At 74.2% G+C, this 56,931-nt stretch carries 50 protein-coding genes and 2 riboswitches (1 of these 52 only partly in view); of the genes, 24 read left to right on the forward strand and 26 right to left on the reverse strand.

The window, feature by feature from the left end; all coding sequences use genetic code 11:
- From E1285_RS07400 to E1285_RS07430, 7 genes are all read right to left on the reverse strand, one after another.
- On the reverse strand, positions 1-686 hold a 686-nt coding region (locus tag E1285_RS07400; protein ID WP_243722619.1), incomplete at its 3' end, for a PfkB family carbohydrate kinase.
- Positions 683-1,282: an SIS domain-containing protein gene (locus E1285_RS07405; protein WP_132149444.1), complete on the reverse strand. Its 600-nt coding sequence runs from the start codon at positions 1,280-1,282 to the stop codon at positions 683-685. The genes E1285_RS07405 and E1285_RS07400, both read right to left, overlap by 4 nt.
- The gene (locus E1285_RS07410; protein ID WP_132149446.1) at positions 1,279-2,520 is read right to left on the reverse strand and encodes a glycosyltransferase; all 1,242 of its coding nucleotides are present in this window, start codon (positions 2,518-2,520) and stop codon (positions 1,279-1,281) included. Before E1285_RS07410 ends, E1285_RS07405 begins: the two co-directional genes overlap by 4 nt.
- The gene (locus E1285_RS07415; RefSeq protein WP_132149448.1) at positions 2,517-3,512 is read right to left on the reverse strand and encodes a glycosyltransferase family 4 protein; all 996 of its coding nucleotides are present in this window, start codon (positions 3,510-3,512) and stop codon (positions 2,517-2,519) included. Before E1285_RS07415 ends, E1285_RS07410 begins: the two co-directional genes overlap by 4 nt.
- Complete coding sequence (locus tag E1285_RS07420; RefSeq protein WP_132149450.1) at positions 3,509-4,519, reverse strand: glycosyltransferase family 9 protein; 1,011 nt, start codon at positions 4,517-4,519, stop codon at positions 3,509-3,511. The genes E1285_RS07415 and E1285_RS07420 overlap by 4 nt, the downstream gene beginning before the upstream one ends.
- A complete protein-coding gene (locus E1285_RS07425; RefSeq protein ID WP_132149452.1) occupies positions 4,516-6,039 on the reverse strand; it encodes an HAD-IIIA family hydrolase in 1,524 nt (507 codons plus the stop codon). Before E1285_RS07425 ends, E1285_RS07420 begins: the two co-directional genes overlap by 4 nt.
- Positions 6,039-7,676, reverse strand: a complete 1,638-nt coding sequence (locus tag E1285_RS07430; protein WP_132149454.1) for a carbamoyltransferase C-terminal domain-containing protein — start codon at positions 7,674-7,676, stop codon at positions 6,039-6,041. Before E1285_RS07430 ends, E1285_RS07425 begins: the two co-directional genes overlap by 1 nt.
- A gap of 204 nt (positions 7,677-7,880) precedes the next feature.
- On the opposite strand from E1285_RS07430, the gene E1285_RS07435 reads away from it, so the two are divergent.
- Complete coding sequence (locus E1285_RS07435) at positions 7,881-8,792, forward strand: glycosyltransferase (protein ID WP_132149456.1); 912 nt, start codon at positions 7,881-7,883, stop codon at positions 8,790-8,792.
- A gap of 12 nt (positions 8,793-8,804) precedes the next feature.
- Positions 8,805-9,662, forward strand: coding sequence for a glycosyltransferase family 2 protein (locus tag E1285_RS07440; RefSeq protein WP_132149458.1), 858 nt, complete (start codon positions 8,805-8,807; stop codon positions 9,660-9,662).
- On the opposite strand, the gene E1285_RS46485 is transcribed toward E1285_RS07440, so the two are convergent.
- From E1285_RS46485 to mgrA, 3 genes are read right to left on the reverse strand one after another with little or no spacing between them, the layout of a single operon-like run.
- Positions 9,656-10,018, reverse strand: coding sequence for a DUF6343 family protein (locus E1285_RS46485; protein ID WP_207946461.1), 363 nt, complete (start codon positions 10,016-10,018; stop codon positions 9,656-9,658). The two genes, E1285_RS07440 and E1285_RS46485, sit on opposite strands and share 7 nt — an antisense overlap.
- Positions 10,019-10,022: 4 nt before the next feature.
- Positions 10,023-10,496, reverse strand: a complete 474-nt coding sequence (locus E1285_RS07450) for a YbhB/YbcL family Raf kinase inhibitor-like protein (protein ID WP_243722620.1) — start codon at positions 10,494-10,496, stop codon at positions 10,023-10,025.
- A gap of 26 nt (positions 10,497-10,522) precedes the next feature.
- Positions 10,523-11,548, reverse strand: coding sequence for an L-glyceraldehyde 3-phosphate reductase (gene mgrA, locus E1285_RS07455; protein ID WP_132149460.1), 1,026 nt, complete (start codon positions 11,546-11,548; stop codon positions 10,523-10,525).
- 99 nt (positions 11,549-11,647) lie between these two features.
- On the opposite strand from mgrA, the gene E1285_RS07460 reads away from it, so the two are divergent.
- Entirely contained in the window at positions 11,648-14,950 is a 3,303-nt protein-coding gene (locus tag E1285_RS07460; RefSeq protein ID WP_132149462.1) for a hypothetical protein, read from the forward strand.
- Positions 14,951-14,953: 3 nt separating this feature from the next.
- Here E1285_RS07460 and E1285_RS07465 read toward each other — a convergent pair whose 3' ends face one another.
- Together E1285_RS07465 and E1285_RS07470 are read right to left on the reverse strand one after the other, a co-directional pair.
- Positions 14,954-15,409 carry a hypothetical protein gene (locus tag E1285_RS07465; protein WP_132149464.1) on the reverse strand — a complete coding sequence of 152 codons (456 nt, stop codon included), beginning with the start codon at positions 15,407-15,409 and terminating at the stop codon, positions 14,954-14,956.
- A gap of 61 nt (positions 15,410-15,470) precedes the next feature.
- Positions 15,471-17,051: an AMP-binding protein gene (locus tag E1285_RS07470; protein ID WP_132149466.1), complete on the reverse strand. Its 1,581-nt coding sequence runs from the start codon at positions 17,049-17,051 to the stop codon at positions 15,471-15,473.
- A gap of 188 nt (positions 17,052-17,239) precedes the next feature.
- Here E1285_RS07470 and paaZ point away from each other — a divergent pair, with 188 nt between their 5' ends.
- The gene (gene paaZ, locus E1285_RS07475) at positions 17,240-19,276 is read left to right on the forward strand and encodes a phenylacetic acid degradation bifunctional protein PaaZ (RefSeq protein ID WP_243722621.1); all 2,037 of its coding nucleotides are present in this window, start codon (positions 17,240-17,242) and stop codon (positions 19,274-19,276) included.
- Positions 19,277-19,318: 42 nt separating this feature from the next.
- Here paaZ and E1285_RS07480 read toward each other — a convergent pair whose 3' ends face one another.
- Together E1285_RS07480 and E1285_RS07485 are read right to left on the reverse strand one after the other, a co-directional pair.
- Positions 19,319-20,698, reverse strand: coding sequence for an NADP-dependent succinic semialdehyde dehydrogenase (locus E1285_RS07480; RefSeq protein WP_132149470.1), 1,380 nt, complete (start codon positions 20,696-20,698; stop codon positions 19,319-19,321).
- 87 nt (positions 20,699-20,785) lie between these two features.
- The gene (locus E1285_RS07485; RefSeq protein WP_132149472.1) at positions 20,786-21,805 is read right to left on the reverse strand and encodes a beta-propeller fold lactonase family protein; all 1,020 of its coding nucleotides are present in this window, start codon (positions 21,803-21,805) and stop codon (positions 20,786-20,788) included.
- Positions 21,806-22,022: 217 nt separating this feature from the next.
- Here E1285_RS07485 and E1285_RS07490 point away from each other — a divergent pair, with 217 nt between their 5' ends.
- A complete protein-coding gene (locus tag E1285_RS07490) occupies positions 22,023-23,312 on the forward strand; it encodes an MFS transporter (RefSeq protein ID WP_132149474.1) in 1,290 nt (429 codons plus the stop codon).
- Positions 23,313-23,330: 18 nt separating this feature from the next.
- On the opposite strand, the gene E1285_RS07495 is transcribed toward E1285_RS07490, so the two are convergent.
- Positions 23,331-24,134 carry an acyl-CoA thioesterase domain-containing protein gene (locus E1285_RS07495; RefSeq protein ID WP_132149476.1) on the reverse strand — a complete coding sequence of 268 codons (804 nt, stop codon included), beginning with the start codon at positions 24,132-24,134 and terminating at the stop codon, positions 23,331-23,333.
- 217 nt (positions 24,135-24,351) lie between these two features.
- Between E1285_RS07495 and pgi the strand changes: the two genes are divergently transcribed.
- Positions 24,352-25,998, forward strand: coding sequence for a glucose-6-phosphate isomerase (pgi, locus tag E1285_RS07500; protein WP_132149479.1), 1,647 nt, complete (start codon positions 24,352-24,354; stop codon positions 25,996-25,998).
- 69 nt (positions 25,999-26,067) lie between these two features.
- Here pgi and E1285_RS07505 read toward each other — a convergent pair whose 3' ends face one another.
- The 6 genes from E1285_RS07505 to E1285_RS07530 all read right to left on the reverse strand — a co-directional run bounded on the left by E1285_RS07505 (position 26,068) and on the right by E1285_RS07530 (position 30,243).
- Positions 26,068-26,325 carry an EF-hand domain-containing protein gene (locus tag E1285_RS07505; RefSeq protein WP_132149480.1) on the reverse strand — a complete coding sequence of 86 codons (258 nt, stop codon included), beginning with the start codon at positions 26,323-26,325 and terminating at the stop codon, positions 26,068-26,070.
- Between the two features lie 92 nt (positions 26,326-26,417).
- Positions 26,418-27,191, reverse strand: a complete 774-nt coding sequence (locus E1285_RS07510; protein WP_132149482.1) for a sugar isomerase domain-containing protein — start codon at positions 27,189-27,191, stop codon at positions 26,418-26,420.
- On the reverse strand, positions 27,184-27,612 hold the full coding sequence (locus E1285_RS07515) for a PTS sugar transporter subunit IIA (RefSeq protein WP_165966498.1): 429 nt from the start codon (positions 27,610-27,612) through the stop codon (positions 27,184-27,186). Before E1285_RS07515 ends, E1285_RS07510 begins: the two co-directional genes overlap by 8 nt.
- Positions 27,613-27,617: 5 nt before the next feature.
- On the reverse strand, positions 27,618-27,920 hold the full coding sequence (locus E1285_RS07520; RefSeq protein ID WP_165966499.1) for a PTS sugar transporter subunit IIB: 303 nt from the start codon (positions 27,918-27,920) through the stop codon (positions 27,618-27,620).
- A gap of 44 nt (positions 27,921-27,964) precedes the next feature.
- Entirely contained in the window at positions 27,965-29,407 is a 1,443-nt protein-coding gene (locus tag E1285_RS07525; protein ID WP_132149484.1) for a PTS ascorbate transporter subunit IIC, read from the reverse strand.
- Between the two features lie 104 nt (positions 29,408-29,511).
- A complete protein-coding gene (locus tag E1285_RS07530; RefSeq protein WP_132149486.1) occupies positions 29,512-30,243 on the reverse strand; it encodes a GntR family transcriptional regulator in 732 nt (243 codons plus the stop codon).
- A gap of 196 nt (positions 30,244-30,439) precedes the next feature.
- Here E1285_RS07530 and E1285_RS07535 point away from each other — a divergent pair, with 196 nt between their 5' ends.
- Positions 30,440-31,771, forward strand: coding sequence for a hypothetical protein (locus E1285_RS07535; protein WP_132149488.1), 1,332 nt, complete (start codon positions 30,440-30,442; stop codon positions 31,769-31,771).
- 125 nt (positions 31,772-31,896) lie between these two features.
- Positions 31,897-33,018 (forward strand): carbohydrate kinase family protein, encoded by a 1,122-nt coding sequence (locus E1285_RS07540; RefSeq protein ID WP_243722622.1) that lies wholly within the window; start codon positions 31,897-31,899, stop codon positions 33,016-33,018.
- Between the two features lie 2 nt (positions 33,019-33,020).
- Here the strand turns inward: E1285_RS07540 and E1285_RS07545 are convergent, their stop codons facing one another.
- Complete coding sequence (locus E1285_RS07545) at positions 33,021-34,022, reverse strand: AraC family transcriptional regulator (RefSeq protein WP_132149490.1); 1,002 nt, start codon at positions 34,020-34,022, stop codon at positions 33,021-33,023.
- 81 nt (positions 34,023-34,103) lie between these two features.
- Here E1285_RS07545 and E1285_RS07550 point away from each other — a divergent pair, with 81 nt between their 5' ends.
- From E1285_RS07550 to E1285_RS07560, 3 genes are all read left to right on the forward strand, one after another.
- Positions 34,104-34,952 carry an NAD(P)H-binding protein gene (locus E1285_RS07550; protein WP_132149492.1) on the forward strand — a complete coding sequence of 283 codons (849 nt, stop codon included), beginning with the start codon at positions 34,104-34,106 and terminating at the stop codon, positions 34,950-34,952.
- A gap of 28 nt (positions 34,953-34,980) precedes the next feature.
- A complete protein-coding gene (locus E1285_RS07555; protein WP_132149494.1) occupies positions 34,981-35,484 on the forward strand; it encodes an anthrone oxygenase family protein in 504 nt (167 codons plus the stop codon).
- A 125-nt stretch (positions 35,485-35,609) separates the two neighbouring features.
- Positions 35,610-36,446 (forward strand): metallophosphoesterase, encoded by an 837-nt coding sequence (locus tag E1285_RS07560; RefSeq protein ID WP_132149497.1) that lies wholly within the window; start codon positions 35,610-35,612, stop codon positions 36,444-36,446.
- A 40-nt stretch (positions 36,447-36,486) separates the two neighbouring features.
- Here E1285_RS07560 and E1285_RS07565 read toward each other — a convergent pair whose 3' ends face one another.
- On the reverse strand, positions 36,487-37,074 hold the full coding sequence (locus E1285_RS07565; protein WP_243722623.1) for a TetR/AcrR family transcriptional regulator: 588 nt from the start codon (positions 37,072-37,074) through the stop codon (positions 36,487-36,489).
- A gap of 210 nt (positions 37,075-37,284) precedes the next feature.
- A complete protein-coding gene (thiC, locus tag E1285_RS07570; protein WP_132149499.1) occupies positions 37,285-39,024 on the reverse strand; it encodes a phosphomethylpyrimidine synthase ThiC in 1,740 nt (579 codons plus the stop codon).
- Positions 39,022-39,133: riboswitch (TPP riboswitch) on the reverse strand. (Overlaps the previous gene by 3 nt.)
- Positions 39,134-39,212: 79 nt before the next feature.
- Between thiC and tsaA the strand changes: the two genes are divergently transcribed.
- Complete coding sequence (gene tsaA, locus E1285_RS07575) at positions 39,213-39,626, forward strand: tRNA (N6-threonylcarbamoyladenosine(37)-N6)-methyltransferase TrmO (RefSeq protein ID WP_132149501.1); 414 nt, start codon at positions 39,213-39,215, stop codon at positions 39,624-39,626.
- Between the two features lie 49 nt (positions 39,627-39,675).
- Here the strand turns inward: tsaA and E1285_RS07580 are convergent, their stop codons facing one another.
- Positions 39,676-40,740, reverse strand: a complete 1,065-nt coding sequence (locus E1285_RS07580) for a hypothetical protein (RefSeq protein WP_132149503.1) — start codon at positions 40,738-40,740, stop codon at positions 39,676-39,678.
- Positions 40,741-40,822: 82 nt separating this feature from the next.
- On the opposite strand from E1285_RS07580, the gene E1285_RS07585 reads away from it, so the two are divergent.
- From E1285_RS07585 to E1285_RS07635, 11 genes are all read left to right on the forward strand, one after another.
- Entirely contained in the window at positions 40,823-41,992 is a 1,170-nt protein-coding gene (locus E1285_RS07585; protein WP_132149505.1) for a sensor histidine kinase, read from the forward strand.
- A gap of 93 nt (positions 41,993-42,085) precedes the next feature.
- A complete protein-coding gene (locus tag E1285_RS07590; protein WP_132149507.1) occupies positions 42,086-42,775 on the forward strand; it encodes a CDP-alcohol phosphatidyltransferase family protein in 690 nt (229 codons plus the stop codon).
- Positions 42,772-45,270 (forward strand): mannose-1-phosphate guanyltransferase, encoded by a 2,499-nt coding sequence (locus E1285_RS07595; RefSeq protein ID WP_132149509.1) that lies wholly within the window; start codon positions 42,772-42,774, stop codon positions 45,268-45,270. The genes E1285_RS07590 and E1285_RS07595 overlap by 4 nt, the downstream gene beginning before the upstream one ends.
- 91 nt (positions 45,271-45,361) lie before the next feature.
- The gene (locus tag E1285_RS07600; protein ID WP_132149511.1) at positions 45,362-46,000 is read left to right on the forward strand and encodes a LysE family translocator; all 639 of its coding nucleotides are present in this window, start codon (positions 45,362-45,364) and stop codon (positions 45,998-46,000) included.
- Between the two features lie 173 nt (positions 46,001-46,173).
- Positions 46,174-46,863, forward strand: coding sequence for a response regulator transcription factor (locus E1285_RS07605; protein WP_207946462.1), 690 nt, complete (start codon positions 46,174-46,176; stop codon positions 46,861-46,863).
- Between the two features lie 74 nt (positions 46,864-46,937).
- Positions 46,938-47,270: a small basic family protein gene (locus E1285_RS07610; RefSeq protein ID WP_132149513.1), complete on the forward strand. Its 333-nt coding sequence runs from the start codon at positions 46,938-46,940 to the stop codon at positions 47,268-47,270.
- Complete coding sequence (locus tag E1285_RS07615; protein WP_132149515.1) at positions 47,267-48,034, forward strand: DUF881 domain-containing protein; 768 nt, start codon at positions 47,267-47,269, stop codon at positions 48,032-48,034. Before E1285_RS07610 ends, E1285_RS07615 begins: the two co-directional genes overlap by 4 nt.
- A 311-nt stretch (positions 48,035-48,345) precedes the next feature.
- Positions 48,346-48,882, forward strand: a complete 537-nt coding sequence (locus E1285_RS07620; protein ID WP_132149517.1) for an FHA domain-containing protein — start codon at positions 48,346-48,348, stop codon at positions 48,880-48,882.
- 76 nt (positions 48,883-48,958) lie between these two features.
- Positions 48,959-49,660, forward strand: a complete 702-nt coding sequence (locus E1285_RS07625) for a MerR family transcriptional regulator (RefSeq protein ID WP_347814063.1) — start codon at positions 48,959-48,961, stop codon at positions 49,658-49,660.
- A 142-nt stretch (positions 49,661-49,802) separates the two neighbouring features.
- Positions 49,803-50,273 (forward strand): bifunctional nuclease family protein, encoded by a 471-nt coding sequence (locus E1285_RS07630; protein ID WP_067468341.1) that lies wholly within the window; start codon positions 49,803-49,805, stop codon positions 50,271-50,273.
- A 450-nt stretch (positions 50,274-50,723) separates the two neighbouring features.
- Complete coding sequence (locus E1285_RS07635) at positions 50,724-51,326, forward strand: MerR family transcriptional regulator (protein ID WP_207946463.1); 603 nt, start codon at positions 50,724-50,726, stop codon at positions 51,324-51,326.
- Positions 51,327-51,329: 3 nt separating this feature from the next.
- On the opposite strand, the gene E1285_RS07640 is transcribed toward E1285_RS07635, so the two are convergent.
- Positions 51,330-53,813: a flippase-like domain-containing protein gene (locus E1285_RS07640; RefSeq protein WP_132149521.1), complete on the reverse strand. Its 2,484-nt coding sequence runs from the start codon at positions 53,811-53,813 to the stop codon at positions 51,330-51,332.
- 266 nt (positions 53,814-54,079) lie between these two features.
- Positions 54,080-54,174, forward strand: a riboswitch (glycine riboswitch).
- 172 nt (positions 54,175-54,346) lie between these two features.
- On the opposite strand from E1285_RS07640, the gene gcvP reads away from it, so the two are divergent.
- A protein-coding gene (gene gcvP / locus E1285_RS07645; protein WP_132149523.1) for an aminomethyl-transferring glycine dehydrogenase crosses the window boundary here: on the forward strand, positions 54,347-56,931 show its 5' portion. It continues 292 nt past the right edge of the window; 2,585 of the gene's 2,877 nt are visible here — the first part of the coding sequence; its start codon is at positions 54,347-54,349; the stop codon falls past the right edge of the window.

Genomic DNA, 56,931 nt, shown 5'->3' on the forward strand with positions numbered 1-56,931 from the left:
GTGCCCAGGGTGACCGCGACGCCGTCGATGCCCCAGGCGCGGCCGAGGTGGCGGCCGCACCGCCCGGCGGCCGACAGCCCGGACCCGGTGATGTCGGCGCCGTCGGCGGCGGCGAGGCGGGCGGCCTCTTCGGCGTTGGGGGTCAGGAGCCGGACGCCGGGGACGGGGGGTTCGCCGCGCGGGTGCGGGTCCCACACCACCGGGACGCCGGGGGGCAGCCCGGCCAGCAGGGACCGGACGGCGCGGTGCCGGGTGACGCCGCGGCCGTAGTCGGTCACCAGCACCGCCCCGGCCCCGGTGATCGCGGCGGCCACGCGCGGGCCGACGGGCCCGTCCAGAGCCTGCCCCTCCCCGGTGTCCAGCCGCGCCACCGATTGCTCTCCGGAGCGGATGCGCAGCTTGCAGGGGGTGCCGCCGTGCAGGTGGAACGCGGCGACCTGCACGTGCTCCTCCAGCATCGCGCGCAGCCGCCGCCCCGCCTGGTCGTCGCCGAGCGCGGTGACCAGCACCACCTCGCGTCCGGCGGCGGCGGCCAGCAGCGCCGCCAGCCCCGCCCCGCCGGGCCGGGGCCGCTCCTGGGCCTGCTCGACCACGGGCACGGGCGCGTCGGGGCACAGCCGGCTGCTGCTGCCCACGATGTCGACATCCAGCAGCACGTCACCGACCACCACCAGCGGACCGGTCATGGCCGCACCCCCAGCGCGTCGTCGACCGCCCCGCACAGCAGGTGCACCGCGGCCAGATGGATCTCCTGGACGGTCGCGGCGGCCGCGGCCCGCACGGTGATCGCCTCGTCGCACGCCTCAGCGAGAGGATTGGGCCTCGGGCCGGTGATGGCCCACGCGGTGATTCCCAGCCGCCGGGCCCGGTGCGCCGCCGCGATCACGTTGGGGCTGCGGCCGCTCGTCGACAGGCACACCAGCACGTCACCGGGACGGCCGTGCGCCTGGACCTGCCGGGCGAACACGTTGACCGGGCCGTAGTCGTTGCCGATCGCGGTCACCGCCGAGGTGTCGCCGTGCAGCGGGATCGCCGACAGCGGGCGCCGCTCGTCCTCGAACCGGCCGACCAGTTCGGCGGTCAGGTGCTGCGCCTCGGCGGCGCTGCCCCCGTTCCCGCACGCCAGCAGCCGCCCCCCGCCGCGCAGCACACCGGCGAGGCGACCGCCCCACGCCTCGATCGCCGGGACGTGCTCACGGAACCGCAGCGCCGCCTCGGCCAGCGCCTCCAGCCGCCGGTCCCGGGCGGTCGCGGTCCTGGTCTGCGCCGCCGGCGCCGTCATGCCGCCACCTCGCTCAACGCGGCGGCATGCCGGTAGACCTCGGCGGTGCCGGCGGCGACGCGCGCCCACGAGTAGCGGTCGCGTACCCGGTCGCCGCCCGCCGACCCCATCGCGGCCCGCTTGGCCGGGTCGTCCAGCAGCGCCCTGACCGCCGCGGCGGCGGCCTCCGGGTCGCGCGGGGCGACGAGCGTCCCGGTGACGCCGTCCACGACCGTGTCGAGGTGGCCGCCGACGGCGCTCGCCACCACGGGAACGCCGCAGGCCATGGCCTCCAGCGGCACCATGCCGAACGGCTCGTACCAGGGGAGGGTGAGCACGAGGCTCGCCGGCCGCAGCAGCGCGGGGACCTCGTCGCGGCCGAGCCGCCCGAGGAACTCCACGCGATCGGCGACCCCCGCGTCCCGCGCGACCCTGCGCAGCCTGCGCACCTCGGGCTCGCGGTCCAGGTCTCCGCGCGGCGGCCCGCCCGCGACGGCCAGCTCCGCGTCCGGGAGATGGGCGAGGGCCCGGACGGCGGTGTCGACGCCCTTGCGTTCCACGAGCCGGGACAGCACCACGAGCCGGTGCCGGCCGGCGGCCGGGTCCCCGCGGGCCGGTGACCCGCCGGGTCCGAACAGGCTCAGGTCGACCCCGCACGGGACGACCCGGACGCGGTCGCGGGGGACGCCCATCGCGCTCAGCTCGGCGGTCTCGTCCGAGCAGGTGGCGATGACGGTGTCGGCGGCGCGGCCGAGCGCGCGTTCCAGCCGCACCCGTGAGGCCGGACTGGTGTCCTTGCCGCCCTGGTGGCGGCGCTTGACGGTGCCGAGCGCATGGTAGGTCTGCACCACCGGAACGCGACGCGACCCGGGCGGCTGCGCGGCCTGGATCGCGGCGAGGCCGCTCATCCAGAAGTGGGCGTGCGCGACGTCGGGCGGGTCGGCGGCCCAGCGCTGCTCGAGGTAGCGCCCGAAGTCGTGCATCCAGGGCAGCAGGCCGTCCTTGGCGATCCGCTCGGGCGGGCCCGCCGGGACGTGCTCGACGGTCACGCCGGGCGCCGGCCGGACCCGGTCGGGCAGGAAGGGCGCGTCCCGCCGCGTGTACACGGTGACGTAGTGCCCCTGGCGGCCGAGTTCGGCGGCGAGTTCGGCGACGAACACGTTCTGCCCGCCGCCGTCCGCCCCGCCCAGCCCCCTGGCCGCGGGGCCGCACCCGGCGGCCAGGGGGCTGGCGTGCTCGGAGATCATGGCTATCCTCATCGCGTTACCTCCTGGAGAGTCCGCCGCCAATCGCGCAGGAACCGGGGCAGGCCGTACCGCTCGGCGGCGTGGGCCCGCGCCTCCTTGCCCATCTGGCGGGCACGCGGCGGGTCGGCGGCCAGGGTCCGCGCGGCGTCCGCCAGGGTGGCGACGCGCGTGGACAGCACCCCGGCCTCCGGCGGCACCGCCTCGACCGCCTCGGTGGTGGCGAGCGCCACCACCGGCAGGCCGAGCATCATGGCCTCGATCAGCGCGAGGCCCAGGGAGGTCCACCGGTAGGGGTGGACGTAGACGCGGCGGCGGGCGAGTTCCTCGTGCATCCTCGCCTGCGGCAGGTCCTCGAAGGTCCAGAGGGATTCGGGGGCGATGCCGAGCCGGCCGGGGACGCCGGCGACGTTCATCCCGAACAGGTCCAGAGGTACGGCGGCGGCCAGTTCGGGAAGCAGGTCGGTGCCCGCGACGCGCCCGCGGCGCAGCGGGTCGTTGATGACCACGCCCGCGCGCGGCATGTCGCCGGTGTACCGGTGGCCGGGGTCCACGACGCCGTGCTCGACGACCCTCACCGGGGCGCGGCCGCAGTTCCAGAACAGCCGGTTGAAGTGCGTGACGTGCACGACGGGGATGTCGGAGCGGTCGTGCAGGAAGTGGCGGCTGTCGGGGACGACCTCTTCGGGGACGCCGATGTCGGACGGTGTCCGGCGCGGCGTGTCGTGCTCGACGTAGACCGCGGGGACGTCGCGTCCGGGGCGGCGGCCCAGCCACTCCTCGGCAAGCCGCAGTTCGTGCGGCCTTTGCAGGACGACGACGTCCACGTCCTCGTCGCGGAGCCGTTCCGGCGCCACCTCGATCGCGCGGTCCGGCCAGTGGAACGTGCCGGGCCGTCCCTTCCCGTCGGGACCCCGGTCCGGGGTTGCGGGGACGAGCGTGGTCTGCGGGCCGTGGACGAACGACGTCGCCCACGATCCGTGCACATGCCACATCAGGACCCTCATCGGGCGGGCACCTCCTCCACCGACGCCACGATCTCCACGGCGGCGGCGACCTCGTCGGCGCTGACCGACGACAGGCAGGGATGCCCGTCGACCGGGCATTCGCGGGCGCGGCTGTCCTTGCACGGGGCCCCCTGGTCGCCCAGCAGCGCCATCGGGACGCCGAACGGCGCCCACCGGGCGGCCGGCACCGTCGGGGCGAACAGCGACACGACCGGCGTGCCGACGGCCGCCGCCAGGTGCGCGGGGCCGGTGTTGCCGGCGACGACGGCGCACGCGCCCTCCAGCACCGACGCCAGCTCGGGCAGGGACGTGCGCCCGCCGAGATCGAGGCCGTACTCCCCGGCGGCGAACGCGGTCAGCTCCTTCTCGTCGCCGTGCCCGGTGACGACGACGCGGTGGCCCGCCGCGTCCAGCAGGCGCACGGCCTCCGCGCAGCGTTCCGGAGGCCAGGCGCGCGCGGGGACCGACGTCCCCGGATGCACCACGACGTACCCGCGGCCGCCGGTGAGGTGGTCGGTGCCGGGGAGCGGTTCCCGGACCCGCAGCCGGGTGTCGGCCGGTGCCGGGAACCCCGCGTCCTCGGCCAGCGCGAGCATCCGCAGCGGCTCGGGCATGTCCTCGCCCGGCCGGTGCCGCAGGTCGAGCAGCGAACCGGGGTAGTCCTCGCTGATGCCGCCGATCCACGGCGTCCCGGCGAGGCGCAGCAGCAGCGCCAGCGGCAGCGGCGACTGGTGGAACGACGTCAGGATCAGGGCCCGGTCGAACCCCTGGAGCCGGCGCGTCACGGCGTCGATCTCCGACCGCTCGACGGGCACCTCGTCCGGGTCGATCCAGGGGGCGCACCACTCGATGACGGAGTCGACGCCGGGCAGCATGCCGGCGGCGGCGCGGCCGCGCGGCCCGCACAGCAGCACGACCTCGTCGGCGCGCTCGGCCACCGCCCGCACGGCGGGGCCCGCGAGCAGCACGTCGCCGATGTTGTCCTGGCGGGAGACGAGGACCCTCATCGGCGCCGCCTTCCGCCGAGGACCAGATCGACGGCCGCCAGCAGCGTCGGCGCCGTCTCGGCGGCCCGTGCGATCTCCGCCGCCCGGGTGCGCCCGGTCGGGACGAGGATGCCGCGCGCCCCCGCCGCGGCGGCGGCCTCGACGTCGCCGCCGATGTCGCCGATGACGGCGCAGTCCGACGGCGCCACGCCGAGCCGCTCGGCCGCGCGCTCGATCAGTCCCGGGCGCGGCTTGCGGCAGCCGCACGCGTCGCCGCCGTCGTGCGGGCAGAACTCCCACACGTCCACGCGCCCGAGGAGCCGCTCGACCCGCGCGTTGACGCGCCGCACGTCGTCGGCGGTGATGCGCCCCTTGGCCACGCCGGACTGGTTGGACACGACCCCGATCCGCGCGCCGTGCCGCCGCAGCCGGTCCAGGGCGCGCCGCGCGCCCGGCATCGGCTCCACTCGCGCCGGGTCCCCGTTGTAGGGGACGTCCCGGATGAGCGTGTCGTCGCGGTCGAACAGCACGACCCGGGGCCCGGCCCAGGGCCGGGCTCCCCGGTGGGCGGCGAGGCCCCGCGCCCGATGCCACACCGCCGCGGGCGGGATGACGGCGCTGGTCACCGCCATTGCCGTGACTTCGCCCGGTGTGCGTGGCCCCGGCCGGATGCGCTCGTACGCGAACCGGGCGGTCAGCGCGCCCCATACGCCTCCGGCGGCCAGGGCGGCGGCCGCGCCGCGCCTGCCGCGCAGCGCCACGGGAGCCACCGCGGCCAGAGCACCGGCGGCGGTGGTGAGCAGGTGGCGGCGGAGCAGCCCGCGGCCCTCGCCGGCGCGGATGCGCCACGATGGGCCGTGCACCCGCCGCATGAGGACGTCGTCGGCGTTGCCGGCCTGCGCCTTCACCGACGCCCAGAAACCGGCGGGACGGACGGGGTGCGTCAGCCGCCGCTCGCCGGCGACGAGGCGGTGCCCGGCGTCCATGGCGCGCAGCGCGAGGTCCGCGTCCTCGCGGTAGGCGCGGCGGAAGCGTTCGTCGAAGCCGCCGAGCCCGGCGAGCACGGCGCGGCGGTAGGCCATGTCGGCGGTGATCCAGTCCGCGCCGCCGAGCGCGGCCGTGTTGCGCTCCCAGTCCGTCGGGCGCCGGTCCCACGGCAGGGGGACCGTGACCCGGCCCTGGGAACCGCCCACCTTGGGCGGCAGGTCCGCGAGGTCGGCGGCCAGCATGGCGGCCCAGCCGGGCTCGGGTACGACGTCGTCGTCCAGGAAGGCGACCCACTCGGTCGTTGCCGCATGCCAGCCCGCGTTGCGGGCCGCGGCGGGTCCGCGCCCGCCGGAACGGAGCACCCGGATCTCCGGCCCGCCCTCCGCCGGGGCCGACGGCAGGGGGAGCGGCGCGCCCGGCGCGGGACGGTCGTCCACGACGACGATCTCGTGCGGCGCGTGCCCCCGCCCGCCGCTGAGGCCCGCGAGCAGCGCGTGCAGCGTGACGCGCAGGCTCTCCCGGCCGATCGTCGGGATGACCACGGTGCAGCTCATCAAGCGCGCACCTCCCGGCGGCGGACCACGTACGGCCCGATGGCCAGCAGGTCCACCGGGGCCGAGCCGAAGCACTCCAGCGCGTCGCGCGGGTCGTCGACCATGGGGCGGCCGGCGGTGTTCAGGCTGGTGTTGATGACGACGGGCAGGCCGGTCCGGCGGCGGAACTCCTCCAGGAGCCGCGCCACGAGCGGCTCGTCCTCGGCGGCGACCGTCTGGATGCGGGCGGTGCCGTCCACGTGGACGACCGCGGGGATCCGCTCGCGCCACTCCGGCTTCACCCGGTGCACGAAGAGCATGTACGGGCTCGGCAGCGGCCCGTCGAAGACCTCCTGCGCGTGGTCGAGCGCGACCATCGGCGCGATCGGCCGGAACTGCTCCCGGCCCTTGACGTCGTTGAGACGCTCCACGTTTCCCTCATGACCGGGGTGGGCGAGCAGGGAGCGATGCCCCAGCGCGCGCGGGCCGAATTCGGAGCGGCCCTGGAACCACGCGACGATCTCGTTGCGTGCGAGCGCGTCCGCGACGGTCGAGGCCAGGTCGCCGGGCCGCTCGTACGGGATCTTGGCGATGTCGAGCCGGGCGGCGATCTCCCGCTCGTCCCATCGGCGGCCGAGGTCCGCGCCGGGCATGGCCGCCGGCGGGTCGCCGCCGTCCCGGGCCACATGGAGCGCGGCGCCGAGGGCCGTCCCCGCGTCGCCTGCCGCGGGCTGCACCCAGATGTCGTCGTACGGTCCGGCCTCGGCCAGCCGGGAGTTCGCGACGCAGTTCAAGGCGACGCCCCCGGCGAGCATCAGGCGGCGGGAGCCGGTGCGGCCGTGCAGCCAGGACGCCAGGTCCAGCAGCACCTCCTCGAGGCGGGCCTGGACGCTCGCGGCGAGGTCGGCGTGGTCGCGGGTCCATTCGCCGCCGGACGGGCGGGCCTTGGCCAGCGCGCCCCAGTCGATCCCCATGGCGGCGAAGCCGCCGTCCCCGGTGGCGTGGACGTGCTCGCGCAGCTCGTTCAGGAAGCGCGGCTCCCCGTAGGACGCCAGCGCCATGACCTTGTACTCGTCGCTGGAGCGCAGGAAGCCCAGGTGCTCGGTCAGGTCCTCGTACATCAGCCCGAGCGAGTGCGGCAGGCGCTGCGCGTGCAGCGGGGTCAGGACGCCGCCCTCGTACGTCCCCGCCAGATGCGAGTGCGACTCGCCGCGCCCGTCCAGGACCAGGACGTCGCCGTCCCCGGGCGCGGGCGCGGCCAGCGCGGCGGACGCGGCGTGCGCGACATGGTGCGGGACGTACCGCACGATCCCGGGGTCGAGGCCCGGCAGCGCCGTCGACAGGAAGTTCGGAGCCCGCTGCGCGTACAGCGTGCGGAGCCGTTCCCACTGGACGTCGTGCCCGTCGAGGCCGGGCTCGACGAGACCCGGATCGTAGGAGTAGGCGACGGCGTCGAGGTCGCCGGGCTCCAGCCCGGCCTCGTCCAGGCACCACCGCGCCGCCTTCTCCGGCAGTTCCCAGCCGGAGAACGGCACCGGCCGCTTGCCGTGCTTGCGGCGGCTGAAGCGCTCCTCTTCCGCAGCCGCGACGACGGCCCCGTCCGATACCAGCGCGGCGGCCGGGTCATGAAAGATCGCATTGATTCCGAGCACGCGCATGAAAGCCTCGTTTCGGCGCAAGCGTTCGGTGATGTGCCGATGACGTCGTCGTGGGCATCGGCACTTGGCGGTTCTCGCTGGGAGCGGAATCCCCTATAGGTGATTCCGACATAGCCGATAACCGTGGCCCTAAACACTGAAGTCAGGAAAGTCGCTGGAGTGGAGGAATAGCCTGGTGAGAGGCGTGATGCGCGAATAGTGGCGATGGATTCGGGTACCGGCGCTTTCATGCGCTGCACCGTCGTCGTCATCACCAGAGATCGGCGGGCCTCGCTGCTCGCAACCCTCGCGCGTATCCGCGAGATCGCCGAGCCGGCTCCGGTCATCGTGGTGGACAACGCCTCACGGGACGGCACCGCCGACGCCGTCGCGGAAGGATTCCCGGAAATTCATCTGATCCGTTCTCCGCGCAACCTCGGCGCGGTCGCCCGCAACCTCGCGGTCGACCACGTCCGCACCCCGTACGTCGCGTTCAGCGACGACGACACCTGGTGGGAACCGGACGCGCCGTCCCGCGCCGCCGCCCTGCTCGACGCGCACCCGCGGCTCGCGGTCGTCACCGGGCGGATCCTGGTCGAGCCCGGCGGCCGCGAGGACCCGATCGTGCCCGAGCTGCGGGATTCGCCCGTCCCCGGGCCGCCGTGGCTGCCCGGCCCCGCGCTCGGGTCGTTCCTGGCGGGGGCGTCCATGGTCAGGACGGACGCGTTCCGCGAGGCCGGCGGGTTCTCCCCGCGGCTGTGGCTGGGCGGCGAGGAGGAACTGCTCAGCGCCGACCTGATGGGGCTCGGCTGGCAGCTGTGCTTCGCCGAGGACGTCGTCGTGCACCACGCGCCGTCCCCGTTGCGCGCGGCGCACCGGCGGCGCCGCCACGGCATCCGCAACACGCTGTGGTTCACCTGGCTGCGCCGCCCGCTGCCCGCCGCCGTACGCCGCACGGCCGGGCTGCTGCGCACGCTGCCGCGCGACCGCGTCACGGCGGGCGCGCTCGCCGAGGCCGCCGCCGGGCTCGCCTGGGTGGCCCGCGAACGCCGGACGCTGCCACCGGACGTCGAGGAACGGCTCCGGCGCCTGGAGACCTCCCAGCGGGAGTCGACGGCCCGCCGTTACGTGAGCTAGGGAGGCGGCCCCATGCTCGATGAGACCACGCTCGATGAGACCGGGTCCGATGTGACCATCCTGGTCGCGACCCGCGACCGCGCCCCGGAGCTGCGCCGCAGCCTCGCGCACCACGACGCCCCGGTGATCGTGGCCGACAACGCCTCCGCCGACGGCACCGCGGCCGCCGCCGAGGAGGCCGGCGCGACGGTGCTGCGCCTGCCGCGCAACCGCGGCGCCGCGGCCCGCACCGTGGCGGCCAGGCACGCCTCGACCCGCTACGTCGCGTTCGCCGACGACGACTCGTGGTGGGCGCCCGGCGCGCTGGACCGCGCCGCGGAGATCCTCGACTCCCACCCGCGGACGGCGCTGCTCGCGGCCCGCGTGCTCATCGGCGGGGAGGAGCGGCCGGAGCCGGTGTCGGAGCGGATGGCCCGCTCGCCCCTCGGCCGGCCGGACGGGCTGCCAGGCCCGGCCGTCCTCGGTTTCCTCGCCTGCTCGGTCATCGTCCGCCGCGAGGCGTTCCTCGGCGTGGGCGGCTTCTCCGACGTCCTGCACTTCGGCGGGGAGGAGGAACTGCTCGCGCTCGACCTGGCCGCCGCGGGCTGGGGGCTCGCCTACGTGCCCGAGCTCGTCGTCCACCACCATCCGTCCGGGGTGGGCCGCGACCCGGCGGCGCGCCGCCGCCGCGAGGCGCGCAACCGGCTCCTGACGGCGTGGCTGCGCCGCCCGCTCCCGGCGGTCGCCCGCTCCGCCGCGTCGGCTCTCGGCAGCCGCGACGGTCGGGCGGGCCTCGTGGACGCCGCCCGCGCCCTGCCCGCGCTGGCCGGCGCACGCCGCCCCGTCCCGCCCGCCGTGGAGGCGGACCGCGCACGGCTGACCCGCTACTGAGGGTCCCGTGGCTCCCGCGTCCGGGTGCGGCGGCGGGCGATGACGACCAGGTCGATCGCGGCGATGACGGCGATGGCCGCGCACACGGCCGCGACCGCCCACAGGCCGCCGTCGCCTTCGCGCTGCGCGGTCAGGGCGAACAGCACGGCGGCCGCCGCCGTCCCGAGGAGGGCGATCCCCGACAGGATCGCCCGCAGCCGGAGCGGGCTGCGGGCGGTCAGCGGCTCGCGCCCGCTCGGCTGCCGGTCACGGTAGCGGCCGCGCGAGCCGGGGCCGCGCCACCCGGGATCGCGCCACTCGGGCGCTGTTCCATCCCGGCCGTCCTGGTCGGGCCCGTGGGGGCCGGGGGAGGTCACGGGGTCACCTCCCGAAGGTGCCGACGAGGGTCCCGGACGCCACGAGCTTCTCCGTGAGGGCTTCGCGCAGGTCCTCGGCCGTGAACCCCGGCCCCAGCCCGGAGGGTTCGGACAGCCCGTAGAGCCGGAAGAAGTACCGGTGCGGGTCGTCGCCCGCCGGGGGCTTCGGGCCGCCGTATCCCTCGGCGCCGAAGTCGTTGCGCCCGGCCACCGCGCCGGTCGGCTGCTCGCCGGCCTCCATCCCCGTCTCGGCGGGGTCGATGCCGGCGAGCAGCCAGTGCGCGAAGGTGCCGGTGGGGGCGTCCGGGTCCTCGCAGGCCAGCGCGAACTCCACCACCTCCTCGGGGGCCTGCGACCACTCCAGCGGCGGCGAGAGGTCCCCGCTGTCGTGCGAGTACTCCGACGGCATGAGCGTGTGATCGTTGAACGCGGCGCTGCGCAGCATCATCTCTTCCATGCGCTGCTCGTGCCCCGTCATGCCCGGTCGATGCACACGCCCGGTGGTCAGCCCGCGCTGGAGGCCGCCCAGATGTTGATCCCCGCCTCGACGGCGTCCCGGTCGATCGCGGCGAGCTCGTCCGCGGTGAAGTCCAGGCGGTCGAGGGCCGCGAGGTTCTCCTCCAGCTGCGCGACGCTGCTCGCGCCGATCAGCGAGGACGTGACCCGGGCGTCCCGCAGCGACCACGCCAGGGCGAGCTGGGCGAGCGACTGCCCGCGCCCCTCGGCGATCTCGTTCAGCGTCCGGACGTGCTCGACGTTCTCCTCGGTGAGCAGGCTCGCCGAGAAGGACGTGCCCTTGCTGGCCCGCGACCCCTCGGGCACGCCGCCGAGGTACTTGCCGGTCAGCATCCCCTGCGCCAGCGGCGAGAACGCGATGCAGCCCACGCCCTCCCGCCCGAGCGTGTCGAGGAGGCCGCCCTCGATCCACCGGTTGAGCATCGAGTAGGACGGCTGGTGGATCAGCAGCGGCGTCCCCATCTCCCGCAGGATCGCCGCCGCCTCCGCGGTGCGCTCGGGGGAGTAGGACGAGATCCCCGCGTACAGCGCCTTCCCGGACCGGACGGCGCGGTCCAGCGCGCCCATCGTCTCCTCCAGCGGCGTCTCGGGGTCGAAACGGTGGCTGTAGAAGATGTCGACGTAGTCCAGGCCCATCCGGCTCAGCGACTGGTCGAGGCTGGCCAGCAGGTACTTGCGCGATCCCCACTCACCGTACGGGCCCGGCCACATGTCGTAACCGGCCTTGGTCGAGATGATGATCTCGTCCCGGTACGGCGCCAGGTCCTCCCGCATCAACCGGCCGAAGTTGGTCTCCGCCGAGCCGTACGGCGGCCCGTAGTTGTTGGCCAGGTCGAAGTGCGTGACGCCGAGGTCGAAGGCGCGCCGCAGGATGGCCCGCTGCACGTCCAGGGGCCGGTCGTCGCCGAAGTTGTGCCACAGGCCGAGTGAGATCGCCGGGAGCCGGAGCCCGCTGCGCCCGCACCGCCGGTAGGGGGTCCGCTCGTACCGGTCGCCGTCCGCCACATAAGTCATGGTCACGAGTATCCCAGCGCCGCCGGGCTTGCCGGACGCCCCCCGGATCGGCCATCATCGGTCCATGATCTCCAGGAAGGGCGGTCTCCGCCCGGGCCGTTGAGCCCCGCCGAGCCGGTCCGGGAACCGGCCCTCGAAACCCTGCCCTCCCCGCGGCGCATGCGGGAACTGGCCCTTCGCGCCCGGAACCTCGCCGGGACCGCCGAACTCCGCGACCTCCTCGCCGGCCTGTCCGCACGCGGGCGGTACGAGCGCCGGATCGCCCTGCACATGGCCATGGCGGCCCGCGAGCTCCCGTACGTCGAGGGAGTGCTCGCCGGACCCGACATGGTGCTGCGGCGCGCGGCGCTCCGGGCCGTCCGGACCCTGCCCGTCTCCGACGACGCGGCCGCGGCCGTCCTGGACGACGCGCCCGCCGGCCTGCGCCGGGCGTTCTACCGGACGCTCCGCCACGCCCGCCGCGCCGGCCTCGCCGACCGGCTCCTGCCGGACGTGCGGGCCCGCTGGGGCGACCGGGAGGCCGCCGCCCTGCTGCCCGCCTGCACGGGCGAGGCCGTCGCGCGACTCCTGCCCGAACTGGCCCACGCCGTCACGTCCTGGCGCGCCCTGGCCGGACGCCACCCCGGGCCCTTCCTCGCCCACGCCCACGAGCACGTGTCCGAATGGTCGTGGTGGCGGCAGTGCAAGGCCGGACTTCCCGCTCTGGCGCGGCAGGACCCGGCGGCGCTGCTCGACCTGATCGAACGGGACGGCTCCCGCCGGCCCGCCGCGCACCTGCCCGCCGCGGCCGTCCCGGCGCTGTTCAGGGTGGACGCGGTCCGGGCCGCCCGGGTGGCGAGGCGGATGGGCCGCCGCCGCGGCCGCACGCCGTGGGCGTACTTCGCGTACGTGAGCCGCCTCCGGGCGCCGGAGCTCCGCGAGTTCCTGCCGGACGACCCCTACTGGCTGGGGGAGGTCCTCGTCCACGTCCCGCCGGGCCGGCGCGCGGAGGTGTTCGACCTCGCGCAGGAGGGGTACGGCCGTCCGCCCAGGGGAGTGCGGAACCTTGCGCTGCTCGGCCTCCTGCCGCCGGACCGGGCGGCGGCCGAGGCCCGGCGGATGCTGGAGTGGCACGGCTCGGTGTGGCATTCCGCGCGGTCCCGGCTGGACGATCCGCAGATCCCGCTGAGACTGACCGCCCACCTTCCCTACGAGGAGGCCGCCGGACCAGTCCGGGACGCGGCGTTCGGCGGCGACCCGCGCCGGCGCGGCCTCGCCCGCGCGCTGCTCGTCGAGCTGACCGCCCGGACCGGAGACCCGGCGCTCCTGCTGAGCCTGGTCACCGAGCTCGCCGGCCGCACGCGAAACGAGCGGGACCCGCTGAGAACGGCGTTCATCGAAGCGCTGGCCTCGGTGCCGCTCCGGCTGCTGGACGGCGCGTTCGCCGCGCCCCTCGCCGGGATCGCCGAGCGGGCCGTGACGGCACGCGACTCGTCCGCGGCGACCCGGCGGACGCTGCGCGACCTCGCGGACCGGATGCTCCGCCACGCGGGTCCGCCCGCCCTCACCCGCTGGGCCTTCGACGTCTACGCCGGGCTGGTGGCCGGGCACGGGACCGAGGCGCTCGACGGCCACCGGCTCGACCGGGTGCTCCCGCGCGGCGGGGAGCGCGACCTGGTGGACGTCCTGCGCCCGCACCTGCGAGACCACGAGACCGTCGTCGCCCTGGCCCGCTCGCTCGGGCGGCGGGCGTTCGCGCTGGCCGACCTCCAGGACGACCTGCGCGCGGCGGTCCTCGACGCGCGCGAGCCGCTCGCCCGCGAGGCGGCGGCGCTGTGGCTCGCCGACCCGGCGCCGCGCGAGGAGCGCGCCGCGGAACTGCTGGCCGCCGACGCCACCGCGATCGTCCTGCCCGAGGTCTGGCGCGTCGTCGCCGGCCGCCGCACCGACCTTCTCGAGCCCGCCCTGGACGGCGGCCGGGCGGGCCGGTTCGAGACCGCGGAATGGGTCCCGGAGGTCCGGCCGCGGGACCCGGGCCGCTGGACACCGGCCCAGATCGAGCGCGTGCGGGCGGAACTGGCCTCGGCCGTCCGGGACGAGCGGAGACCGGCCGACGCCAGGATCGGCGCCGTGGGCGGGCTCGGGCGGCTGCCGGGCGGTCTCGGGGACCTCGTGCCCTGGGCCGGACGGGAGGACGAACCCGTCCTCGCCGAGGCGGCGCTGGAGGCGATCGCGGCCGCCGACCGTCCGGCCGAGGCCCTCGCGGTGCTCCTCCTCCACGCGCGCGGCCCCCGGTCGGCGGTGGCGGTCGCGGCGATGGGACCGTGCAGCGCCTCGGTGCCGCCGTCCAGGCTCGGGCCTGTCCTGGCGGACGCGCTGGCGGGCCGGGACGGGAAGGTGACCGCCCGCAAGGAGGCCGCCCGGCTGCTCGAACGGCTGCGGGTCCCGGCCGCGGCGGACGTCCTCCTCCGCGCGTGGAGCGACCCGGGCCTGCACCGGGACGTCCGGGTCGCCGTCGCGGCGGCGCTGCGCCGCATGCCCGAGGACCCCCGCGCTGTCGCCGCGCTGGGCGACGCCGCGGGTCCCCACGCGTCGGAGCCGCTGCTGCGCACGCTCTGCCAGGCCAAGCCCTCGGAGTACGCCCCCGCGCACCGGCCCCCCTATGCCGCGCTCGTCCGGCGGCTCGTCTCCGCCGCGGACGGCCCGGGCGTGCGGTTCCGGACGTCCAAGGCGTTCGGCGCGTGGGCGCCCTGGTACGAGGAAGGGTTCGCGGAGATCTTCGCCGCCGTCGCGGATCCGGACGACCCGGCCGGGGACGGCGAGCTTCCGGTCCTGCACGCGCTCGTGCGGGCGGGTTCGGCGGGGGAGGAGGCACTGGACGTGCTCTCCGCCCTGCTGGCCGCCGAGATGAGCGACCGGGCACGGTCGCGGGCGACCGCGATCGCGAACGTGATCGCCCACCTGCCCGCCGGGCACGCGAACGCGCCGCTGGGCCGCCGCGCGGTCCGGATGCTCGCCGCGAATCCGCTCTACGTCGCCCAGGCCGTGGAGGCGGCGGTGAGTTCGGCCCACCTCACCGAGGACGGCGTCACCCCCGAGCGGATCGCCGGCGAGGTGGCCGCCCTCGCGGACCTGCTCCACGACCGCCCCTTCCTGGCCGCCCGGGTCGCCGACCGCCTGCTCCGGGCGGTCGGCGGTCACCGCCCGCCGCAGGCGGGCGGGCACGCGCGGCTGCTGCCCGCCGCCCGCCTGCTCGCCGGCCGGGACGACGCCGTGTCCCATCTGCTGGCCGTCACGCTGGTGCGGCGGGCGGGGCCGGAGGCCGGGTGGCCGGACGAGTGGCGCGGCCTCCTCGGCGAACTGCGCGGCTCCCCGCACGTGGAGGCCGGCCAGTCCGCCTGGGACGTCGCGCCGGCGCCGTGACCGTCATCGGCCGGCCGAGCCGAACCCGTCGTCCGTTCGGCCGTGGCTGCGGCGTTGCGCTGTGTACTGCACCACCGCGAACCCCGCGACGACGATCGCCTGGAGGACCGCCCACAGGGTGCCCACGGTGCTCAGGGAGAGCCAGCCCGCGGCCACCGTGACGATGCTCAGGACCGTCCACAGCAGGTTCGCCTCCACCACCGCGCTCACGGCGCGGGGGCGGGGGCGGCCGGGGACCGAGACCGCCCACACGGCCGCCGCGTAAGCGAGCAGGAACGCGCCGATCGCGCGCCCCGCGGCCGCGTCGAGGCCGAGGAGTCCTTCGAGCGGCCCGGCGAGCACCAGGTAGGCCAGGCCGTTGGCGCCCGTCACGACGGCGTCCAGGCGGAGCGCGAGGCGCAGCAGCCGGCGGGCGTCGGTGAACAGGCCGTCCGCGCTGATGGAACGGGTCGCGGTCATCGTGGTCTCCTTCTCTGCGGTCGATGACCCCGACGCTACGGACGGGACGTCGCGCGGGCGATTACCCCGGAGGTAGCGGGACGTCCGGGAGGTCGCGCTTGAGGACCTTGCCGGCGGGGTTGCGGGGCAGCCGGTCGAGGAGGACCACGTCGCGGGGGACCTTGTGGCGGGCGAGGTTCGCCGCGACGTGGGACCTGACGTCGTCGGCCGTCGGTCCGCCGGAGGCGGGCACCACGTAGGCGCGCAGCCGCTGCCCGAACTCCTCGTCGGGAACGCCGACGACGGCGGCCTCCTCGACGCCGGGGTGGGCGGCGAGGAGGTCCTCGACCTCGCCGGGATGGACGTTCTCGCCACCGGACACGATCATGTCGTCGGCGCGGCCGTCGACGTGCAGCCGGCCGCCGGCGTCCAGGTGGCCGAGGTCGCCGACCGCCATCAGGCCGCCGACCTCCTCCTTGCCGCCCCCGCCGGTGTATCCGCCGAACCGGGCGGGGGTGTCGACGAAGATCCGCCCGGTGGCGCCCGCCGGCACGGGCCGGTCGTTGTCGCCGAGGACCGCGACGGTGGTCCCGGCGGGCGGGCGGCCGACGCAGCCGGGCGCGGCGGCCAGGTCGTCCGGGGTGGCGATCGTGATGCAGGACGCCTCGGTGGAGCCGTAGAAGTTGTGGAGGGACGGCCCGAAGGCCGCCAGCGCGCGGCCGCCGAGGGCGGCGTCGAGCCTCGCGCCGCCCGTCATGACCACGTCGAGGCGGGACAGGTCGCGCGTCTCCAGGCCGGGGACGGCCAGGAGGCGGCTGAGCATCACCGGGACGGCGATGAGCGAGGTGCACCGGTGCGCCTCCAGATCGTCCAGCACCTTCCCGGCGTCGAAGCGGCGGCGCAGGACGAGGGTCGATCCGAGCCCCAGGGCGAGGATCGCGGAGGTCAGGCCGAGGCCGTGGAACAGCGGCGGGCCGACGAACATGGCTCCCCCGCCCCGGAACGGCACCTTCGACAGGATGCCGCCGGGCAGCGCCATCGACCGGGACTGCGGGCGGGGCGCCCCCTTCGGCCGCCCCGACGTGCCGCTGGTGAGGATCACCATCGAGCCGGGCCGGGACGGCGCGGGCGGCGGCGCGCCGTCGGCGCCCTCGATGAGGTCGTCCAGGCCGGTCTCGGTGAAGCACGGGAGTTCGAGGCCGTCCACGACGGCGGCGAACTCCTCGTCGTGCACCAGGGCGGTGACGCCTTCGCGTTCCACGGCGTCGCGGAGCTGGGGCGCGGCGAAGTCGGTGTTGAGGAACAGGACGGACGCGCCCGTCTTCGCCGCCCCCGACATCGCCTCCAGGAGGCCGCGGTGGTTGCGGCAGAGGATCCCGACGGTGTCGCCCACGCCGATGCCGCGGGAGCGCAGGGCGTTGGCGAGGGCGTTGCAGCGCCGGTCCAGCTCGCCGAACGTGAGGCTCCCGCGCTCGTCGACGAGGCCGGTGCGGTCGGGGAAGCGGTGCGCGGGCAGCGCCGTCGCGGCGCCGAGCGGCCCGTAGCCCCGCAGCGCCCGCGCCGTCGCGGCGAGGGCCTTCGGCGGCATGGGGCCGACCATCCCGGCGCGGACGGCGGCCCGCAGCCCGTTCAGCTCGGCGGAGATCCGGGTGCGCGTGACCATGACCGGCAGCGTATTCACCGGAGGAACAAATCCACAAGATCTGTCTCTCTGCTGCCTCGGGCAGACCAGAACGCCTCATTCCGGAGACGAGTACACAAACGGACCGCATCCCGGCTGTCATGTCTGCGAGGCGTGAACCACGCTCGCGGGTGGCAGGAAGACTCAGAGAAACGGACAAGGAGGTCCCAGTGGTGCTGCGCAGTTATGTGTCGGGTTCTTGGCATGCTCCAGAGGACGAGGGGGCGCCGCTGCGCGACGCCGTCACGGGAGAGGAGGTCGCCCGGATCTCCTCGGCGGGCATCGACATGGGCGCCGCCCTCCGGTACGGGCGGGCGGTCGGCGGCCCGGTGCTCAGGGAGCTGACGTTCCACCAGCGCGCCGCCCTGCTGAAGGCGCTCGCCTCGCACCTGCGGGAGCACCGCGAGGAGCTGTACGCCCTGTCGGCGCGGACGGGCGCGACACCGGGCGATTCGAAGTTCGACATCGACGGCGGCATCGGGGTCCTGTTCGGCTACGCGAGCAAGGGCAAGCGGGAGCTGCCGAACGACACGGTGCTGATCGAGGGGGACGTCGAGCCGCTCGGGAAGGGCGGGACGTTCGTCGGGCAGCACCTGTGCACCCCGTCGCACGGTGTCGCGGTCCAGATCAACGCGTTCAACTTCCCGGTGTGGGGGCCGCTGGAGAAGCTCGCGCCCGCGTTCCTCGCCGGAGTGCCGAGCCTGATCAAGCCCGCGAGCCAGACCGCCTACCTGACGGCGCGGCTCGTCGAGCTGATCGCCGAGTCCGGCATCCTGCCGGAGGGCACCGTGCAGATGGTCTGCGGAGACCCCGGCGACCTGCTCGACCATCTCACCGAGCAGGACATCGTCGGGTTCACCGGGTCCGCGTCCACCGCGCGGCTGCTGCGCACCCACCCGGCGATCGTGGGGAACGCGGTCCGGTTCAACGCCGAGGCCGACTCGCTGAACTGCTCGATCCTCGGCCCGGACGCCGCGTCCGGCACGCCGGAGTTCGACCTGTACGTCAAGCAGCTCGTCACCGAGATGACCGTCAAGGCGGGGCAGAAGTGCACCGCGATCCGCCGCGCGCTGGTCCCCGCCGCGCTCATCGACGACGTCGCCGAAGCCGTCCGCGACCGCCTGTCCAGGGTCGTGGTCGGGGACCCGTCCGACCCGGACGTGCGGATGGGCGCCCTGGCGGGACTCGACCAGCGGGAGGAGGTGCGGCGCTCGCTGAAGGCGCTCCTGGACGCGGGAAGCCTCGTCTTCGGCGACCCCGGGCGCGTGGACGTCCGGGGCGCGGACGCCGAGCGCGGCGCGTTCATGTCGCCGATCCTGCTGCGCGCCGACGACACCGCCCGCGCCGAGCCGCACGAGGTCGAGGCGTTCGGGCCGGTGAGCACGCTGCTCCCCTACGACGGCGCCGACCACGCGGTCGAGCTGGCGGTGCGCGGCCGCGGCAGCCTCGCCGGGTCGGTCGTGACCGGCGACGCCGGGTTCGCCCGGCACGTGGTGCTCGGCGCCGCGCCGTGGCACGGGCGGCTGCTGGTGCTGAACTCCGAGGACGCCGGAGAGTCGACCGGGCACGGCTCGCCGCTGCCCGCGCTCGTCCACGGCGGCCCCGGCCGCGCCGGCGGCGGCGAGGAGCTGGGCGGGATCCGCGGGGTCGTGCACCACATGCGGCGCACGGCCGTCCAGGCCGGGCCCGCGATGCTCACCTCGATCACCGGGCGGTGGGTCCCCGGCACCGACCGGACGGTCACCGCCGAGCACCCGTTCCGCAAGCACCTGGAGGACCTGCGCGCCGGCGACACCGCCGTCGGCGGCCCCCGCGCCGTGACCCTCGCCGACGTGGAGCACTTCGCGGAGTTCACCGGCGACGTCTTCTACGCGCACATGGACGAGGAGGCCGCGAAGGCCAACCCGTTCTTCGGCGGCCGGGTCGCGCACGGCTACCTCGTCGTGTCGTTCGCGGCGGGCCTTTTCGTCGAGCCCGCCCCCGGGCCCGTCCTGGCGAACTACGGCCTGGAGAACCTGCGGTTCCTCACCCCCGTCAAGCCCGGCGACGAGCTGACGGTCACGCTCACCGCGAAGCAGATCTCGCCGCGCGAGGGCGCCGGGTACGGCGAGGTCCGCTGGGACACCGACGTCACGAACCAGGAAGGCGCGTCGGTCGCCAAGTACGACGTGCTGACGCTCGTGGCCAAGCGGCCCAAGCAGGACTGACGGGCGCGCCGGCCCCCTGCGCCCCGGCCGGGGCGCAGAGGGTCAGCCCACCCAGACCGTCTTGGCGTTGCAGAACGCGTGCATGCCCTCCGCCGACAGCTCGCGCCCGTAGCCGGAGCGTTTCGTGCCGCCGAACGGCAGCTCCGGGTAGGACGTCGTCTTCCCGTTGACGAAGACCTGCCCGGCGTCCAGCTCCCGGACGAACCGCTCCCGCTCGGCGTCGTCGCGGGTCCAGGCGTTCGAGCCGAGCCCGAAGCCCGTCGCGTTCGCGACCTCGATCGCCTCCGCGATCCCGGCGGCGCGGAACAGCGAGGCGACCGGCCCGAAGACCTCCTCGTGGTACATGCGCATGCCGGGGGTCACCCCGGAGACCACCGTCGGCGGGTAGAACCAGCCGGGCCCCGCCGGGCGCTCGCCGCCGCACAGCACGGTCGCGCCCTTGCCGGTCGCGTCGGCGACCAGTTCCTCGACCTCGGCGCGTCCCTCCTCGCTGACGAGGGGACCGACGTCGGTGGAGTCCTGCATCGGGTCGCCGACCTTCTGCGCGCGCATGTTCTCGACGAACAGCCGCTCGAACTCGTCGGCGCAGTCGTCGTGGACGATGAAGCGCTTGGCCGAGATGCAGCTCTGCCCGTTGTTGAGGCACCGGGACTCCGCGGCGGTCCGCGCGGCCGCCTCGATGTCGGCGGACGGCATCACGACGAACGGGTCGCTTCCGCCGAGCTCCAAGACGGTCGCCTTCACCTCGTCGCCGGCGATCGAGGCGACCGAGCGCCCCGCCGGTTCGCTGCCGGTGAGCGTCGCGGCCTTCACCCGCGGGTCGCGCAGCACCCGCTCCACCTCGGACGAGCCGATGAGCAGCGTCTGGAACGCGCCCTCGGGGAACCCGGCGCGGCGGAACAGGTCCTCCAGGAACAGCGCCGTCTGCGGGACGTTCGAGGAGTGCTTCAGCAGCCCCGTGTTGCCCGCCATCAGGCCCGGCGCGGCGAACCTGATCACCTGCCAGAGCGGGAAGTTCCACGGCATGACCGCCAGCACGGGCCCGAGCGGCTCGTACCGCACGTAGGCGTCCCGCGCGCCCACGTCCTCCGCGTCAGCCGGGCGGCGGTCGGCCAGGAACTCCTCCGCGTGGTCGGCGTAGAACCGGCACGCCTTCGCGCACTTCTGCGCCTCGGCCACGGCCGCCTTCAGCGTCTTGCCCATCTCCGTCGTCAGCATCGCGGCGATGGGGCCGGACTCCCGGTCGAGGATGCCCGCCGCCGCGTGCATCCACTCCGCGCGCTGCGCGAGGCTCGTCGTGCGGTAGGACGCGAACGTCTCCGCCGCGCGTGCGACGCGCCGGTCGACCTCCTCGTCGGTCAGCGCGTCGAAGGTCTTCTCGACCTCTCCCGTCGCGGGATTGGTCGTGGCGATCGTCGTCATGTCGGGATGCTCCCCGGGTGGTGTCCCTTGTTCAGGTGTCCGCTCTTCCCTGGGGAGGTGCCCGTGAGCCCCTGCGGAAAACGCGCGTCAGGCGGGGATCACGCACGCCGGTGACGGCACGCGCAGCGGCGTTCCCGCCGGTACCGGGACCCCGTCCGCCCCGATCCGGAACGTCGCGATCGTGCCGCCGCGCTCGTTGGCGACGTGCATCCACTCGCCGTCCACGTGCAGGTCGCGGGGCCAGGCCCCGCCGGACGGGACGTCGGCGACCGGCTCCAGCGCCGCGCCGCCGTCCAGCACCCGGTGGGCCGTGACCACGTCCGCGCCGCGCGTGGAGGTGTAGGCGTACCCGCCGCCGGCGCCGAGCTTGATCGCCGCGGGCTGGGCCGGGGCGCCCGCCGGTCCCGCCGTCGCGGGCGACTCCGCCACGATCTCCAGGCCGGAGTATCCGTCCAGCGGCCGCAGGACGATCACGGTCGCGGCCAGCTCGGTCACCACGTGCACGTGCCCGCCCGGGTGGACGGCCAGGTGCCGCGGCCCGCATCCCGCCGGGAGCGGCGTCTCCCCGGCGAGCCGCAGGGCGCCGCGCTCGATCCGGAACGAGCGGACGAGGTCGGCTCCCAGGTCGGCCGTCAGGACCGTCCCGTCCGGGGCGTGCGCGCTCCCGTGGGCGTGCGGCCCCTCCTGGCGGTCGGCCCGCGGCCCGCTCCCGTGCCCCTCGGCCGCGTCCGGGTCGCCGGCGAATCCGCCGCCGGGGCGCAGCGGGACGGCCCGGACCGTCCCGGACCCGTAGTCGGAGACGATCAGGTGCCCGCCCGAGGGCGTCACGGACAGATGGCACGGCAGCGCGCCCGCCTCCCGCCTCCCGATCTCCCGCAGCCGCCCGTCCGCCGTCTCGTAGGCGAGGACGGCGCCCGGGTCCTCCTCCCGCACCGCGTAGACCACGTTCGTGCCGGGGTGCGCGGCCAGGTAGGAGGGGGAGGCGGCCTCGGCCGCGAGCGCCGGCGCCTCCAGGGCGCCGCCGGGGCGCCGCAGCACCCGGTACACGCCCGCTCCGCCGCCGGCCTCACCGGTGTAGGTGCCCACCCAGAACGCACGCTCGCCCAATTCGGACTCCCATCCCGTACCGACAACGGCCCGCCCGCCCGCGCGGGCGGCCGAGGCAGAGCCTAGCCCCGGTGGCGCGGGGCGATCGGCCGCCTTGCGGGCCACCCGCGTTCATCCAGGTCAAACGTGATATGTCTCATAAGCCTCGCTGGTTTGGAACGTGCCAAACGTGCCCCGCGTTTAATGCGGTTTGACGTGGACTTTGGGGAGGAAGACGTTGGCGTTCCCCGTGATGCTGCGATCGCTGCGCCATCGCAACTACCGGCTCTGGGCCGTCGCGGACTTCGTCTCGATCACCGGGACATGGATGCAGAACCTCGCGCTGAACTGGCTCATCCTGTCCATCACCGGCTCGGCCACCAGCATGGGCCTCGGGCTGGTCATGCAGACGCTGCCGACCGTGCTGCTCGGCCCGTGGGGCGGCGTGCTCGCCGACCGGCTGCCCACCCGGTGGGTGGTGGCGTCGGGACAGGTCGTCAAGGCGGTGCTGTCGGTGCTGCTGGCGTTCCTGGCGCTGAGCGAACCGTCCGGCGTCGGCCTGCTGTACGCGATCTCGCTGGCCACCGGTGTCACGACCGCGCTCACCGCACCGGCCCTCGGCCGGTTCGGCAGCGAGGTCGTCGGCCCCGACGACCTGTCCAACGGGATCGCGCTCGGCTCCGTGCTCAGCTCCGCGGCCCGCATCCTCGGCATGGGCCTCGCGGGCGCGGCGATCCCCCTCTTCGGCGTGCCCGCCGTCTTCTTCGCCGACGGCGCCAGCTTCCTCGCCGTGCTGGTCGCGCTCTCGTTCATGCGCAAACGGGAGTTCTTCCCGCTGCCCCCGTCCGCGCCCGGGGAGCGGGGCATCGTCGCCGGCTTCCGGTACGTGCTGCGCGAACCCCGCCTGCTGATCATGTTCGGGCTCGCGTTCGTCCTCGGCAGCCTCGGCCGCAACTACCAGGTCACCATGGCCGCGATGAGCGACGGCCCGCTGGGCGCCGGCGCCTCCGGCTACGGCGTGCTGTCGGTCGTGCTCGCCGTCGGCACCGTGCTCGGCGGTGTCTTCGCGGCGTCCCGCGGCCGCCTTCCGATGCGCCTGCTGCTGGCCGCCGCGACGGTCTGCGCGCTCGTGCAGACGCTCAGCGGCGCCGCCCCGAACCTGCTGCTGTTCGCCGCCGCGATCCTGCCGATCGGCGCCGCCGCGGTCGTCCTGGACACCACCGTCAGCACCCGGACGCAGCTCGACAGCCCCGGCCACCTGCGCGGCCGCGTCATCTCCGCGCAGGGTGTCGTCGGCGCCGCGTCCGGCGCCGTCGGCGGGCCCGCGCTGGGCGCGCTGTGCGACACGCTGGGCGCCCGCACGGCCCTGATGCTCGCCGGGGCCCTCTGCCTCACCACCACCGCCGCCGCGGCCTACGGGCTGGACCGGGTCCGCAGGGCGCGCGCCGCCGCGGCGGAACGGGCCCCGGCGGCGACCGGGGCCGCCGTCCCGCAGCCCGTCCCCGCGCTGACCGCCGCCGAGACCTGAGCCCCGGCGGCCGGCCGGTCAGGACGCGGGGCGCAGCAGCGCCTCCTGGGCGATCGAGGCCACCAGCGTCCCGTCGGCCGCGTGGAGCGTTCCGCGCGCGAGGCCGCGGGCACCGTGGTTCGTCACCGGGTCCGCCGAGAAGAGCAGCCACCGGTCGGCGCGCGGCGGCCGGTGGAACCACATCGCGTGGTCGAGCGTGACCGCCGTGGCCAGCTTCCGCGGCGACCCGGGGGCGCGGGCGCTGCTGACGACCCCCAGGTCCGACAGGTAGGCGACCAGGCACGCGTGAAGCGCCGGATCGTCGCCGACCGGCCCGTCCGCCCGGATCCAGAAGGGGTGCCTCATCGGCCACTCGTCCGCGGCGGGCGGATCCACCACCCGGATGTCGAACCCCACGGAGTGCCGGAGGAACGACGGGAGCACGAGCCTCGGCAGGCCGTCCGGCCCCGGCGTGCCGGACGGCGGGCCGAGCTGCCAGTCGAACCCGTCCTCCGGCTCGTGGAACGAGGCGATCAGCTCCAGGATCGGCTTCCCGCCCTGGCTCGCCGTGACGTGCCGGGTGGAGAACGACCGGCCGTCCCGGGTACGGGACACGTCGAAGTTCAGCGGCTCGTCCGGCGACCCGGGGCGGATGAAGTAGGCGTGCAGCGAATGCGGCGGGCGCCCCCCGGCCGTCAGGCACGCGGCGCGCAGGCTCTGCCCGGCGACCTGGCCGCCGAACAGCCGCGGCCGCACCACGGAGGGCGAGTCGGCGACGAAGGAGTCCTCGCCGAGCGGCGTCAGATCGAACATCCGCGTGAGCTCGATGGGGGCCTGGCTCAACGGAACCTCCTGCGGGTGGCGGCGTGCCGCGACCCTACCGGCGGGCCGGACGCCCGGCGGCGGGCGGGCCCCCGCACCCGGAAGCGCGGTCCGGCGGCGGGTCGGGGGATGGCCTGATACGGTCACGCGCGGCCGACCTATGATCGCCGGTGGGGGACGGCGCGGCGCCCGGGGGGCATCGGCGCCCGTCTCGCCCCGCAATGAGATGAGAGAGGCAATGGCTGATATCACCGAGTCGCCCGAGTGGTCCGCGCTGGCCGCGCACCAGGCGGAGATCGCCGGGCGGCACCTGCGCGAACTCTTCGCGGACGATCCGGGGCGCGCCGACCGCATGACGGTCACCGCGGGGGACCTCCACCTGGACTACTCCAAGCACCGCGTCACCGGCGAGACCATGCGGCTGCTGGTGGCGCTCGCCGAACGGGCCGGCCTGCGCGGCCGCGTCGAGGCGATGTTCACCGGGGAGCACGTCAACGTCAGCGAGGACCGCGCCGTCCTGCACACCGCGCTGCGGCTCCCGCCCGGCGAGGCGCTGACCGTGGACGGGCAGGACGTCGCGGGCGACGTCCACGCCGTCCTGGACAAGATGGCCGACTTCGCCGGGCGCGTCCGCTCGGGGGAGTGGACGGGGTTCACCGGCAAGCGCATCACGACCGTCGTCAACATCGGCATCGGCGGCTCCGACCTCGGCCCCGCCATGGCCTACGAGGCCCTCCGCGACTTCGCCGATGCGGGGATCTCCTGCCGGTTCGTGTCCAACATCGACCCGGCCGACATCGTCGGGAAGCTCGCCGGCCTCGACCCCGAGCAGACGCTGTTCGTCATCAGCTCCAAGACGTTCGGGACGCTGGAGACCCTCACCAACGCCAAGGTCGCGCGGCAGTGGCTCGTCGACCGGCTCGGCGACGGCGCGGCCGTCTCGCGCCACTTCGCCGCCGTGTCGACCAACGCCGAGCGCGTCGCCGAATTCGGCATCGACACCGCCAACATGTTCGGTTTCTGGGACTGGGTCGGCGGCCGCTACTCCCTCGACGGCGCCATCGGCCTCTCCCTGATGATCGCGATCGGCGGCGAGGCGTTCCGCGAGATGCTCGCCGGGTTCCGCGAGATCGACGAGCACTTCCGCGCGGCGCCGCTCGAGTCGAACATGCCCGTCGTGATGGGGCTGCTCGGCGTCTGGTACACCGACTTCTTCGGCGCGCAGACCCGGGCGGTCCTGCCCTACAGCGAGCGGCTGTCCCGCTTCCCGGCCTACCTCCAGCAGCTCACGATGGAGTCCAACGGCAAGTCGGTGCGGGCCGACGGCGCGCCCGTGGTCGCGCAGACCGGCGCGATCTTCTGGGGCGAGCCCGGCACCAACGGGCAGCACGCCTTCTACCAGCTCCTGCACCAGGGCACCCGCCTCGTCCCGGCCGACTTCATCGGCTTCGCCGAGCCGTTCGCGGAGCCCGCGGTGGAGGGGCCGGCGGGCATGCACGACCTGCTGACCGCGAACCTCCTCGCGCAGACCTCGGCGCTCGCGTTCGGCAAGACGGCCGAGGAGATCGCCGCCGAGGGGACGCCGGCGGAGACCGTCCCGCACAAGGTCATGCCGGGCAACCGCCCGACCAGCACGATCCTGGCGCCCAGGCTGACGCCGAAGACGCTCGGCGCCCTCGTCGCCCTCTACGAGCACATCGTCTTCGTCGAGGGGACGATCTGGGGCATCGACTCCTTCGACCAGTGGGGCGTCGAGCTCGGCAAGGTCATGGCCATGGACCTCGTGCCCGCGCTCACCGCCGACGAGCCCCCGGCGGGGGCCTCCGACGCGTCCACCGCGGCGCTCGTCCGCAGGTACCGGATGCTGCGCGGACGCAAGGCCTGAGCCCGGTCACCGGACATGGAACGGGCCCGCCGGCCGTAGCGCCGGCGGGCCCGTGCCCTTCGCCGCCGGTCAGGCTCGCGCGCCGGGCAGCGGGCCCTCGGCCCAGCCCTGCGACTCCAGGATGGCGCGGAACTCCCCGTAGGAGATGAACCCGTCGAGGTTGCTGTCCGCCTTCTCGAACCTGTCCTGCGTCTCGGCGCGCGTCCAGGAGAGCCCCAGCTCCTCCAGGACGAGCGTGAACTCCATCAGGTCGAGCCGCTCGTCGCCGCCGAGGTCCGCGCGGTTGAACACGGCAAGGAGGTCGTCCCCGGTCGGTCTCGTCGTCATCTCGCTCCTCGTTCCGGTCCGATCTGGCCCGCATCATGCCATAGGGGGCGAGGTGGTCCATATGAGAAACGCCGCAGGAAGAGGCCCGGTTCCTACTCTCCAGTGAGCTCGGGAACGCGGTGCCGGTAGCGCTCCAGGAGCGCGGCGTTCACCTCGTCGCCGCCGGGGACGTTCGCGCTCGTCCAGCGGGGGAGCTCCGTGCCGCGGTCGGCCGCGAGGTCGTCGAGCGCGGCCAGCACCCGCGCCCACGCGTACGCGGCGAGGATCGTGGAGGCCGCCGCCGTGCGCGGCTCCTCCGCGGGGTGCAGCGCGTCGCCGGGCGGGACGCGGGTGTCCAGCACGATCGCGGCGTGGTCGGCCAGCGTCGTGTCGGCCCGCGCCGCGGCGCCCCGCGACGCCCGCGCCGAGGTCACCGCGACGACCGGGACGCCGCGCGCCGCGCACTCCTCGGCGACCTCGACCGGGTACGGGTTGCGGCCGCTGGTGGAGAACACCACCGCCACGTCGGGCGGGGCGGGCGCCGCGCCGGCGACCACCGCGCGGCCCACCCCGCCCCGCCGCTCGACGCGGGTACTGCGCACTGCGTCGTCCAGGGGGAACACGCCGGGATCCCAGATCGGGCGGACCGCGGCGAGGCCGCCGGCCCGGTAGAACGTCTCGCACACCATCGCCAGGGAGTGCCCGGCCCCGGCGACGTGCACGATCCCGTCCGTCTCGACCGACTCCAGCAGCAGCGCGGCGGTGTCGCCGATCGCCTCACCGGAAGCGGTGTCGAGGTCGTCCAGCAGGTTCCGCACCCGGCCCGGGAACTGCGACCGTTCGCGGGGGTCCGGGGTGTGCCGCCGGGGAGATGCCGCCTCAGGCATCAGGCAGGGCCTCCTTCAGGGTGTGCGCCAGGCCGTCCTCGCCGGACGCCGCGCGGAGCCGGTCGGCCAGGCCGCCGGACAGCGCGCGCGCCAGGCCCGACAGCGTGCCGACGTGCGCGTCCGGGTCGGGTGTGCAGAACGCGAGCAGCAGGTCCACCGGGTCGTTGTCGGGATGACCGAACTCGACCGGCGTCGCCAGGCGGGTCACGCCGACGCCGACGGCCAGCCCGCCGTCCTCCGGGCGGGCGTGGACGAGTGCCAGCCCCTTCGTCAGCACGATGTACGGGCCGTTCTCCTCGACCACCCGGACGCAGGCGTCCGGGTAGCCCGCACCGGCGGCGCCCGCCTCGACCAGCGCGGAGGCCGCCGCGCGGACCGCCTCCCGCCAGTCGCCGGCCCGCACGCCGGCCGTCGCGGTCACCACGCTCACTTGAGCCAGCCCTGCTCGGTCAGGCGCTCGCGCAGCTGGGACTCGAGGCCCTCCTTGTCCATGAAGTCGCTGACGGTGATCACGACGGGCGCGAGGTCGGCGATCTCGCTGGTGTGCATGCCCTGCCCGATCACGACGTCGGGTGTCATCCCGCGTGCGGAGGAGACGTCGGTGTTCTCCACCCGGGCCTCGACGCCGAGCGAGCGCAGCGCGTCCTCGGCGGTCATCTTGAGCATCAGGCTGGTGCCCATGCCGACGCCGCAGACCGCGAGGATCTCCAGTTGCCGGTCCAGTGCCATCTCGGTCCTTCTCTCTCGTGATCACGGGTGGGGGTGATCGTGGGTCAGGCCTTCGCGGAGGCCGTGTCGCCGTCCCCCGGCGACGCGTCCCCGTCGGCGTCGGCCGCCCTGCGGCGCTCGGCGCGGCCGAGCAGCAGCAGGGTGACCACCGTGGCGGCGATCGCCACGGCGGGCACGAGCCAGATCGACCTGTCGCCGATGACCGGGTCGGCGGCCTCCAGCAGCCAGGCGATCGCGTACCAGTCCGGGTCGGCGAGGGTCGCCAGCTCGGGCGCGGTCTTCTCGTACAGGCCCCAGGTGAGGGCCTGGCCGACCGCGAGGATCAGGCCGGTGATGACGCCGCCGAGGACGGCGCCGCGCCAGCCGGACACCACGTTGCCGAACAGCCCGGCCGCGCCGCCCACGAAGAACAGCATGATCATGGGCGGGGCGAGGGTGAACCAGCCCGCGCCGGCGAACACGCCGAGGCAGACCAGGAACACCGCGGTGGAGGCCACGAACCCGACCATGACGGCGGTCGGGGCGACGGGGAAGACGGTCGGCGCGTCCAGCGCGGGGCGGGTGCCGGGGATGACCTTGTCGCTGAACCCCTTGAACGCGGGGACGATCTCGGCGAGGAACATCCGCACGCCGAACAGCAGGATCGCGATGCCGCCGGCGAACCGGAGGCCGACCAGCAGCGCCCACACCCACGGGGACAGCTTGTCGTCCATCTCGGCCGCCGCCTCGTTCACCACGCCGCCGTCGGCGAACGCGACCGCCACCAGCATGATCACCGAGATGATCAGCGCCGTGCTGACGTTGACGTCCTTGAAGAACGACAGCTGGCGCGGCAGCTTCAGCTTCTCGGTGTCGTGCTTCTCGCGGGAGCCCAGCGGGCGGGCGGCGTAGCCGGTGATCAGGCAGGCGAGCGAGCTGGTGTGCGCGAACCCGAACCGGTCGTCCGGCATGACGCGGCGCATCAGCGGCCGCATCCACAGCGGCTGGAGCGTCCAGTACGCGGCGACGAACCCGGCCCCGCACAGCACCAGCGTGAGCTGGTCGGCGCCGGGCGCGATCGTCACCAGCGACGCCACCGTGACCGTACTGATCCAGAACATCAGGTGCCCGGTCAGGTACAGGTACCGGGCCGCGGGGAAGAGCCGCACGACCAGCACGTGGGCGAGGAACGCCACCGTGATGACCAGCGCGATCGTCCCGCCCTGGTCGGTGAGGAAGTCCGCGAGGGTGTTGTCGGCCTTCGGCGGGGTCGTCCCCATCGCGCTGGCGAGGACCGTCTGGAAGCTGGTCAGCCCGCCGGTGAAGACCTCCACGCCGATGAACAGGATGACCACGCCGATCGTGGCGCGCAGCGCGCCGGCGAAGACGTCCTCGAAACGCTTGCGTTGCAGGATCAGCCCGACGAGGGTGATGAGCCCGATGAGGATGGGCACCTGGCCGAACACGTTGTCGGCCAGGAACGTGAGGATGTCCTTGATGACGTCCATGGTGAAGTCGCCTCACTTCTCCGGGGGGGGGTGGGTCGTGCGCTGTCGCCCCCGTCAGCGCGGACTGTCGTGCTCCCTGAGCGGCGTGCGCCAGGGGCGGGTGGTCAGTGGGTCGGTGGTCGCAGGTCGAGTTCCAGCCGGTACCGGTCACCCCGGTAGACGGACCTGACGTATTCGAGCGGACGTCCGTCCTGGTCCCTGGTGATCCGCTCGAACAGGAACGCGGGCGTGTGCACCGGCACGTCCAGCTCGGCGGCCTCCTCGGCGGTGGTGACGGTCGGCTCGATCGTCTCGGTCCCCGAGGCGATCACGATGCCGTTGCCGCGCAGCAGGTCGTAGAACGACCGCCCCTCCAGGTCGTGGCGCCGCAAGCCCGGCATGAGCGACCGCGCCAGGAAGAGCGTCTCGATGGCCATCGTGGTGCCGTCGGCGAGCCGGAGCCGCCGAATGGTAAATACCTCTTCGGCGGGGGACAGGGCCAGCCGCCTGCCGATCCGCGCCCCCGCGGTCTCGGTGCGGAACGACAGGACCCGGCCCCCTGGCTTCATTCCGCGCTTGGCCATGTCCTCGGTGAACGAGGTCATGGTCAGCGGGACGGCGATCCGGGGTTCGGCCACGTAGGTGCCGCTTCCGTGCCGCCTGTCCAGCAGGCCCTCGGCGACGAGGCCGTCGATGGCCTGGCGCAGTGTCGGGCGGGAGACGCCGAGTTCGTCGGCGAGCCGGCGCTCGGACGGCAGGGCGTCCCCGACGTCGAGCCCGTCCAGCATCGCGAGCAGCTCGCGGCGCACCGCCTGCCGTTTCGTGCTCCCGGACCGGGCCTCACCGGCGGATGGCATGCCGTTCACCTCCCTTGACGCTGTTCCCGTCGTGGCACACGGTATGTCCCATTGTGGCGACTGGTCAATACCACTTTGGCGATGTTTGCCGTGGCCACGGGCGCGGCGGCGGCCTAGCGTCACTGAAGATCGCCCTGAACGTGCCGAGGCCGCGCCCGCGCGGCGAGAACGGCCCCGACCCGAGGAAGGCTCCGACATGAGGAACATCGTCCGCGGCGCCGTGGCGCTGGCGCTCCCGCTGGTCCTGCCGGCGGCGCTGGCCGCGGCCCCCGCCCACGCGGGTGCGGGCCCGCCCGGTGCCCGGGAGGGCTGGCGGCTGGCCGCCGCCGAGCCCTTCGACCGGCATCTGGACAGCGGCAAGGCGCCCTGGAAGCGGGACGGCGACGGCCCGTCCAGTCCCTACAACGTCGACATGTACGACAACGACGGCGCCTACTTCGACACCATGGGAGGCCCGGCCTTCCGCGAGCAGCTCGCGAAGATGAAGACCTACCGGCAGTCGTTCACGTTCGGCAAGCGCGGCTGGCTCACCGCCGAGCTCGCCGCCCGCGACGCCGACGGCGACGGCCGGCCCGACCGGGTCCCGACGCTCACGTCCCGCAAGGGCGTCGCGCACCTGGAGGAGCCGGCCCACCAGGGCGGCGTGGTGATCCGCTCGACCCGTGACCTGCCCGCCGAGTACCGCGTGGAGATGACCCTTCGCGGCCTCGATTTCGGCGGGCAGCGCGACGGGTCGTGGGACTACCCCGATGGCCGGATCAACGGTTACTCACCGGAGGGCTGCAAGACCAACTTCCCGTGGGCCTCGGGCGGGGACTTCTCCAGGCCGGAGTGCGAGTGGGCCGACGTCCGCACCGACTCCAACGGCTTCTACTACATGTCGATCATGGACTACCGCAAGGTCGCGCCGCACAACAACATCTTCATCCACGGCCACCGCAAGGTCGCGATGGACGGCTACAACCGCTACAAGTACACCGGTTCCGGCCTGCTGTACTGCAACCCCGCCACCGGGGAGTACGAGCCGTACTCCGCCGGTACGGGCAACGGCGTCAACGCGCTGTTCATGACCGACGACCGCCGCTATCCGACCATGCCGGGCACCGAGTACCTGATGGACAGCGAGTGCGGGTTCAGGAAGGGCGGCGCGATCGTCTCGAACGCCGACATGAAACCGGAGCTGCTGCCCAAGGAGCCCTACACGTTCGCGATCGAGCGGCGCGACGGCGCCTACACGATGGAGATGTCCGGGGTCTTCGCGCACGTGGGGGAGGCGACCTTCCGGTACACGCGCGCCTTCGTCCAGGACGGCGAGCCCATCTGGCACTACAACCAGCGGCCGGAGGAGTACGACGGCCGGTTCAACGCCGACTGGACCTGGGAGGGGCCGGGCGGCACGCTCACCGACCGCGACACCTGGCCGGCCGGCTCGGCCTACCCGGACAGGTTCATGATCGGTGACCCGCACATGAACTTCTACGAGGGCAAGGCGCAGGTCGACGACATCCGGCTGTACGTTCCGAGGTGAGCGTCGTCGAGGCGGGCGTCGCGAGGTGAGCGTCACGAGGCGAGCGTCATGGTCGTGAGCGTTGTTGTCGGTGGCGCGGGCTAGGGTCGGCAGGAAGTGCCCAAGCCTCGCGACCTGGGGGGATCGTGACTCAGCAGACCGCGCCGGGCCTGCCGCCCGAGCCGTCCCTCGCCGACCCCTGCGCGGAGCGGGAGCCGGCGGGGGAGCGGCTGCGCGGCGGCGGAACGGGCCCGGCACCCGCGCTGGACGTCTTCCTGTCCGGCCGGGTCTTCATGGACATGATCTTCACGGGCCTGCCGGGGCTGCCGCCGCCGGGCACCGAGATCGTCACCGACGGGCTCGGCTCGGCGCCCGGCGGCGTGGCCAACATCGCCGTCGCGATGAGCCGGCTCGGCCTGCGGGTCGGGCTGGCGGCGCCGTTCGGCGACGACATGTTCGGCGCCTACCTGTGGCGGACCCTCGCCGAGCAGGAGGGCGTCGACCTCGCGCTGTCGCGGCGGGTGCGCGGATGGTCGACGCCCGTGACGGTGTCGATGGCCTACGACTCCGACCGCAGCATGGTGACCTACGCCCGGCCCGTCCCCGCCGCGGTGGACGACCTGGCGGAGGCGCCGCCGTCCGCGCGGGCGTGCTTCATCGACGTCGACCGGCCGGTGCCGCCCTGGGCGCCGGCGATGCGCGAGCGGGGCGCGCTGATCTTCGGCGACCTCGGCTGGGACCAGACCGGCGCCTGGCCGGCCGAGGTCCTCGACCGCCTCCGGCACGTGGACGTGTTCCTGCCGAACGCCGCCGAGGCCATGGCCTACACGCGCACGGGCACCCCCGCGAAGGCCGCCGAGGCGCTGGCCGGGCGCGTGCCGGTGGTCGTCGTCAAGCGCGGCGGGGACGGCGCCATCGCGATCGACTCGGCGACGGGCGAGCGGGCCGAGACCGGCGCGCTGCCGGTCGAGGCGCTCGACCCGACCGGCGCCGGCGACGTGTTCGCCGCCGGGTTCGTGTTCGCCACCCTCGCGGGCCTGCCGCTCGCCGAGCGGCTCCGGTTCGCCAACCTGTGCGCCGGGCTGTCGGTGCGGCACCGCAGCGGCTCGCTCGGCTCGCCCTGCTGGGGCGAGATCGCCGCGTTCGGCGAGGCGGGCGAGGTCCCCGAGTCGGTGCTGGCGGAGTACGCGTTCGTGATCCCGTTCATCCCGGACGCGGCGGACGACTCGGTCGTCCGCGCCGAGCCGACCCTCCGCAAGGAGCGGTAGCGTCAGCCGGTGGTGATGGGCCCGGTGGTGAGGGGTCCGGTGGTGACGGTCCCGGCGGTGACGGGGTGGGCGACCGGGCCGGTGCGGTACTCCTGGGGGCTGACGCCGTGCTCGCGCTTGAACGCCGTGCTGAGCGCGAACGCGTTGCCGTAGCCGACCTTGCGCGCCACCGCCTCCAGCGTCGCGTCGCTCTCGCGCAGCAGGTCGGCGGCCTGGGCGAGGCGGACGCCGGTCAGGTACGCCATGGGCGGCTCGCCGATCAGCTTCGTGAAACGCTGCGCGAGCGCCGCGCGGGAGACGCCGACCCGGGAGGCCAGGTCGGCGACGGTCCAGGGATGGGAAAGGTCGTCGTGCAGCAGCCGCAGCGCGGGCCCGACGATCGCGTCGCCGTGGGCGCGGTACCAGCCGGGCGCCTCGGCGGCCGGCCGGGAGAACCACGCGCGCAGCGTCCCGACGAGCAGCAGGTCGAGCAGCCGGTCCAGGACGATGTCCTGACCGGGTTCGTCCTTGCCGATCTCCTCGCCGAGCACGTCGACCAGCGGCGACCTCCAGGTGTCGCCGCGGACGATCGCGATCGGGGGGAGGGCGGCGAGGAGCCGGTGCGTGACGGCGCCGCGCAGCTGGTACGTCCCGACCAGCATGACCGACGTTCCGTCGGGGTCGTTGCCCCAGGCGCGGACGCCGAGGGCCATCGAGCCCGCCATGCTCGTCCCGTCCGGGGTGGTGCAGTGCTGCCCCGGGTGGATGACGATCTGCGGTGCGGTCGCCGGGTGGTCGCTGACCGTGTACGGGTCCGGCCCGCGGAAGATCACCATGTCGCCGGGGGAGACGCGCACCGGCTCGCCCGCGTCCGGGACCAGCCACGCGTCGTCGCGGACCATCGACAGCAGCGTCAGCGGCGCCTCGTCCTGGATCCGCATCGACCAGGGCGGGCTGAGCGAGGCGCGCAGCATGAACGCTCCCCGCGCACGCGGCCCGTCGAGAAGGTCGGTCAGGGCGTCCATGGGGCCAGCGTAGACGCTCACGTATGCGGGCGAGTCTCTCGACGATGGTGGCCGGAGCGTCCCGCCGGTTGACTCGGAGGCATGACGAACACGGCACAGAACATCACCGAGAACGGCCTCACCCTCGTCGTCGGCGGGACCGGCAAGACCGGCCGCCGCGTGGTGGAGCGGCTCGAGGCCCTGGACGTCCCGGTCCGGATGGGTTCCCGCTCGGCCTCGCCGGCCTTCGACTGGGAGGACGAGCCGGGCTGGGAGCCCGTCCTGCGGGGCGTCGAGAAGGTCTACCTGACCTACTACCCGGACCTGGCCGCCCCCGGCTCGGCCGAGGCCATCGGGACCTTCATGCGGCAGGCGGTGGAGGCCGGGGTGCGGCGCGTGGTCCTGCTGTCGGGCCGGGGCGAGGACGAGGCGCAGGTGTGCGAGCGCGTCGTCCAGGCGGCGGGCCTGGAATGGACGGTCGTGCGGGCGAGCTGGTTCGCGCAGAACTTCAGCGAGGACTACCTCCTGGACCCCGTCCAGGCGGGCGAGGTCGCACTGCCGGCCGGGGACGTGCCCGAGCCGTTCGTGGACGCCGACGACATCGCGGACGTGGCGGTCGCGGCGCTCACCGGGGAGGGGCACACCGGGCAGGTCTACGAGGTGACCGGCCCGCGCGCCCTGACCTTCGCCGAGGCCGTCGCCGAGATCGGGCGGGCGGCGGGACGCGACATCGCGTTCGTCCCGGTCGCCGTGGGCGACTACACCGCCGTCCTCAAGGAGCACGGGGTCCCCGCGGAGCTCATCGAGTTCCTGACGTTCCTGTTCACCACCGTCCTGGACGGCCGCAACTCCAGTCCCACCGACGGCGTTCGGCGCGCCCTGGGCCGCGAGCCGCGGGACTTCACCGAGTACGCGCGACGGACCGCGGCCAGCGGCATCTGGAACACCTGACTCGACACCTCAAGAGATCGGAACGACGATGAGATCCACGCTCGCGGGCGCTTCGGTGACCCTCTCGATCATCATGGCCGCCGGTATGGCCGGGACGTACTTCGCCTTCTCCACCGGCGTGCTGCCGGGCCTGAACGCGGCGCGGCCGCAGTCGGCGATCGAGGCCATGCAGGGCATGAACCAGAAGATCCAGAACCCGCTCTTCATAGCCATGTTCCTGCTGCTCCCGGTCGTGGCGATCGCGGCGGGAGTGCTGCTGCTGACCCTGGACGAGAAGTCCGCGGCCATCCTGTTCTTCGCCGCGGCCGGGGTGTACTTCGCCGGCGCGCTCCTCCCGAGCTTCGCGGTGAACATCCCGATGAACAACGCCCTGGACGGTACGACGATCCCGGCGGACACGGCGGAGGCGGCGAAGATCTGGTCGGACCACTCCGGCCGCTGGACCGTCTGGAACAACGTGCGAGCGGTGTCCAGCTGGGCGAGCGTCCTCGCGATGAGCCTCGGCGTCTACCTCTGGGGAAAGGAAGGATGACCGCACGGCGAAGACGCGGCCCGCGCTCCCCCCGGGAGCCCGGGCCGCGTTCCCGTCGTGGGACGAGCGGACAGGACCGGGACCCGTCGCGGGGACCGCGGATTCCGAGGGCCTACGATCTCTGGATGAGCGGTGTGTACGCGATCAGCGACCTGCACGTCGGATTCCCCGAGAACCGCGCGTTCGTCGAGGGCCTGCGGCCCGCGGCCCGAAGCGACTGGCTCATCGTGGCGGGCGACGTCGCCGAGCGCCTCGACGACGTCGAGTGGACCCTGCGCACACTGCGCGGACGCTTCGCCACGGTGATCTGGACGCCCGGCAACCACGAGCTGTGGACGGTCAAGGGCGACCCGGTGCGGCTGCGCGGAGAGGCCCGCTACCGCAGGCTCGTCGACATGTGCCGGGGCCTGGGCGTGCACACCCCCGAGGACCCCTACCCGGTGTGGGACGGCGACGGCGGGCCGGTGACGATCGCACCGCTGTTCGCCCTGTACGACTACACGTTCCGGCCGGACGGCGCTTCCACCAAGGAGGAGGCTCTCGCGATCGCGCACGAGTCGGGCGTCGTGTGCACCGACGAGGTCTACCTCCACCCGGACCCGTACCCGACACGGGACGCCTGGTGCGACGCCCGGATCGCCTACACCGAGGAACGCCTCGCCGCCCTGGAACCCGGGACGCGGACCGTCCTGGTCAACCATTGGCCCCTCGTCCGCGAACCCACCCGCGTCCTGTGGTACCCGGAGTTCGCGCAGTGGTGCGGCACCGAGCGCACCGCCGGCTGGCACAGCCGGTTCGGCGCGGTGTCCGTCGTGTACGGGCACCTGCACATCCCGCGGACGATCTGGACCGACGGCGTCCCGCACATCGAGGTGTCGGTCGGCTACCCGCGGGAATGGCGCAGGAAGGGCGAGACGCCGCCCGGCCCCCGCCGCGTCCTTCCCGTCCCGGAGACGGGATGACCGGGCGCGTCCCGCGGCCCAGCGTCCCGCGGCCCCGGCCCTAGCCGTGCCGGCCCGCCTTGCCCGGGACCATCCCGGCGGCGGCGAGCGACAGCAGCCGGCCGGCCGTCTCCGGGGCGTGCTCGGTGGCCGCCGCGATCGCGCCCGCGAGCCTGAGCACGTCGGTGAACGCGGTGTCCGGGGGCACGTCCCCGGCCTCCTGGGCGCGGGCGAACAGCACCCCGGCGGCCTCGCGCATCGCCGCCGGCGGGCCCGGCCGCTCGTCCCGCAACGACACCATGGCGGCCGCCGCCATCCCGCGGAACGCCGTGACCCGCGTGACGAAGGCGTGCAGCCACTCCATCAGGGCGTCCGCGGGGTCGGGGGAGACCACGAGTTCGCGCGCCCTCCCGGCCAGCCCGTCGTAGGCGTCCGCGAGGAGGGCCTCCAGAAGGTCCTGCCTCGTCGGGAAATGGCGGTACAGCGTCCCGATGCCGACGCCCGCCTTCCGCGCGACGCCCTCCAGGGACGCGCCGGCCCCGTCGCGCTGGAACATCTCCCTTGCCGCGCCGATCAGCAGGGCACGGTTGCGGATCACGTCGGCGCGCACCGCCCGGGCGGGGGCCGTGGGCGAGTCGTCGCTGGTCACCTCGGTCGTCGGTCCTTCCCGGCGGGGTCAACGGGCCTGCGGCGATTCGGGGGGATCCGCGGCTTTGGAACGGTCCCTCGATGGTAACCGCGCCTCACCCCCGGGCAACGCCGGGGGATGCGGAGGCCCGCCGCGGCGACGTCCGCGGCGGGCCTGCCCACCTCGCTCACCGGGCCCGTGCCGGGCCCGTGCCGGGCCCGTGCCGTCCGGTCAGGTACCGCCGGGGGAGAGCGGCAGGTAGACGCGCCCTCCCGCGGCCTTGAACTCCTCGGCCTTCTCCCGCATCCCCGTGGCGACGGCCTCGTCCTCGGCGAGGCCCCGCTCGCCGGCGTACCGCCGGACATCCCGGGTGATCTTCATCGAGCAGAAGTGCGGGCCGCACATCGAGCAGAAGTGCGCGGTCTTCGCCGGGGCCGCCGGAAGCGTCGCGTCATGGAACGCGCGGGCGGTGTCCGGGTCCAGGGAGAGGTTGAACTGGTCCTCCCAGCGGAAGTCGAACCGCGCGTCCGACAGCGCGTCGTCCCACGCCTGCGCGCCCGGGTGCCCCTTCGCCAGGTCGGCGGCGTGCGCCGCGATCTTGTAGGCGATGACGCCCGCCTTGACGTCGTCGCGGTCCGGCAGCCCGAGATGCTCCTTCGGCGTGACGTAGCAGAGCATCGCGGTGCCGTGCCATCCGATCATCGCGGCGCCGATCGCCGAGGTGATGTGGTCGTAGCCGGGCGCGATGTCGGTGGTCAACGGGCCGAGCGTGTAGAACGGCGCCCCGTCGCACCACTCCTGCTGCAGGTCGACGTTCTCCTTGATCTTGTGCATCGGGACGTGCCCGGGGCCCTCGTTCATCACCTGGTTGCCGTAGCCCGCCGCGATCTTCGTCAGCTCGCCCTGCGTGCGCAGCTCGGCGAACTGGGCCTCGTCGTTGGCGTCGGCGATGCAGCCCGGACGCAGCCCGTCCCCGAGCGACCACGTGATGTCGTACGCCGCGAAGATCTCGCACAGCTCCCGGAAACGGGTGTAGAGGAAGTTCTCCTCGTGGTGCGCCAGGCACCACGCCGCCATGATCGACCCGCCGCGGGACACGATGCCGGTCTTGCGCCGCGCCGTCAGCGGCACGTACCGCAGCAGCACCCCCGCGTGGACGGTCATGTAGTCCACGCCCTGCTCGGCCTGCTCGATCACGGTGTCGCGGAAGACGTCGAAGGTCAGCTCGGCCGGATCGCCGCCGACCTTCTCCACGGCCTGGTAGAGCGGGACGGTCCCGACCGGCACCGGCGAGTTGCGCAGGATCCACTCGCGCGTGGTGTGGATGTCCCGGCCGGTCGACAGGTCCATGATCGTGTCGGCGCCCCAGCGGGTCGCCCACGTCATCTTCTCGACCTCGTCCTCGACCGACGACGCGACCGCCGAGTTGCCGATGTTCGCGTTCACCTTGACGAGGAAGTTCCGCCCGATGACCATCGGCTCGATCTCGGGATGGTTGACGTTGGCGGGCAGCACCGCGCGCCCGGCCGCCAGCTCGTCCCGGACGAACTCCGGCGCCGCGCCCTCGCGCAGCGCCGCGAACTCCATCTCCGGCGTGATCTCCCCGCGCCGCGCGTAGGCGCGCTGCGTCACCGCGCCGCCGGTCGCGCGGCGCGGCCGGCGCGGCAGGACGCCGCCCCGGTCCGGCGACGCGGGCCCGCCGTCCCGGCGGCCGTCGTCCTCGGGGCGCGGCGCCCGCCCCTGGTACGCGGCGGTGTCGCCGCGCCCCGCGATCCACGGCTCCCGCAGCGCGGGCAGCCCCCTCCGGACGTCGGTCTCCTGGCCAGGGTCGGTGTACGGCCCGGACGTGTCGTACAGGACGACGGTGTCGCCGCTGGTCAGCGGCACCTCCCGCATCGGGACGCGGATGTCGGGCCGCGAGCCCTGGAGGTAGGTCTTGCGGGCAGCTGGAACCACAGTCTCTTCGGTCATGAAGACTCGATCTCTCCCTACGCCGGCATTACCCGGTCAGGTTCATGCGGTCAGCGGCCGTTCCAGCCGCTATCTCAGCCCGGTTCGCCGGGCCCCCGCGATCTGTCGCCCCGACGCTAACCCGCCGCACCCCCGTTGCCGCAACCGGCGTCCGTGAGGTAGACGCGCGTGCTGAGAGAATCGGACGCATGCCAGACGACTTCACCGTGACGGCGGTCGGGCACGTCGAGTCCCCGCTGGCCGACCGGGCCACCGCGCCGAAGCAGGGCCCGGAGGGCTCGCCCGAGGCGTGGCTGGTCTTCGAGCGGCCCGTCCTGCCCGCGCTCGACGGCCTGCGGCCGGGCGACCGGATCTTCGTCCTGACCTGGCTGCACCTCTCGCCGCGCGACGTCCTGCGCGTCCACCCGCGCGACGACCCCGCGGCGCCGATGCGCGGCGTCTTCGCGACCCGCTCGCCGGACCGCCCGAACCCGATCGGGCTGCACCCGGTCGAGGTCCTGGAGGTCGCCGGCGACCGCCTCCGCGTCCGGGACCTTGAGGCCCTGGACGGCACACCGATCCTGGACGTGAAACCCGTCCTCACCTGCGCCCCGGAAACCTGACCGCCACCCGCGGCGCCGCGGACCGGTCAGGTCCGGCGGGTGATCCGGATCACGATGGGCGGACGACCATGGGGAGGGCCAGGGCGAGCGTGCGGAGCGGATCGGGGGCGGACGGCGAGCGCTCCAGGCACACGGCTCCGCCGCCGGCGTCGTCCCCGATCCGCAGCGAGGCGGACTCCCTGGCGTCCACGCCGGTGACGACGTACCGGTCGCCGGCCTGCCGGGTGGTGCCGAGGAGCGTGCCGTCGGCGGTGTGGAAGGACGGTTCCTGCCCGCCCCTGATCTCCCCGACGAGGTGGCCGTGCGCGTCGGACACGCGCATCCGGTCGCGGCCGGGCACCGGGGCCCGCCTCCGGAGGACCAGGAGCGTGCGGGCATGGGGATCGCGCAGCACGATCGTCCGGCCGCCGGCGCCGGGACCGAGGGGGAGGAGGCCGGCCCCGGCCCGCGGCCGCCCGGCGAGCCGGCCGCAGGCCACGGCGAGAAGGACGCCGCCGTCCCGGTCGCGGTAACGGCCGGCGCCGTCCACACGGATGCGGCCTGCCCTGGGCAGCGCGTCCTCGGGAGGCCGTCCGACCTCCTCGCCCTCCTCGTCGAGGACGCGCCAGGGCGCGCCGAGGACCTCCGTGGCCGCGGAGTGCACGGCTTCGATCCAGCCCGGCGGGAGGAACCGGTCACGGAACAGGACGGCCGCGCGGCCCTCGACCTTCGTGACGGTGCTGGCGCCCGGTGCTGCCTCGGGGTCGAACCAGACGGTCCAGGCCGGGTCGGCGACGGGCCACGTGATCCCGACGGCCTCGACGGCGCCGGCCGGGATGCTCGCCTCCCTCGTCCCGCGGCGCAGGACGAGCCCCTTCTCGCCGATGGCCACGACGAGGCGGCCGCGGTGGACAATGAACGCCCACAGGGCGGCGGCCAGGGCGATGAGCAGGGCACCGCCGCCGTAGACGGCGACGGTCCGCCGGGCGTCCCCGGGGTCCCACGCCTCGGGGCCCGACAGCGTGGACAGCGAGACGGCGAGGCCGGCCGTCAGCGCGGTCAGGCCGACCCGGAGGGGCCACCGGTAGGCCCGTCGGCCCATGGTGATCGTGAGTGCCGGCGGGGGGACGGACACGGTCAGCCCTTCATGATGGGGTGCGGAGAACTATAGGCGGGGGCGGTGCGCGATGATCGCGAGGGGCGGGGAAAATGAGCGGGTGGCGACGGTGCTCCGAAGTGGTGTGACGGCGAGGGACGCCCTGTTCGCGGCGACGCTGGCGGTCGCCGCCGCGGTGGTGGCGGTCATGTGGCCGGGCGTGCGGGCGCTGGACGTGCCCGGCGCGCTGCTGCTGGCCGCCGCGCACGTTCCGCTCGCGCTGATCAGGCGGTGGCCCGCGCCGGGGCTGGCCGCCCTGGTGGTCCTGGTGCTGCCCTATCACCTGGCGCAGTACCAGCACCACGCGCTGGTGCCCGCCGAGGTGATCGCGCTGTTCGCCTACGCGGTGCTCGGACGGCGGGTGCGGATCGTCGTGACCGTCGCGGTGTTCCTGCTGGCGGTGTGCGTGCTCGGGATGGCGATGCGGGTCGGCGGCGCCTCGCTGCACGAGCAGATCGCGGTCATCGAGGCCGTCGTCGCCGTCGTGATCGCCGTCCAGGTGTGGCGGGTGCACCGGGCGCGGCTGGCGACGATCACCGAGCGGGCCGAGCGCGCGGAGCGGACCCGGGAGGAGGAGGCCCGCCGCCGGGTCGCCGAGGAGCGGCTCCGGATCGCCCGGGACCTGCACGACCTCCTCGCGCACAGCATCACGGTCATCGGAGTCCAGGCCGGCGCCGCGGCGCACCTGATCCGCCGGGACCAGCCCCTCGACCGGGAGGAACTGGCCGAGGCGCTCACGTCGATCACCGAAACGTGCCGCGGTGCCCGGACCGAGCTGCGCGGCACCCTCCAGGTCCTGCGGGGGACCGACGTCGCGTCGTCCGGGACGCTGCCCGGCGCGGACCGCATCGCGGACCTCGTGCAGGCCGCGCGCGGCGCCGGATTGGAGGTCGACTTCGACCCCGCGGGCCTCAGCGCCGCGGGGCCCCTGCCGCCGGAGTTCGGCGTCGCGGCGTACCGCATCGTCCAGGAGGCTCTGACCAACGTTGTCAAGCACGCGGCGGCGCGCCGCGCGGCGGTCAGCCTGACCCGCGACGCCGGCGGTCTGGTCGTGCGGATCGCCGACGACGGGAGGGGCCCGTCCGGCGGGACGCCCGAGGGGTTCGGGGTCCTGGGGATGATCGAGCGCGCACGCAGCGTCGGCGGAAAGCTCGACGCCGGCCCGGGCGACGGCGGCGGGTTCGTGGTCACGGCCGTCTTCCCGTCCGCGGACGTCGCCGCCCCCCGGTGACCCCCCGGGCGGGGCCGGGCGACGTCATCGGGGGCTTTGAAAAGCCTTACCGATAGAGTCAGGATCAAGGGACCAGGGGAGGCGAGAGCGTCGGTGAGCACACAGCAGGAAGCCCCGCAGGACCGGATCTTCACGGTGCCGAACACGCTGAGCCTCGCGCGGCTCGTGGGCGTCCCGCTGTTCCTCTGGCTCGTGCTGATCGAGGCGGACTGGTGGGCGATCGGCGTGCTCGTGGTCGCGGGCCTGTCCGACTGGCTGGACGGCAAGCTGGCCCGCGCGCTGAACCAGATGAGCAAGCTCGGGGCGGTGCTCGACCCGGCGGCCGACCGCCTCTACATCCTGGCGACGCTCATCGGGCTCACGATCCGCGACATCATCCCGGTGTGGCTGGTGGTGGCACTGGTGGCCCGCGAGTTCGCGATCCTGCCGATCGCGCCGATCGTGCGGCGGCTCGGCTACAGCGGGACGCTTCCGGTGCATTTCATCGGCAAGGCGGCGACGCTCTGCCTGCTGTACGCGTTCCCGCTGCTGCTGCTGGGCGACCATGACGGCGCGGCGGCGACGGCGGCGAAGGTCACCGGATGGTCGTTCGCCATCTGGGGGACGGCCCTGTACTGGTGGGCGGCCGTCCTCTACTGGGCGCAGACGCGGCAGCTGGCGCTGGCCGGCCGCATCTCGTCCCCGGCCTCCGGGCCGGACCCCGCGCCCGGACGGGGGCGACCGGGCGACCCGGGCGCGGAACCGCCGGCCGGCGACCAGAAGGGAGCTGAGACCCCCCGATGAAGGCCGTCGTGATGGCGGGAGGCGAGGGGACGCGGCTGCGTCCGATGACCGCCAACCAGCCCAAGCCGCTGCTTCCGCTCGTCAACCGGCCGATCATGGAGCACGTGCTGCGCCTGCTGAAGCGGCACGGGTTCAGCGAGACCGTCGTCACCGTCCAGTTCCTGGCCGCGCTGATCCGCAACTACTTCGGCGACGGCGAGGAACTCGGGATGTCGCTGAGCTACGCGACCGAGGAGATACCGCTCGGCACCGCGGGCAGCGTCAAGAACGCCGAGGAGGCGCTGCGCGACGACCGGTTCCTGGTCATCTCCGGGGACGCGCTCACCGACATCGACCTGACCGACATGGTGCGGTTCCACGAGGACAACGGCGCCCTCGTCACGATCGGCCTCAAGCGCGTCCCGAACCCGCTGGAGTTCGGCATCATCATCGTGGACGACGACGGCCGCGTGCAGCGCTTCCTGGAGAAGCCCACGTGGGGCCAGGTGTTCTCCGACACGGTCAACACCGGCATCTACGTGATGGAGCCGGAGGTCCTCGAACACGTCGCGGCGGGGGAGTCGGTCGACTGGTCCGGGGACGTGTTCCCCAAGCTCCTGGCCGAGGGCGCCCCGCTGTTCGGCTACGTCGCCGACTGCTACTGGGAGGACGTCGGCACCCACGAGAGCTACCTCAAGGCACAGGCCGACATGCTGTCCGGGGAGGTCGGCATCGACCTGGAGGGGTTCGAGGTGTCCCCGGGCGTCTGGGTCGCCGAGGGCGCCGAGGTGGACTCCGAGGCCGTCCTGAAGGGCCCGCTCTACATCGGCGACTACGCCAAGGTCGAGGCGGGCGTCGAACTGCGTGAGTACACCGTCCTCGGCAGCAACGTGGTCGTGAAGGAGGGCGCCTTCCTGCACCGCGCCATCGTCCACGACAACGTGTTCGTCGCGCCGTCCACGAACCTGCGCGGCTGCGTGGTCGGCAAGAACACCGACATCATGTCCGGCGCCCGCGTCGAGGAGGGCGCGGTCATCGGGGACGAGTGCGTGATCGAGGCGGAGGCGTACGTCTCCAGCGGCGTGAAGGTCTACCCGTTCAAGACCATCGAGGCCGGCGCCGTCGTCAACACCAGCGTGATCTGGGAGTCGCGCGGGCAGCGCAACCTGTTCGGGCCGCGCGGCGTGTCCGGCCTGGTGAACGTGGAGATCACGCCCGAGCTGGCGGTGCGGCTCGCCAGCGCGTACGCGACGACGCTGAAGAAGGGCACCACGGTCGTCACCGGACGGGACGTCTCCCGCGCCGCCCGCACGCTGAAACGCGCGGTGAACAGCGCGCTCACCGCCAGCGCCATCAACGTCCACGACCTGGAGGCGACCCCGCTGACCGTCGCCCGGTTCGAGACCGGCCGCGAGGACAGCGTCGGCGGCATCTACATCCGCACCACGCTCGGCGACCCGCAGGGCGTCGACATCCTCTTCCTCGACCCGGACGGCGCCGACCTGTCCCAGGCCGCGCAGCGCAAGCTGGAGCGCGTCTTCGGCCGGCAGGAGTACCGCCGCGCGTTCCCCGGCGAGATCGCCGAGCTGACCTACCCGCCGCGCGTCGTGGAGACCTACACCCGCGACCTGCTGCGCCGCGTCGACATCCGCGGGGTCCGCGAGGCCGGGCTGAAGATCGTCCTGGACTGCGCGGGCGGCGTCGCCTCGCTCGTCCTGCCCAACCTGCTCGGCAAGGTCGGGGTGGAGGTCCTCACCCGCAACGCCGGCCTGGACGAGGCCAACCCGACCGAGACGCTCGCCGAGCGGATGCGCGACCTGGAGCGGCTGGGCGAGCTGGTGTCGTCGTCGCGGGCCGCGTTCGGCGTCCGGTTCGACCCGGTCGGCGAGCGGATCTCCCTGGTGGACGAGAACGGCGAGCTCGTCGGCGACGACCGCGCCCTCCTGGTCATGCTGGACCTGGTCGCGGCGGAGCGGCGGGGCGGCAAGGTCGCGCTGCCGGTGACGACGACGCGGGTCGCCGAGCAGGTGTGCCGCTTCCACGGCGTCCAGGTCGAGTGGACGTCCACGTCCCAGGACGTCCTCACCAAGGCGGCCGCCCAGCCCAGCGTCATCTTCGCGGGGGACGGGCGGGGCGGGTTCCTGATGCCGGAGTTCAGCGGCACGGTCGACGGGATCGCGGCGTTCGTCCGCCTCGTCGGCCTGGTCGCCCGGACCCGGCTGACCCTGTCGCAGATCGACCGCCGCATCCCGGACGCGCACCTGCTCCGCCGCTCCGTCCCGACGCCGTGGGCGGCCAAGGGCAGCGTCATGCGCCACGTCGTGGAGGCCGCCGGGGACCGCACGGTCGACACCACCGACGGCGTCCGCGTGGTCGAGGACGACGGCTGCTGGGTGCTCGTCCTCCCCGACCGCACGGAGCCGGTCACCCACCTGTGGGCCGAGGGACCGGACGCGGACGCGGCCCAGGCGCTCCTGGAGGAATGGGCCGTCGTCGTCGAACGCGCGGGCTCCTGACCCGTCCGCCGCCGGGCGGGGCGTTCCCCGGCGGGAGCGAGCGCGCCGCGGTCGCATAGCATCGGAGGCTCCTGGAGACGTCGGGAGCGCAATGATCTCGTTCACCGCCATGGCGGCCATCGCCCTGGTCGCGCTGGGCCTCGTCCTCACGCCCGGCCCCAACATGGTCTATCTGGTGTCCCGGTCGGTCACGCAGGGCCGCCGCTCCGGCCTGATCTCGCTGGCCGGGGTCGCCGCCGGGTTCCTGGTCTACGTCGTCGCCGCCACGGCCGGGATCACCACCGTCTTCACGCTCGTCCCGCAGCTCTACACGGTCATCAAGGTGGGCGGGGCGCTCTACCTGCTCTGGCTCGCCTGGCAGGCGGTCCGGCCCGGCGGGACGACGGCGTTCGCCCCGGCCGACCTGCCCGCCGACCGGCCGCGCCGGCTGTTCACGATGGGGCTGGTCACGAACCTGCTCAACCCCAAGATCGCGATCCTGTACGTGTCGCTGCTGCCGCAGTTCGTCGACCCCGAACGCGGTCACGTCGCCGTGCAGAGCATGCTGCTCGGCCTCACCCAGATCACCGTCGCGATCACCGTGAACGCGCTCATCGTGCTGGGCGCCGGCGGCATCGCCGTCTTCCTGGCCCGGCGGCCCGCCTGGCAGCGGGCGCAGCGGTACCTGATGGGCTCGGTGCTCGCCGGACTCGCCGTTCACATGGGCCTCGGCCGCCCCGCCGCCGCCTGAGGTCGGCACGGACCCGGACGACCCGTCCACGCGCCGGCCGCGGCGGCTCGCTCCGCGGGTTCCGTTCGAACGGTCCCGTGAGATCGCTGTTGACACGTCCGCACGACGATCTCCGAGAATGTCCGCGGAACGCTCGCGGTGCGGCCACGGCGCTCAGCGGACAGACTGGCAGCGTGACGCCCACCAAGATCCTCGTCGTGGACGACGAGGCCCGCCTCGCGGACCTCGTCGCGACCGCCCTGCGCTACGAGGGCTTCGAGACGGCCGTGGCCGGATCCGGCGCCGAGGCGCTGGCGGCCGTCCCGCGCTTCGGCCCCGACCTGATCGTGCTGGACGCGATGCTGCCGGACGTGTCCGGCCCGGACGCCCGCGCCCGGCTGCGGCTGGACGGCTGCGAGGCCCCGGTCGTCTTCCTCACCGCCCGCGACGCCGGCGACGAGATCACGGGCCGCACGCTCGGCGGGGACGACCGCCTGACCAAGCCGTTCAGCCTGGAGGAGCTGATCGCGCGGATCCGCGCCGTGCTGCGCCGCACCCGGCCCGGCGCGCGGGAACGGGCCCGGTTGGCGTTCGCCGACCTGGAGCTCGACGAGGACGCCTACGAGGTGCGGCGCGGCGGCGTCCTGATCGACCTGACCCCCACCGAGTTCACGCTGCTGCGCTACCTGCTCCTCAACTCCGGGAGGGTCCTGACCAAGCGGCAGATCGTCGACCACGTGTGGCAGTACGACTTCGGCGGCGGCCACGGCGTCGTCCAGACCTGCATCAGCTCCCTGCGCCGCAAGCTGGACGACGGCGACCCCCGCCTCATCCACACGGTGCCGCGGGTGGGGTACATCCTCCGCATGCCCCGGGACGGCTGAAGCCGCCCGGCCGGCCCGGCCGCACCGCCGGCACCACGGCGGCGCCGCCGGGCGGGGGGAGGGGTGAACCGGAAGTGATCGCGCTGATCGGGCTGGTGTTCGGCGTGGCGCTGGGCCTGCTGCTCCAGCCGGACGTCCCCCTTTGGCTGCGGCCGTATCTGCCGATCGCGATCGTCGCGGCGCTCGACGCCGTGTTCGGCGGCCTCCGGGCGCGGCTGGACGGGATCTTCGACGAGAAGGTGTTCGTGGTGTCCTTCGCCGGCAACACCGTGGTCGCGGCACTGATCGTCCTGCTCGGCGACCAGCTCGGCGTGGGCTCCCAGCTGTCCACGGGGGTCGTGGTCGCCCTCGGCATCCGGATCTTCGCCAACGTGGCGGGCATACGGCGGAGGCTGGTCGGCGCATGAGCGGCGACGGGAAGGCGCACGGCGACGGAGAAGCGCCCGGAGACGGGTCCGCGAGCGAGGACGCGGACGGGTGTCCGGCGGCTCCCGCGGGCCCGCGCGTGCTCACCGGCCTGTTGAGTCCGCGAGTCAGCCGGGCCGGGCTCGCCACCGGGCTGCTGTGCCTGGTGCTGGGCTTCGCGGTCGCCGTCCAGGTGCGGTCCACCGCGCGGGACACCACGTTCGCCGCCGCCCGGCAGGACGAGCTCGTCGGCGTCCTGGCCGATCTGGGCCGGCGGTCCGAGCGGCTGAGAGGCGACCTGCGGGAACTGGAGGACGCGAAGGCCGGGCCGGACCGGGACGCGGAAGGCGGGACCGCCCTGGCGCAGGCGCGCGAGCGGGCCACCACCTCCGGCATCCTTGCGGGCACCCTCCCCGCCGAGGGACCCGGCATCGAACTGGTGGTCAACGACCCGGGCGGCGGCGTCAAGGCGATCGACCTGCTGGACGCCCTGGAGGAACTCCGCGACGCGGGCGCCGAGGTCGTCCAGGTCAACGACGTGCGCGCCGGGGTCGGCACCTACTTCATCGACGGCGGCCACGGCATCGAGGCCGACGGGCGGACCCTCACCCGTCCGTACCGCTTCCTGGCCATCGGCGACCCCCACACGCTGGCGACCGCGCTGAACATCCCCGGAGGCCTGGCCGAAACGCTGCGGGAGGCGGGCGCCACCGTCCTGATCGACCCGCGCGCGAAAGTGACCGTCGGCGCGATACGGTCTCAGTAGAGGGGAACGGGGAAGCGGTAATCCGGGGGTCTGGCGCATGCGTCGCGATCTGGGCCGTCCGCGCGGCGGCATGGACCTGCGATCATTGACGAATGTAGTTTGGTCCAGTCGGCTCACCGTTCCAGTTGACCCCTCGGGTAATACCCGCGTAAGTTCTGGCGACCGTCGCGTGAGCGGCCGGTGAGTTGGACCGTGGTCGGGGGCGGGTCCCCGGCGTGGGTTGGTTTGATGGATGCGCGTGGCGCAGGCGGCTCCCGCTGCGGCGGGACGGCCGCGGGCGGCACGCCGATGGTAGGAGGCCGAGCCGATCGATGCCGAGCGTCTACTGCACGCAGTGCGGTCACGCCAACCCGGATGATGCCCGCTTCTGCTCGAACTGCGGCACTCCGCTGACCCGGAGTTCGCCGTCACCGCTGCCCCCTCGCGAGTCGCCCGGCGAGTCCACCTCGACGATCTCCATCGGCGGCTTCGAGGCCCTGGACACCGACGCGGGCGCCGAAGAACCGGTCGGCCCCGACCAGATGGCCATGGAGGCGCTCCCCCCGGGGACCGCCCTGCTGGTGGTCAAGCGGGGCCCCAACGCCGGAAGCCGCTTCCTCCTCGACAAGGACCGCACGTCCGCCGGACGGCACCCCGAGAGCGACATCTTCCTGGACGACGTCACGGTGTCCCGCCGGCACGCCGAGTTCTCCCGCCAGGGCTCCGCGTTCTCCGTCCGGGACGTGGGCAGCCTCAACGGCCTCTACGTCAACCGGCAGCGGATCGACCAGGCCGCGCTGTCGGGCGGCGACGAGGTGCAGATCGGCAAGTTCCGGCTGGTGTTCCTGACCAACCCGGCGCACGGCTGACCGGCGAGCGGCGGGCGAGGACGAGGTCGCGGCGACGATGGGAGGGGCCCTGAACGCGCAGCCAGCCCGGTCCCTGATGACGATCGGGGACGTCCTCGGCCTGCTCCGGCCGGAGTTCCCCGACATCACCATCTCCAAGATCCGGTTCCTGGAGTCCGAGGGCCTCGTCGAACCGCAGCGCAGCCCGTCCGGCTACCGCAAGTTCGGCGACGCCGACGTGGAGCGGCTCCGGTTCGTCCTCACCGCGCAGCGCGACCACTACATGCCGCTGCGCGTCATCAGGCAGCACCTGGAGGCGCGCGACCGCGGCGAGAACGTCCCCCCGCTCGGCTCCGGCCATCCCGCCGGCCCCGCCGCGCCGCGCCGGCCCCGCACGCTCGTCGCCGCCGACACCACCGCCGAGGACCCGGCCGTCCGCCTCACGCGCCGCCAGCTCGTCGACGGCGCCGGCATCGACGACGCGCTCCTGACCCGGCTGGAGGAGTACGGGCTGGTCCGGCGGACCGGCGCGCACTACGAGGGCGACGCGCTGAGCATCGCGCGGGCCGCCGCCGCGCTCGGCGAGTTCGGCTTCGAGGTGCGGCACCTGCGCGCCGTCAAGGCCGCCGCCGACCGGCAGGCCGGCCTCATCGAGCAGATGGTCGCGCCGCAGCTGCGCCGCCGCAGCCAGGGCGCCCACGAGCAGGCCGCCGAGACCGCGCGGGAGATCGCCGCCCTGTCGGTCAGGCTCCACGCCGCGCTGGTCGACGCCGGTATCCGCGAAAGCCTCGACCGCTGATCATGGGCGGCGGGGGAGGATTTTGCCGACCCGCGGCATCACGAGCTGTCCGGGGCTGGGTGTACGTTGGCTACAGGGTTCGGTCACGAATCGATCCGCTGCACGTGGTGATCGAGACAGCGAGAACCAGCAGGGAGCCGCAGTGAAGCAGATGGAGGTCGTCGGCGTCCGGGTCGAGATGCCCTCCAATCAGCCGATCGTCCTGTTGAAGGAGACGGAGGGCGATCGCTACCTGCCCATCTGGATCGGGGCGGTCGAAGCGACCGCGATCGCCTTCGCCCAGCAGGGGGTGCTGCCCGCCCGCCCCCTCACGCACGACCTGTTCCGCGACGTGCTGGACGCCCTCAGCGTCCAGCTCCGCACCGTCAACATCACCGCGCTGCGCGAAGGCATCTTCTTCGCCGACCTCATCTTCTCCAACGGCGTCGAGGTGAGCGCCCGCCCGTCCGACTCCATCGCCCTCGCCCTGCGCACCGGCGCCACGATCTTCGCCAGCGAGGACGTCCTCGAAGAGGCCGGCGTCGCCATCCCGGACGAGCAGGAGGACGAGGTCGAGAAGTTCCGCGAGTTCCTCGACACCATCTCCCCGGAGGACTTCGGCCGCGCCGGCTAGTCCGTGCTCGGGGAGGGGTGTGGTCGCAAGCACACCTGCTCCCCGCGCTCGCACACCCTGTGTCACCCCGGGGCCCCTCGGGGCCCGGACTAGGGGCACAGCCCCCGCACCCCCCGGCGGGGGTTTCGCCCTGCCTATCGGCGGGCGGGGGATGTCTCGGGTGAGTGGGGAATGTCACTCTCGGGTGTATGTTCATGCCGTGGCGCGATTGGTTGTGCATCGCCCTGGACCTGGCGGTTTTTGGCCGGGGAGCATCGGGGTAGGAGTGGTGAGGCGGTGGAGGTGCGCAGTTTGCCCACGTGAAGCCGGTTCATCCGGGCATGCGACGCGCCGACGGTGAACGTTGACCACACCCTGACCGGCACCTACCGTGCTGGTGGAACACCCGTGGTGTAATTCGTCGAACCCCCTTGACGAAGCGCCACGGGATGATATGAGCCGGAGGTCCGCGTGGCGGTGAGCAGCGGCGAGGGCAAGGCGACCCCCGACAGGCACATGGCGTCCCGGCGTGCCGGAGAGCAGGGCCTGCTCTTCGACACGCAGGTGTCGATGCCGCCGGAGGATGTCGGCTACCGCGGCCCGACGGCGTGCGCAGCGGCGGGGATCACCTACCGGCAGCTCGACTACTGGGCGCGCACCAAGCTGGTGGAGCCGAGCGTGCAGCCGGCGCACGGGTCGGGCAGCCAGCGGCTCTACAGCTTCCGCGACATACTCGTGCTGAAGGTCGTGAAGCGGCTCCTGGACACGGGCGTGTCCCTGCAGCAGATCCGCACGGCCGTCACCCACCTGCGGGACCGCGGCGTCCGGGACCTGGCGCAGATCACGCTCATGAGCGACGGCGTCAGCGTGTACGAGTGCACCTCGGCCGACGAGGTCGTCGATCTGCTGCAGGGCGGGCAGGGCGTGTTCGGCATAGCGCTCGGGAGGGTGTGGCAGGAGGTCGAGGGCAGCCTCGCGGAACTACCCGGTGAACGCGCCGCCACCGCAGGCGACGCGGACGAGCACCCCCACGACGAGCTCGCCGGCCGGCGCCGCGCCCGCCGCACCGGCTGACGCTCAGAGCGCCTCCCGGCGCTGCAGGTACGTGAACGCCGCCCAGCCGGGCAGGACCGGCAGCCACAGCGTGAGAAGCCGGTAGAGCAGCACCGCGGACGCCGCGGTCTCCGCGGTCAGCCCCGAGATCGTCAGCGCCAGCGTCAGGGCGCCCTCGACGGCGCCGAGACCGCCGGGCGTCGGCACCGCCGACCCGACCGCGTTGGCGGTGAGGAAGACCACCACGACGGTCGTCAGCGGCAGCGAACCGCCGAACGCGCGGATCGACGCCTCCAGGCAGAGCACGAACGCCACCGTCAGCAGCAGCGTCCCGCCCATACCCGTGAACAGCTTCCTGGGACTCTGCAGGACGTCCACCAGCCGCGGCACGACCCCGGAGAACATGCTCCTCAGCCGCGAGGTGACCACCCGCCGGACCCGCGGGACGGTCAGCGCCAGGCCCGCCACCAGCCCGAGCGACAGCACCGCGATGACGATCGTGCGGGACGGCGCGAGATCCTGCGTCGCCTCCGTCGTCGACCCGGTGAGGAACCCGAACAGGATCAGCAGCAGGATGTGCGTGACCAGGCCCACCAGCTGCGACGCGCCGACGCTGGCCACCGCCAGGCCGGGCCGCACCCCCGAGCGCTGCAGGTAGCGGGTGTTGACGGCGACACCGCCCACCGCGGCCGGCGCCACCAGCTTCACGAACGACGCGGCGACCTGGACCACCACCGTCCGCCCCAGCGGCAGCCTCTCTGGGACGAACCCCATCAGCATGAAGGCCGCGGCGACGTAGGTGAGGGCGGCCGCGCCCAGCGCGGCGAGGGCCCAGTGCCAGCTCGCCTCGGACGCCAGCGTCCCCACGTCCAGGCTCGCCAGCTGCGGGATGACGATGTAGGCCGCGATCGACAGCGCCACGATGCTGAAGATCGTCCGGGGCCGGAACCTCTCCAGCCTGGCCGGCGCGTCCTCGGTCTCCGGCTTCAGCCGGACGATCTGCTCCCGGATGCGGGTCAGCAGGTCCCGGTCGTGCCGCAGCGCGGTCCGGGTCGCCCGCGACAGCGCGACCCGCTGCAGCAGCGGCACCGCGGCGGCCAGGGCCTCCGCGCCCAGCACCGGGACGGCGGTGCCCACCGCCCGCTCGGGCCCGGCCCGCAGCGCGAGCGTCGTCAGCAGCTGCGCCAGGTCGAGCCGCAGCGCCAGGTCGCCCGCCGCGGTCTCCCCTGCCCGCAGGTCGGTGACGTAGGCGCTGCCGTCCGCGCCGACCACGATCGCCCCGTCCTGCAGCCGCCGGTGCGCGAGCCGTCCCGCCTGCATCTTGCGGAACTGCCGCCACACGTCCTCCAGCAGGGCGTCGGTGATCTCCTCGTCGGGGACGTCCGCGAGCCGCCGCCCCGGCACGTGCTCGTAGGCGAGCAGCGCCGCCTCCGTGCCGACCTCCGACGTGCCGACCAGGCGGGGAGTGCGGGCGCCCGCCGCCTCCACCGCGTACGCCATCAGCGACTCCTGCTCCAGCGACCGGCGCAGCGAGCGCAGCGCCCGCCCGGTCGTCGTGGCGCGCAGCCGCAGCAGCCGCCAGACGCGGTACAGCAGCCCGGCGGTCTGCTGGTCGCGGTCCAGGACGTGGAGCTCGAGGTCCCATTCGCCATGCCCGCCGCCCGCGGGGACCCGCGCGGCGCGGCCGGCGTCCTCGGGCGGGGGCCCGGGGGCGAGGACGACGCCGTACCTGCGGGTCTCCTCGGAGCCGTCGGCGGGGTCGCCGAGGCGCGCCGCCCGCTTGGGGCGCAGCCCGAGCCGTTCGAGCGCGGTGACGACCGTGGCGCCCGCGGGACGCGGGTTCGGCGTGCCGACCACGTACAGGGTGCCGTGGCCGATGGCGCGGCCGAGGAAGTAGGTGGCCGCCAGCGCGGAGACCGACGCGTAGGAGGCGGTGAGCCCGGTCAGCGCCGCCAGCCCGATCATCGTCCAGGTCACGGCCTGCCAGCGGGCGCGCCCGGCCATCCCGACCGCGCTGACGAACGCGATCACGGGGGCGATGTCGGTGTGCACCGGGGCCGACTCCGTGCCGCCCCAGATCAGCGAGTCCAGCACTCCGCCGGGCGCGGCCGGCACGACCAGGTCGTCCAGCCCCACCGTGAGCCCGAACGCGATCATGGCGGCCAGCAGCGCGATCGCGACGCGGGTGCCGTCCTTGTGGAACAGCCGCTCGATGCCGAACGCGATCGGCACGGCCAGCACGCCGAAGCTGGAGATGAGCGTGGCCAGCGACAGCAGCAGCCAGGGCGCGTGCGCGGTGCCCTCCGCGATGTCGTTCTGCAGGCCGTGGGTCGTCCCCTTCGCGAACGACACCAGCAGCATCACCGCCGCCAGGCCGGTCACCGAGGCCGCGAACCTGATCGCGTCCGACGGGCGGCGGATCCGGTCCGGCTGGGCGGGCTCGTCGACGGGCACACCGGCGGTCGCGCCCTGCCTGGGGCGCACCGTCTCGTCGCGGATCTGCGTCACGCGCCACCGCCGCCCTGACCGTCCGTCATCGTGATCAGCGTCCCAGAACCGGCGGCGCCCAGTCGAGCGGCCGGTACCGCTCCGCCGTCACGTGATCACCTCGCGGCCCCATCTCGTCCGGAGGCCCCGAGGCCCGTTACCTCCCAGGTCAAGCGACCATATCCTACTCGCTGGTACCGCCCGGGGGCCGCCGGGCCGCCGGTACCGGCCGGGCCGGGATCAGCACGGTGCCGGTTTTGGGTAGGGTTCGTGCAAGGACATGCCGTCGACCCTGTGCGGGAGAGACCCCACGCCGCCAGTGTGGGGCGCCGAAGGGGCAACCTCCCCGGAACCTCTCAGGCAAAAGGACCGCTCGGACGAGGCACCTCTGGAAAGCAGGCGTCGATTCCCGCGTGCGGGGAAGGCGGCTCACCGAAGGGGAAATCCCGCCGCGCGGGGGAAGCTCTCAGGTGCCGATGACAGAGGGGGAGACCCGCCCGCCGGCCCCGTGCCGGCGGCGGACCTGAGCGACCGCAGAAGCCAGGAGGCTCTCCATGACCGCCCAGTTCTTCGCCCCCGTGGCCTCGCCCCAGCATCCCCGTTCCACGTTCGCCGACCGGCACATCGGTCCCGCGCCGGGCGACCAGGCCCGGATGCTCGCCGCCATCGGCTACTCCGGCGTCGAGGCCCTGATCGACGACGCCGTGCCCGCCGGGATCCGCACGTCCCGCCCCCTGGACCTGCCGCCCGCGCTGAGCGAGACCGCCGCGCTGGACCGGCTGCGGGAACTCGCCGCCCGCAACACCGTCCTGACGTCGATGATCGGCCTCGGCTACCACGGGACGATCACCCCGGGCGTCGTCATGCGCAACGTCCTGGAGAATCCCGGCTGGTACACCGCCTACACCCCCTACCAGCCGGAGATCTCCCAGGGGCGCCTCGAGGCGCTGCTGAACTTCCAGACCGTGGTCAGCGATCTGACGGGGCTGCCGGTCGCGAACGCGTCCATGCTGGACGAGGCGACCGCCGCCGCCGAGGCCATGGCCCTCGCCCACCGCGTCTCCAGGCGCACGGAGCCCGGGGCGTTCCTGATCGACGCCGACGCGCTCCCGCAGACCATCGAGGTCGTGCGGACCCGGGCGGTCCCGCTCGGCATCGAGGTGGTCACCGCCGACCTGTCCGGCGGCCTGCCGGACGGCGACTTCTTCGGCGTGCTCCTGCAGTACCCCGGCGCGTCCGGCGCCGTCCGCGACCTGGAACCGGTCATCGGGCAGGCGCACGAGCGCGGCGCCAAGGCCGTCGTCGCCGCCGACCTGCTCGCGCTGACGCTGCTGCGCCCGCCGGGCGAGTCCGGCGCCGACATCGCCGTGGGCTCGGCGCAGCGGTTCGGCGTCCCGTACGGCTTCGGCGGCCCGCACGCCGGCTACATGGCGGTCGGCGAGGGCATCCAGCGGCAGCTTCCGGGGCGCCTCGTCGGCGTCTCCGTCGACGCCGACGGCTCCGTCGCGCACCGGCTCGCGCTGCAGACCCGCGAGCAGCACATCCGGCGCGAGAAGGCCACCAGCAACATCTGCACCGCGCAGGTCCTCCTCGCCGTCATGGCGAGCATGTACGCCGTCTACCACGGGCCGGAGGGGCTGGCCGCGATCGGCCAGCGGGCGCACCGCCGGGCCGCCGAGATCGCCGCGGGGCTGCGCGCGGGCGGGGTGGAGATCGTGCACGACGCGTTCTTCGACACCGTCCTGGCCCGCGTCCCCGGCCGGGCCGCGCAGGTCGCCGGGGCGGCCCGGGAGCGCGGGGTCAACCTCCGCCAGGCGGACGCCGACCACGTCGGGATCGCGTGTGACGAGACGACGCTGCCCGAGCACGTCACGGCGGTCCTGGCGGCGTTCGGCGTCCCGGAGGCCGGTGCGGCGGAGGCGGCCGAGGCGCTCCCGGACGGGCTGCGCCGCGAGAGCCCCTACCTGACCCACCCCGTCTTCCACGCGCACCGCTCCGAGACCGCGATGCTGCGCTACCTGCGCAGGCTCCAGGACAAGGACATCGCGCTCGACCGCTCCATGATCCCGCTCGGCTCCTGCACGATGAAGCTGAACGCCACCGCGGAGATGGAGCCGATCACCTGGCCGCAGTTCGCCGACGTCCACCCGTTCGCCCCCGTCGACCAGGCCGCCGGCTACGTCGAGCTGATCGGCGAACTGGAGGACGCCCTCGCCGAGATCACCGGGTACGCGAAGGTCTCCGTCCAGCCGAACGCCGGCTCCCAGGGCGAGCTGGCCGGCCTGCTCGCCATCCGCGGCTACCACGCCTCCCGGGGCGAGGAGCACCGCGACGTCTGCCTGATCCCGTCGTCCGCGCACGGCACCAACGCCGCCAGCGCCGTCATGGCCGGGATGCGGGTCGTCGTCGTCAAGTGCGACGAGGGCGGCAACGTGGCGCTCGACGACCTGCGCGCCAGGATCGACAAGCACGGCGACCGGCTCGCCGCGATCATGGTGACGTACCCGTCCACGCACGGCGTCTTCGAGGAGACGATCACCGACGTCTGCGCGGCCGTGCACGACGCGGGCGGCCAGGTGTACGTGGACGGCGCCAACCTCAACGCCCTCGTCGGCCTCGCCCGCCCCGGCGAGTTCGGCTCCGACGTCTCCCACCTCAACCTGCACAAGACGTTCTGCATCCCGCACGGCGGCGGGGGGCCGGGCGTCGGCCCGATCGGCGTGCGCGAGCACCTCGCCCCGTTCCTGCCGAACCACCCGCTCCGCGCGGAGGCCGGGCCCGAGACCGGCGTCGGCCCGATCTCCGCCGCGCCGTGGGGTTCGGCGGGCATCCTGCCGATCTCCTGGGCGTACATCGCGATGATGGGCCCGGACGGCCTGCGCGCCGCCACCGAGGGCGCCATCGTCGGCGCCAACTACCTCGCCGCCCGGCTCGGCCCGCACTACCCGATCCTCTACACCGGCCGGAACGGCCTGGTCGCCCACGAGTGCATCGCCGACCTCCGCAAGATCACCAAGGAGACGGGGATCACCGCCGAGGACGTCGCCAAGCGGCTCATCGACTACGGCTTCCACGCGCCGACGCTGTCGTTCCCCGTCGCGGGCACCCTGATGATCGAGCCCACCGAGTCCGAGGACCT

Origin of the sequence: Actinomadura sp. 7K507 (genome assembly GCF_004348425.1) — a bacterium.
Lineage (GTDB): Bacteria > Actinomycetota > Actinomycetes > Streptosporangiales > Streptosporangiaceae > Spirillospora.

What these genes read in the sequence shown, in the direction of transcription:
- E1285_RS07425 (WP_132149452.1), bottom strand. Translation starts at nt 6,039, where the DNA reads ATGAGCTGCACCGTGGTCATCCCGACGATCGGCCGGGAGAGCCTGCGC.
- E1285_RS07625 (WP_347814063.1), top strand. Translation starts at nt 48,959, where the DNA reads ATGACGATCGGGGACGTCCTCGGCCTGCTCCGGCCGGAGTTCCCCGAC.
- E1285_RS07525 (WP_132149484.1), bottom strand. Translation starts at nt 29,407, where the DNA reads ATGGACGTCATCAAGGACATCCTCACGTTCCTGGCCGACAACGTGTTC.
- E1285_RS07595 (WP_132149509.1), top strand. Translation starts at nt 42,772, where the DNA reads ATGAAGGCCGTCGTGATGGCGGGAGGCGAGGGGACGCGGCTGCGTCCG.
- E1285_RS07530 (WP_132149486.1), bottom strand. Translation starts at nt 30,243, where the DNA reads ATGCCATCCGCCGGTGAGGCCCGGTCCGGGAGCACGAAACGGCAGGCG.
- E1285_RS07545 (WP_132149490.1), bottom strand. Translation starts at nt 34,022, where the DNA reads ATGGACGCCCTGACCGACCTTCTCGACGGGCCGCGTGCGCGGGGAGCG.
- E1285_RS07520 (WP_165966499.1), bottom strand. Translation starts at nt 27,920, where the DNA reads ATGGCACTGGACCGGCAACTGGAGATCCTCGCGGTCTGCGGCGTCGGC.
- E1285_RS07470 (WP_132149466.1), bottom strand. Translation starts at nt 17,051, where the DNA reads ATGGTCACGCGCACCCGGATCTCCGCCGAGCTGAACGGGCTGCGGGCC.
- tsaA (WP_132149501.1), top strand. Translation starts at nt 39,213, where the DNA reads ATGCCAGACGACTTCACCGTGACGGCGGTCGGGCACGTCGAGTCCCCG.
- mgrA (WP_132149460.1), bottom strand. Translation starts at nt 11,548, where the DNA reads ATGACTTATGTGGCGGACGGCGACCGGTACGAGCGGACCCCCTACCGG.
- E1285_RS07600 (WP_132149511.1), top strand. Translation starts at nt 45,362, where the DNA reads ATGATCTCGTTCACCGCCATGGCGGCCATCGCCCTGGTCGCGCTGGGC.
- E1285_RS07480 (WP_132149470.1), bottom strand. Translation starts at nt 20,698, where the DNA reads ATGACGACGATCGCCACGACCAATCCCGCGACGGGAGAGGTCGAGAAG.
- E1285_RS07465 (WP_132149464.1), bottom strand. Translation starts at nt 15,409, where the DNA reads ATGACCGCGACCCGTTCCATCAGCGCGGACGGCCTGTTCACCGACGCC.
- E1285_RS07415 (WP_132149448.1), bottom strand. Translation starts at nt 3,512, where the DNA reads ATGAGGGTCCTGATGTGGCATGTGCACGGATCGTGGGCGACGTCGTTC.
- E1285_RS07620 (WP_132149517.1), top strand. Translation starts at nt 48,346, where the DNA reads ATGCCGAGCGTCTACTGCACGCAGTGCGGTCACGCCAACCCGGATGAT.
- E1285_RS07450 (WP_243722620.1), bottom strand. Translation starts at nt 10,496, where the DNA reads ATGACGGGGCACGAGCAGCGCATGGAAGAGATGATGCTGCGCAGCGCC.
- pgi (WP_132149479.1), top strand. Translation starts at nt 24,352, where the DNA reads ATGGCTGATATCACCGAGTCGCCCGAGTGGTCCGCGCTGGCCGCGCAC.
- E1285_RS07440 (WP_132149458.1), top strand. Translation starts at nt 8,805, where the DNA reads ATGCTCGATGAGACCACGCTCGATGAGACCGGGTCCGATGTGACCATC.
- E1285_RS07420 (WP_132149450.1), bottom strand. Translation starts at nt 4,519, where the DNA reads ATGAGGGTCCTCGTCTCCCGCCAGGACAACATCGGCGACGTGCTGCTC.
- E1285_RS07510 (WP_132149482.1), bottom strand. Translation starts at nt 27,191, where the DNA reads ATGCCTGAGGCGGCATCTCCCCGGCGGCACACCCCGGACCCCCGCGAA.
- E1285_RS07550 (WP_132149492.1), top strand. Translation starts at nt 34,104, where the DNA reads ATGACGAACACGGCACAGAACATCACCGAGAACGGCCTCACCCTCGTC.
- E1285_RS07405 (WP_132149444.1), bottom strand. Translation starts at nt 1,282, where the DNA reads ATGACGGCGCCGGCGGCGCAGACCAGGACCGCGACCGCCCGGGACCGG.
- E1285_RS07410 (WP_132149446.1), bottom strand. Translation starts at nt 2,520, where the DNA reads ATGAGGATAGCCATGATCTCCGAGCACGCCAGCCCCCTGGCCGCCGGG.
- E1285_RS07430 (WP_132149454.1), bottom strand. Translation starts at nt 7,676, where the DNA reads ATGCGCGTGCTCGGAATCAATGCGATCTTTCATGACCCGGCCGCCGCG.
- E1285_RS07560 (WP_132149497.1), top strand. Translation starts at nt 35,610, where the DNA reads ATGAGCGGTGTGTACGCGATCAGCGACCTGCACGTCGGATTCCCCGAG.
- E1285_RS07535 (WP_132149488.1), top strand. Translation starts at nt 30,440, where the DNA reads ATGAGGAACATCGTCCGCGGCGCCGTGGCGCTGGCGCTCCCGCTGGTC.
- E1285_RS07615 (WP_132149515.1), top strand. Translation starts at nt 47,267, where the DNA reads ATGAGCGGCGACGGGAAGGCGCACGGCGACGGAGAAGCGCCCGGAGAC.
- E1285_RS07555 (WP_132149494.1), top strand. Translation starts at nt 34,981, where the DNA reads ATGAGATCCACGCTCGCGGGCGCTTCGGTGACCCTCTCGATCATCATG.
- E1285_RS07505 (WP_132149480.1), bottom strand. Translation starts at nt 26,325, where the DNA reads ATGACGACGAGACCGACCGGGGACGACCTCCTTGCCGTGTTCAACCGC.
- thiC (WP_132149499.1), bottom strand. Translation starts at nt 39,024, where the DNA reads ATGACCGAAGAGACTGTGGTTCCAGCTGCCCGCAAGACCTACCTCCAG.
- E1285_RS07435 (WP_132149456.1), top strand. Translation starts at nt 7,881, where the DNA reads ATGGATTCGGGTACCGGCGCTTTCATGCGCTGCACCGTCGTCGTCATC.